Genomic DNA, 56,880 nt, shown 5'->3' with positions numbered 1-56,880 from the left:
GGGTACCGGCAAGGCTTCGTCGTCGGCATCCTGTCCGTGATCGGCTTCCTCGGGGGTGGCCTGATCGCGGTGTATCTGCTGCCCGTGATCTGGAACGAGGTCACCGACGACGCCAAACCCGGCACCTTCGCGGCCATCGCGGCGGTCGCCATCGTGATCGTCTGCGCGTCCGTCGGCCAGGCGCTCACCACCCACCTCGGCAACAAACTGCGCCGCCACATCACCTGGACACCGGCGCGGGCGCTGGACGCGACCGGCGGCGCGCTGGTCAACGTCATGGCGATGCTCCTGGTCGCCTGGCTGATCGGCTCCGCCCTCGCCGGGACGTCCCTGCCGACGCTCAGCAAGGAGGTCCGCAACTCCAAGGTGCTGCTGGGCGTCTCCCAGGTCATGCCCCCGCAGGCCAGCACCTGGTTCGCGGACTTCTCCTCGGCGCTCGCGCAGAACGGCTTCCCGCAGGTCTTCACGCCGTTCTCCAACGAGCCGATCACCTCGGTCCCGGCGCCCGACCCGCAGTTGGCCAACGGCGCGGTGGCGGCGGACGCCAAGCACAGCATCGTCAAGATCGTCGGCAGGGCGCCCAGCTGCGGCAAGGTCCTGGAGGGCAGCGGCTTCGTGTTCGCGCCGCACCGGGTGATGACCAACGCCCACGTCGTCGGCGGTGTCACCGACCCGAAGGTCCAGGTGGGCGGCGAGGGGCTGCCGCTGAACGCCAAGGTCGTGCTCTACGACTGGGAGCGTGACATCGCGGTCCTGGACGTCCCGCAGCTGCGCGCCCCGGAGCTGAAGTTCGCCACGAAGGACGCCGCGACCGGCAACAGCGCCATCGTCGCCGGCTTCCCGGAGAACGGCTCCTACGACGTCCGCCCGGCCCGGATCCGTGGCCGTATCCAGGCCAACGGCCCGGACATCTACCACCGCGGCACGATCGGCCGCGATGTCTACTCCCTCTACGCCACGGTCCGGCAGGGCAACTCCGGCGGCCCGCTGCTGACGACGAAGGGCGACGTCTACGGCGTGGTCTTCGCGAAGTCGCTGGACGACTCGCACACCGGCTATGCGCTGACGGCCGACGAGGTCCGCCAGGACATCGCCAAGGGTCGTACGGCGACCCAGCAGGTCGACACGGAGGGCTGCGCGATCTGAGGCCGGGGCCGGGGCCGCGAACCGATCCGGTGCGGACGGGGCGCGGTCCGGTCCGGGCGGTGCTCGCGCGGCGCGCGCCGACGTCGGTCAGCCGCGGGGATGGCGCAGCCGGGCGCTCATCCAGCGTGCTCTACGGCGCAGGATGCGCGGGATGCCCATCGGGTGCGCCGCGTCGCGGGACGGACCGGACCTGAGATCCGGGGTGCCCCTGTCCTGAGTGCCCACTGCAGCGGCACTGCTGCGGCGGTTGCGTGCCACGTCACGGTAGTCGTGCGTCCAGCCCATACCTTCGACTCTGCCCGTGGCCCATGGTCCGTAACCGCCTCGGAGGGGGCCAATTGGCCTATGCGCGAGGCAATTGGCTGTTCGTCAGACGAACGTTCGCAGTGCGCTGGCCGGGTGTTCGCTCAGCGGTTCCCCGCGTTCCGCCCGCCGGACCCGGTGGGCGTCGTCAGCGGTCCGGCTCCGGGTCCTTCAGCCAGTTGACCAGCTCCGTGGAGAAGGCCACCGGGTCCTCCTCGTGGGGCCAGTGCCCGAGGCCGTCGAAGAGCCGCCAGCGGTACGGGGCTTCCACGTACTCGCCGGAGCCGGCGGCGCTGCGGGTGCGCATCACGGGGTCCAGCGAGCCGTGCAGATGCAGGGTCGGTACCCGTACGGGCAGCTTCATCCGGCGGTTGAACTGGATGCCGTCGGGGCGGGCCATCGAGCGGACCATCCAGCGGTACGGCTCGATCGAGCAGTGCGCCGTCGAGGGGATGCTCATCGCCCGCTGGTAGACCTCGACCGTGTCGTCCTCCGGGAGCCGGGGGCCGGACCAGTCGCGGATCATCCGGCCGACCAGCGCCGCGTCGTCGGCCAGCAGCCGGCGCTCCGGCAGCCAGGGCTGCTGGAAGCTCCAGATGTGCGAGCTGCGCGCGCTCTGCCGGACGTCGGCGAGCATCGCGGCCCGCCAGCGCCGCGGGTGCGGCATCGACGCCACCGCGAGCCGGCGCACCAGCTTGGGCCGCATCACCGCGGCCGTCCAGGCCAGGTATCCGCCCAGGTCGTGGCCGACGAGCGCGGCGTCCGGCTCGCCGAGCGAGCGGATGACGCCGGTGATGTCGAGAGCGAGGTTCGCCGGGTCGTAGCCGCGCGGGGTGCGGTCGCTGCCGCCGACGCCGCGCAGGTCCATGGCGACCGCGCGGAAGCCCGCGTCGGCCAGCGCCGGGAGCTGGTGCCGCCAGGTCCACCAGAATTGCGGGAAGCCGTGCAGCAGCAGCACCAGCGGGCCGTCGCCCATCTCGGCGATGTGGAAGCGCGCGCCGTTGGCCGCGACGTCCCGGTGCGTCACCTCGCGCCCACCGGGGACGTCGAGCTGGACGACCGCGGCGGTGCTGTCAGGGGCTGTCATAGCTACGAGCGTGTCACAGACTCCAGGACCGGGTGGTCCGGGAGCTCTTCGCGCGGGTGCGGCCTGGCGTTCTGGAGGACGGCCGCGGTCTCCTTGGCGGAGGCGATCGACTTCTCCGGCTTCTTGATCTTCTTGAGCTTGGCCAGCGCGATGAGGATCAGCAGTGCGGCGATGACCAGGAAGGCGCCGCCCACGATCAGGAACGACCAGGCGAGCCCGAGCCCGAGGTTGTGGATGCCGTACGCCGCCGCGAAACTCAGTACCGGCAGTGCGAACAGCGCCAGTGCGCCCGCCACGACGAACGCGGCACTGCCGATGCCCGCCCGCTTGGCGTCCTGCCGCAGCTCGGCCTTGGCCAGTGCGATCTCGTCGTGCACCAGCGCGGACATCTCGGCGGTCGCCGTGGCCACCAGCTGCCCGAGGCTGCGGTCCGCCCCGTCGTCGGCTGCGCTCATCGCCGTCTCCCTCTTCTCTTCTCCTGGATGCAAAGCCTCTCAGATCATGCCGGACCATCGTCCCCGGCGCGGGCGCCGGAGGCCACTTCGGCCAGACGCCGGTGCTCCGCGGCCTTCGCCTCGAGGATCTCGGCCATCCGCAGGTGGTACTCCGGCTTGTCGAGTTCGTAGATGTCGGGGATGCCGTCCTGGTCCTCGTCGCGCTCCTCCTCGTCGCAGAGGCGGCGGTACTTGTTGTTGCGGATCTTGAGGAGGATGCCGGCGAAGAGGGCCGCGAGCAGCGAGCCGATCAGGACCGACGCCTTGATCTCGTCGGCAAGTACCAGGTCCTTGGCGAAGGCCAGCTCGCCGATGAGCAGGGAGACGGTGAAGCCGATGCCGGCCAGGGAGGCGACGGCGAAGACGTCCGGCCATCTGAGGTCGGGGTTGAGTTCGGCCCTGGTGAAGCGGGCGGTGAACCACGTGCCGCCGAATATCCCGAGCGACTTGCCCACTATCAGGCCGAGGACCACGCCCAGCGTCTCGGGCCGGGTGAAGACGTCGTGGACCGCGCCGCCGGAGACGGACACACCTGCGGAGAACAGCGCGAAGAGCGGTACGGCGAGGCCGGCCGACAGCGGGCGGACCAGGTGCTCGATGTGCTCACCGGGCGACCGGGTCTCGCCGTCGCGGCGGTGGCAGCGCAGCATCAGGCCCATGGCGACGCCGGCGATGGTGGCGTGCACCCCGCTGTTCTCCATCAGGGCCCAGATCACCACGGCGAGTGGGACGTAGACGTACCAGCCGCGGACGCCCCTGCGCAGCAGCAGGTAGAAGACCACCAGGCCGACGGCGGCGAAGCCGAGCGCCAGGAAATTGATCTTCGAGGTGAAGAAGATCGCGATGATCAGTATCGCGAAGAGGTCGTCGACGACGGCGAGGGTGAGCAGGAAGGCGCGCAGCGCGGACGGCAGGGACGTGCCGATGACCGCGAGGACGGCGAGCGCGAAGGCGATGTCGGTGGCGGTGGGGACCGCCCAGCCGTTGAGGGAGCCGCCGCCGAGCGCGTTGACGGTGAAGTAGACGGCGGCGGGCGTGGCCATTCCGCAGAGGGCGGCGACGACGGGGAGGGCGGCGGCCTTGCGGTCGCGCAGCTCGCCGGCGACCAGTTCGCGCTTGAGCTCGATGCCGGCGACGAAGAAGAAGACCGCGAGCAGGCCGTTGGCGGCCCAGTGCTGGAGCGAGAGGTCCAGGCCGAGCGAGGCCGGGCCGATGTGCAGGCCGCGGACGGCTTCGTAGCTGCCGCCGAGGGTGTTGGCCCAGATGAGCGCCGCCACGGCGGCGACCAGGAGCAGGACCCCGCCAACGGTCTCGGCGCGCAGCGCGTCGGCGATGTAGTTCCGCTCGGGCAGCGGCATCCGGCCGAGGAATATGGAGCGGCGGTTGCTGGGCGCAGTCACGCGGTTGACCTCCGGCAGCTGTGAACGGCAGTAGCAGTTGCCGACCAGACTTCCCGGCGCACCCAGAATTTCTTAGCGCGTCATTGACGCAACGCCTACTTTACCGGGCGGGTGCAGGGGGTTGAGGCGTGGGGTTAACTTTACGGGCATTTCGGACTTGCAGCCGCCGGGGGGCGGCGGCCCGGGAACGCCGGAGGGGGCACCGGCCGCGACGGCCCGTGCCCCCTCCGTGAGCGCTGCGGCTCCGTGTGCCGAGCAGCCCAGGCGGCTCAGTCCTCGGTTGCCGCGCTCGGCAGCTTCGCCTGGATCAGGTCCATGACGGAGGAGTCGGTGAGCGTGGTGACATCGCCCAGGTCGCGGTTCTCGGCGACATCGCGCAGCAGCCGCCGCATGATCTTGCCCGAGCGGGTCTTGGGCAGCTCCGCGACCGGCAGGATCCGCTTGGGCTTGGCGATCGGCCCGAGCTGCCGGGCGACATGCGCGCGCAGCTCGTCGACCAGGCCCTCGTCCTCCGCCGCGCCGCCGCGCAGGATGACGAAGGCGCAGATGGCCTGGGTGGTCTGCGGGTCGGTGGCGCCGACCACCGCGGCCTCGGCCACCTTCGGGTGCGCGACCAGTGCGGACTCCACCTCGGTGGTGGAGATGTTGTGGCCGGACACCAGCATCACGTCGTCCACCCGGCCGAGCAGCCAGATGTCGCCGTCCTCGTCCTTCTTCGCGCCGTCCCCGGCGAAGTACTTGCCGGCGAAGCGGGACCAGTACGTGTCCAGGTAGCGCTCGTCGTCGCCCCAGATGGTGCGCAGCATCGACGGCCACGGCTCGGTCAGCACGAGATAGCCGCCGGAGCCGTCCGGGACCTCGTTGGCGTCGTCGTCGACCACCGTCGCCGCGATACCGGGCAGCGGCACCTGGGCCGAACCGGGCTTGGTGTCCGTCACGCCCGGCAGCGGGCTGAGCATCATCGCGCCGGTCTCGGTCTGCCACCAGGTGTCCACGATCGGCGCCGCGTCCGCCCCGATGTGCTTGCGGTACCACATCCACGCCTCGGGGTTGATCGGCTCGCCCACCGACCCCAGGACGCGCAGCGAGGACAGGTCGAACTTCGCCGGGATGTCGTCGCCCCACTTCATGCAGGCGCGGATCGCGGTCGGCGCGGTGTACAGGATGGTCACGCCGTACTTCTGGACGATCTCCCACCAGCGGCCCTGGTGCGGGCTGTCCGGGGTGCCCTCGTAGAGCACCTCGGTCGCGCCGTTGGCCAGCGGTCCGTAGGTGATGTACGAGTGGCCGGTCACCCAGCCGACGTCGGCGGTGCACCAGTAGACGTCGGTCTCCGGCTTGAGGTCGAAGACCGCGTGGTGGGTGTACGCGACCTGGGTCAGGTAGCCGCCGGTGGTGTGCAGGATGCCCTTGGGCTTACCCGTCGTCCCGGAGGTGTAGAGGATGAACAGCGGGTGCTCGGCGTCGAACGCCTCGGGGGTGTGCCGGTCGCTCTGCCGGTCGACGAACTCGTGCCACCACACGTCCCGGCCGTCGGTCCAGCCGATGTCCTGCTGGCCCGTGCGGCGCACGACCAGGACGCTGCGGACGTCCTCCGTGCCGGGCCGGGTCAGCGCCTCGTCGACGGCCGGCTTGAGGGCGGACGGCTTGCCGCGGCGGTAGCCGCCGTCGGCGGTGATCACCACGCGGGCGTCGGCATCCTGGATGCGGGTGGCCAGCGCGTCCGCGGAGAAGCCGCCGAAGACGACGGAGTGCGGGGCGCCCAGCCGGGCGCAGGCCAGCATGGCGACGACCGCCTCCGGGATCATCGGCAGGTAGATGGCGACCCGGTCGCCGCTGCGCACTCCCAGGGCGGTCAGCGCGTTGGCGGCCTTGCACACCTCGCTCTGGAGCTCGGCGTAGGTGATCGTGCGGGTGTCGCCCGGCTCGCCCTCGAAGTGGATCGCGACCCGGTCGCCCAGACCGTTCTCCACGTGGCGGTCCACGCAGTTGTAGGCGACGTTGAGCTTGCCGTCGGCGAACCACTTCGCGAAGGGCGGGTTGGACCAGTCAAGGGTCTCGGTGGGCTCGGTCGCCCAGGTCAGCCGCTCGGCCTGCGTGGCCCAGAAGCCCAACCGGTCGGCCGCGGCCGCTTCGTACGCGGCGGCCGTGACGTTGGCGTGCGCGGCCAGCTCGGCGGGCGGCGCGAACCGCCGCTCCTCCTTGAGCATGTTGGAGATGGAAGGACGCTTGTCCATGTCGACGGCTCCCGAGGACGCAGTGGTGTAGACCAATAGGCCGATAGGCCAAATGCTCAATGATCAAGCGGAGGTTGGTCAACCCCCATCGATCCTGGCACTAACGACGCTTCGGGTACAGCGTCACTCGGCGGCGGCGTGTGACCCCGGCGAGAAGGGGTGCCCGGGGCTCGGCGCCGCCCCGGTCCGGTCCCCGGGGCGGCAGGCCGTCCTACGGGTCAGACCCGGGCCATCCGCACATCGGCGCCGACCGCGCGGAACCACCCGCTGGGCTCGTCGAGCACATACGCCTGGGCCTCGGCGACATGGAAATACATGCCGTGCAGCGTGAGCGAGCCCTCCGCCATCCGGTGGGCGACGGACGGATGCGCCCTGAGGTGGTCGAGCTGCTGGCGGACGTTGACCAACGCCAGCCGCTCCTGGTCGTCGGCCACCGGCCGTTCGGCGAGCGCGACTTCGCCCCTGCCCAGCCGCCCGATGCGCGCCATACGGGCCAGGCTCGGGCGGCCGTGCCGCAGCCAGCGGGCGAGCGGGGTCGCCGCGGCCGGCTCCGCCGGGGCGCCGAGCAGCGCCGCCATGGCGCCGCATCCCGAATGCCCGCAGACGGTGATCGAGCCGACCCGCAGCACCTCGACCGCGTACTCGATCGCCGCGCCCACCGAGTCGCAGGAGGCGTCCGAGCCGGGCGGCGGCACCAGATTGCCGATGTTGCGGACGGTGAACAGGTCGCCCGGACCGCTCGATGTGATCATGCTCGTCACCAACCGGGAGTCGGCGCAGGTCAGGAAGAGCTGGGTGGGCCGCTGCCCCTCCCGGGCCAGCCGGGCCAGCTCCTCGCGCACCAGCGGGGCGGTGTGCCGCTGGAACGCGCTGATACCGCCCAGCAGTTGGCTGCCGCTGCTCTCGTGGGGCGCCGTACGGTCCGGGGCGGGCCGGGTGCAGTGGTGATTGCGCCAGGGCGTCCACGGATGGCAGGCGTGCGCGCCGGCCGGTTCGGCGACCGGACGGCCCGAGCGGCCCCCGAGGCTCACCCGGCCGCCGCTCGCCCGATGGGCGGCCGACCAGGACTGGAGCGCCTCGTAGGCGGCGTGGTCCATGAACGAGCCGCACAGTTCGACGACGGCATGCGCGCCCGGCGGCACCAGGGCCAGCGCCCTCGTCAGCCGCGGCACCGCCAGGAACGTCAACTGCCCGCTGACGCGCACCCGGTGGCCGCCGGACTCCTCCGTCACCGCGACCCGGGTGTGGGTCAGCCGGCGCAGCGCCAGGAAGACCCCGACGGCGATGCCGGCCAGTACGCCCTGGAGCACACCGAGGAGCACCACCGCGCCCAACGTGGCCGCGTACACCGGGAATTCGCGGTGCCGCTGCACATGCCGGATGTGCGCGAAGCTCACCATCCGTACGCCGGCGACCATCACCAGCGCGGCGAGCGCGGCCAGCGGGATCAGCTCCAGCACCCCGGACAGCAGGCCCGCGCAGAGCAGCACCCAGACGCCGTGCAGCACGGTCGCCCGGCGGGTGGCCGCACCGGCCCGCACATTCGCCGAGCCGCGGATCGCTCCCCCGGAGACCGGCAGCCCGCCCGCGAGCCCGGAGACGATGTTGGCCACCCCCTGGGCGGCCAGCTCGCGGTTGAGCCGCGGCCGTCCCGCCGGGGCCCCGGGCCGTTCGGCGGCGAGCCGGTCCACGGCCACCGCGGACAGCAGCGACTCCATACTGGCGACGAGGGTGACGGTCAGGACCGCCGCGGCGACGCCCGCCACGGACGCGTCCGGCAGCACCGGCAGCTCGGGCAGCCGCCAGGACGGCAGCTGGACCCGCGGGACCGCAGCCCCCGCGCCGACCGCGGTCGCGGCCAGCACCGCGGCCAGCGGGGCGGGCAGCCGCCTCGCCCAGCGCCCGGCGCGGCCCGGCAGGCGCGGCCAGCCGGCGAGGACGGCGACCGTGACGGCGCCGACCGCCGCCGCGACGGCGTGCGGATGCGCCAACTGGCCGGGCAGCGCAGCGGCGTTGTCGACGGCCGAGCCGTCCGGACTGCCGCCGAGCACCACATGGAGCTGTCCGACGGCGATGGTGACGCCGATACCGGCGAGCATGCCGTGCACGATCGCCGGGCTGATCGCCAGGGCGGCGCGGGCCACCCGTACTGCCCCCAGGGCGAGTTGGGCGAGGCCGGCCAGGGCCGTGATCGCGCAGGTGGCGCGCCAGCCGTAGCGCTGGACGAGGTCGGCGGTGACCACCAGGAGGCCGGTGGCCGCGCCGGTCACCTGGAGCGGGGCGCCGCCGAGCAGGCCCGCGACGATCCCGCCGACCGCCGCGGCGACCAGGCCGGCCTGGAGCGGGGCGCCGGTGGCCAGGGCGATGCCCAGCGACAGCGGGACGGCGAGCAGGAAGACGACGGCGGAGGCGGAGAGGTCGCCGCGCCAGGCCGCGCGCCGGGCTCCTTTCGGGCGGGGGCCGGGCCCGGTGGGCGTACCGGGCCCGGGAGGGATCTCGGTCCGCTGCGGCGGCGGTGACTTCTGGATCTGCGACATTCCCGTCTCCTCCGGGGCGGCGCGCTCGCGCAGGGGCGCGAGCGTGGGGCGGCGGTGTACTGCGGCGGGACGCGAGCCGGCCGGCGGACGTCGCGGTGGGTGACGGTCCGGCGACTCTCAAGCATCGGTAAATGAATCGTAATGGAGCGTAAAGCCCCCGAGCCCCCATTTCGGGCATACGAGTCAGCCCTTCCGTCTATCGAGTGAATAAGGCGACGGCCGCCTTGCCGCTTTGCTCACTTGCTAGGGCATATAGGAATTTAGGCGTGGTTTTTCTGATAAATAACCCGAAAGGTGCGCCCTGCGCCAGGAATGAGGCGGCTGATGGCGGCCATATCGAAGACGACCGCACGCCTCGCGGTCGCGGTGGTGCCGGCGGCGATAGCCGGCTGCTCCGGGGCGGCCCAGGGAGGGCCGCCGCGGAGCACCAGAGCGGGCCGGGCGGAGCCGCCCGGAACCCCGGCCCGTACGGTCCGCCTCATAGGCGACGGGTCGACGCGCGCACCGGGGCGCAGCCGCACCAGCCGCGTCCCCAGCGCCTCAAGCCGGGCCGGAAACCACCGCAGTTCGTGGTCTTCTCCTGGGACGGGGCGGGGGAGGACGGGCAGAGGTTGTTCTCGCACTTCCGGGCCGTCGGCAAGCAGTACGGCGCGACGATGACGTACTTCCTCAGCGGCGTCTACTGGGGGCGTCGGCAGCGGGACGCCGGAGGAGTGGGGGAGCGAGATCGAACAGGCCGTGTCGTTCGTCCGGAACCGGAAGACCAACTCCGGCCTCCGGCACGCGCCGCCGCTCCCGTTCGACTATGCCAGGGAGCTGGTGGGGGGCCGCGCGCCCTGGTTGGAAGGGCAGCCCAACCTCATGCCCGCGGCCAAGGAGACGGGATTCCCGTACGACGCCGGCTCGGCGGGCGGCCTGCGGACCTGGCCGCGGCGGATCGACGGCATCGGGGACTTCCCGTTGCAGGAGATACCGTTTCCCGGCCGCGACTTCGAGACGCTCTCGATGGGCTACGACTTCCTCTCCGATCCCCGCGAGGCGCCCGGCCCGGAGCAGGCGGCCCGGTTCAGGCCGGTTGCGGGGTGGCCGTCCCCTCGAAGAGCACGAAGGCGGGGTCGACCTGGGCGGCCAGGTCGGCGCCGGTCCTGGCGTTGCCCCAGCTCTCCGCGTTCTTCAGGTGGAAGTGCACCATCTGGCGCGTGTAGCGCTCCCAGTCGCGGCCCTCGTAGGACGCGTCGGCGGCGTCGTGCAGCGCCTCCAGGGCGAGGCGGTTGGCCTCCTCCAGCAGCGCGAAGGGGGCCGGGCGGCCCTTCTCCACGGCGCGCACCCAGTCGGAGTGCCCGACGCTCACCAGCAGGTCGTCGCCCACCTCGGCACGCAGGAACGCCAGGTCGTCGGGGCCCTGGACCTTGTTGCCCACCACCTTCAGCGGGACGCCGAAGTCCTGGGCGTACTCCTTGTACTGGCGGTAGACGGCGACGCCCTTACGGGTCGGCTCGGCGACCAGGAACGTCATGTCGAAGCGGGTGAACATCCCGGAGGCGAAGGAGTCCGATCCGGCGGTCATGTCGACCACGACGTACTCCGCGCGGCCGTCCACGAGGTGGTTCAGGCACAGCTCGACCGCGCCGACCTTGGAGTGGTAGCAGGCGACGCCCAGGTCGGACTCGGTGAACGGGCCGGTGGCCAGCAGGCGCACGGCTCCGTCATCGAGGGCCACGGTGCGGGCGCAGGCGTCGTAGACGGGGTTGTCCTCGCAGATCCGCAGCAGCCGCGAGCCCTCGCCGGGCGGCGTCGTCTTGATCATCGTCTCGGTGGACGGGATCCGGGGGTTGGCACCGCGCAAGTAGTCCTTGATCAGCGGGAGATGGGCGCCCATCGCGGGCAGCGCGGCGGCCTCCGCCTCGTCCAGGCCGAGCGCGACGCCCAGGTGCTGATTGATGTCGGCGTCCACCGCGACGACGGGGACCCGGGCCGCGGCCAGCTGCCGGATGAACAGCGAGGACAGCGTGGTCTTGCCGCTGCCGCCCTTGCCTACGAAAGCGATCTTCATGTTCACCAAGCGTAGGTGCGAGATAGCTCTCCGCAAGAGGTTTACGTGAAGAAGACCACTCCTTCGAGGGGTCCGGCCTGGTGGTGCGTAGGGTCGTCCTCATGGCTGGAATCTCCGGGGGGACGCCCCCCGAACCCCCGAAGGCGAGCGCCGATCCGCTCGCGGCGCTGGCGACGCTCCCCGGCGTGACCGACGCCGTGGACTCCGTACGCAAGGCCGTCGACCGCGTCTACGGGCACCGGATCATGCGGCGCCGCAGCACCGAGATCACCGCCGAGGCGGCGCTGCGCGGAGCCCGCGCCTCCGCGGCGCTCTCGGGGGCCGACTGGGCGCTCGAAGAGGTCCGGCGGCGCACCGACTTCGGCGTGCCGGGCGAGCCGTGGACGGTGGGTGCGGCGCTGCGGCTGACCGCCGAGGCGGGCCAGTTGCTGAGCGTGTGGCGGCAGTCGCCGCTGCGGGTGCTGGCACGGCTCCATCTGGTCGCGGCCGGCGGCGGCGCGGCGGACGAGACCGTGGGCCGGCCACGGCTGGGCGCCGAGCCGGTGGACGAGCCGCTGGTCGAGCTGGCGCTGCCGGACGCCGAGGAGGTCGCCGGGCGGCTGGACGGGCTGGCGCGGCTGCTGCTGGCGGGCACCGAGGCGCCGGCCCTGGTGACCGCCGCGGTGGTGCACGGCGAACTGCTGGCGCTGCGGCCCTTCGGCTCGTGCAACGGGCTGGTCGCGCGGGCGGCGCAGCGCGTCGTGCTGGTCGGCAGCGGACTGGACCCGAAGGCGATCTGCTCGGCGGAGGTCGGCCACGCCGAACAGGGGAGCGCGGCCTACGCGGCGGCCCTCCAGGGATACGCCTCCGGCACACCGGAGGGCGTCGCGGAGTGGATCGCGCACTGCGGGCGCGCGGTCGAGCTGGGCGTACGGGAGAGCACCGCCGTCTGCGAGGCGCTGCAGCGCGGCGCGGCGTAAGGGCGGCTCACGCGGGTCAGGGCCCCTGACAAGGGTTGCGGCGGTACCAACCCTGAGGTACCGCCGCTGGCACGTCTGCCGAGTTACCAAGCGTGCACGGTATTTGCCCATCAGGTCGGAATCGTCGTCCGGTTACCTGGTGCGGCTGGCCCGTAATCGACGGGTCGGCGTCGCGTGGGTGCTCGACATTCATGCGTCGGTCCGTGGGCCTTGATGCGGTAAAGGTGTTCCTCTCGGATGTCCTTGGTCTCGCGGGCCGTTACGTCCTTTGTACTACTCATGCGGAGTAAGCGGAACCCCAGCCCCCAGATCTTTACGTTTGCCCGCAAATACGGGCATTACGGCAAGGCGTTTCTTTCCGGTATTGCGCCGGTTCGCGTACCAGACCAGGGTCGCGGTCGCGGCGGCCGCGCTCACCGCGGCGACGGCGGCGAGCACCGGCCGCGAGGGCATCGACAGCGACGGCAGCCGCTGCTTGAGCGGGACCGGCCGGCTGAAGGTGCGCACCGGCCAGCCGCGGGCGACCGCCTCGCGGCGCAGCGCCCGGTCCGGGTTGACCGCACAGGGGTGGCCGACGGTCTCCAGCATCGGCACGTCGGTCACCGAGTCGCTGTACGCGTAGCAGCGCCGCAGGTCGTATCCCTCGGAGGCGGCCAGCTCCCGGACGGCCTCCGCCTTCGTGGGGCCGTAGGCGTAGTACTCCACCTCTCCGGTGAAGCGGCCGTCCTCGCCGACGACCATCCTGGTGGCCACGACCCGGTCCGCGCCCAGGAGTTCACCGATCGGCTCGACGACCTCGGCGCCGGAGGTCGAGACGATCACGACGTCCCGCCCGGCCGCGTGGTGTTCCTCGATGAGCGAGGCCGCTTCGTCATAAATGATCGGGTCGATGAGATCGTGCAGTGTTTCGGCGACGATCTCCCGGACCTGTGCCACATCCCAACCGCGGCACAGTGAGGAGAGATATTCGCGCATCCGCTCCATCTGGTCGTGATCCGCGCCGCCCGCGAGGAACACGAACTGGGCGTACGCGGTGCGCAGTACGGCCCGCCGATTGATCAGGCCGCCTTGGTAGAACGACTTGCTGAAGGTCAGCGTGCTCGACTTTGCAATGACGGTCTTGTCCAAGTCGAAGAACGCGGCAGTACGGGGAGTCGAGTGAGGCACGGAGTGGTTTTCCACGGGGCGAGCATAGGCGCCCACCATTCGGCGTAAGGTGTGGCGCGTGGGTTTGCCTGAGAAGGCTCTCGGGTACACCATGGAAGTCACGGATCGTTCGCGACCGTGCTAACCCGGTCCGGCTCCTCCCCCCCCGAGTCGGCCGTGGGGACGACCCCCGCTCTCCCCCCCGGCGGGGGTCGTCGCATGTCCGGACGCATTTTGCGCCGTGAGCCCCCGAACCACCGCCTGTACGGGCACAGCCCCCCGGCACAGCTTGTCATGCATACGCCATCACCCACTGTAGTCGTCAGACTGCTCAGCGGAGGCTGCTCTCGCGCCCCAGAAGGCTCCGTCCGTCGCTGGAATAGGTGACGGGGATATTCACAACCGCGGAGTTGTCCACAGTTTTGGGTCAAGATCCACGGAGATTTCCCGATCGCTGCACCGTAAAAGCCCGCGGAGTTCGCGGAGGTGTGAGTTGTGTAGCGATAGGGGGACAGAACGTGTCCGGATCATCTACTTCCGACCAGCCGGTGCGAAGCGGTGAAGAGCGGGACGGGCCGCTGCTGATCACCGAGGACGAACAGCTCCTCGACGACCTCCTGCGGCTGTGCGCGGCGGCCGGTGCGCTGCCCGAAGTGGGGCCCGGCCTTCCGGTCGGTAAAGCGGGCGGGGAATGCGCGCCGCTGGTGATCGTCGGCGCGGACTGCGCCGCCCGGTTATCCGGCGTCGGGCGCCGCGCGGGCGTCATCCTCGTAGGCCGGGACGCGGACGACACCGCGCTGCTGCGCCAGGCCGTGGCCATCGGGGCGGAGCGGGTGCTGGCGCTCCCCGAGGGCGAGCGCTGGCTGGTGGACCGGATCGCCGACGCGGTCGAGGGGGTGGGGCCGCCCGCCCTGACGGTCGGCGTCATCGGAGGGCGCGGCGGCGCCGGGGCGAGCACGCTGGCCGGTGCGCTGGCGGTCACGGCCGCCCGTACGGGGGAGCGGACCCTGCTCGTGGACGGCGATCCGCTGGGCGGCGGGATCGACGTCCTGCTGGGTGGCGAGAAGGAGAAGGGGCTGCGGTGGCCCGCGTTCGCCGAATCGCGTGGCCGGGTGGCGGGCGGCGCGCTGGCCGAGTCGCTGCCGCGGATGCACTCCCTGCGGGTTCTCAGCTGGGACCGGGGCGCCGAGGTCGCCATCCCGCCCGCGGCGATGCGCGCGGTGCTGGCCGCCGCGCGGCGGCGGGGCGGGGCGGTGGTCGTGGACCTGCCGCGCCGGGTCGACGAGACGGCGGCGGAGGCGCTGGCCCAGGTGGACCTGGGGCTGCTGCTGGTTCCCGCGGAGCTGCGCGCGGTGGCTGCGGCGCGGCGGGTGGCCGACGGGGTGCGGATGGTGCTCCGCGATGTGCGGGTGGTGGCCTGCGGGGCTCCCGGGCTCCAGTACGGCGGCGGGTTGCCGGCGGCGGAGGTCGCGCGGCTGATGAGGCTGCCGCTGGCGGGTGAACTGCCTTGGGAGGACGGGGTGGTGGGGGACCTGGCGCGTGGTGTGGTGCCGGGGGCGGACGCGCGGGGGCCGCTGGCGCGGTTCTGCGCGGGGTTCTGGGGGCGGGTGCGGGGCGGCGGCGTCGGGGACACGGGGACGGCGGCCATGGGGGACGCGGGGCCCGGCGGAGAGCAGGGGGGTGTGCCGGTATGAGGCGGCGGGTGCGCGGTGCGGTGTGGTGGCGGCCGGCGGGTGCCGGTGGTGCCGCGGTCGGATGCCGGTTCGGGGGCTGGTGGCGGGACGGGCTCCGGTGCGGTGCGGGGTGGTGGTCCCGTAGGGGCCGGGGCGCCGGTGGTGCGTCGGGCGCCGGATGGCTCGGGGCCGCCGGCGGGGGCGGTGTCCTCGTATGAGCCAGGAACTGCTGGAGGTGGTGCGCAGGCGGCTCGCCGAGGCCGGGGCGGAGGCGACGCCGGCCCGGGTGGCGGTGGCGCTGCGCGAGGCGGGGCGGCTCCTCGGGGACGCCGAAGTGCTGGGCGTGGTGGGCGCGTTGCGGTCGGAGATGGTGGGCAGCGGGCCGCTGGAGCCGCTGCTGGCCGCGCCCGATGTGACGGATGTGCTGGTGACCGCGCCGGACGCGGTGTGGGTGGACCGGGGCGGCGGACTGGAGCGTACGGACGTCCGGTTCCGGGACGCGGCCGAGGTGCGCCGACTGGCCCAGCGGCTGGCGGCGGTCGCCGGGCGGCGGCTGGACGACGCCCGGCCGTGGGTGGATGCCCGGCTCCCGGACGGCACCCGGCTGCACGCCGTGCTGCCCCCGGTGGCGGTCGCCGGGACGTGCCTGTCCCTGCGGGTGCTGCGGCCCCGGGCCTTCGCCCTGCCGGAGTTGGTGGCGGCCGGGACGGTTCCTCCCGGCGGCGAGCGGCTGCTGGGGGCGCTGCTGGCGGCCCGGCTGTCGTTCCTGGTCAGCGGGGGTACGGGCTCCGGCAAGACCACCCTGCTCAGCACGCTGCTCGGGCTGGTCGGCCCGGCCGAGCGGATCGTGCTGGCCGAGGACTCGGCGGAGCTGCGGCCGGACCATCCCCATGTGGTGCGGCTGGAGACCCGGCCCGCCAATCAGGAGGGCGTCGGCCGGGTAACCCTGCGGGATCTCGTGCGGCAGGCGCTGCGGATGCGCCCGGACCGGCTGGTGGTCGGCGAGGTGCGCGGCCCCGAGGTGACCGATCTGCTGGCGGCGCTCAATACGGGACACGAGGGCGGGTGCGGGACGGTTCACGCCAACGCCGCGTGCGACGTCCCGGCCCGGCTGGAGGCGCTGGGGTCGACCGCCGGGCTGGACCGGGCGGCGCTGCACAGCCAGTTGGCGGCCGCGCTGTCGGTCGTGCTGCATCTCGTACGGGACCGGGCCGGGCGGCGGCGGATCGCCGAGGTGCATGTCCTGGAGCGGGACCGCGACGGCTTCGTGGTGACCGTACCGGCCGCGGTCTGGAGTCCGGACGGGTTCCAGGAGGCGCGCGGCTGGGGGCGGTTGACGCGGCTGTGCGAGAGGGGTGGCGAGCGGTGCTGAGGGCAGGGGTGGTGCCGGCGGTGGCCACCGTGCTGTGTGCCGGGGCCGCGGCCCGGGTGGCCGCCGGCTGCCGGCGGGACGCGGCGCTGCGGAGACGGGCGGCTGCGGTGCTCGGAGGTGGAGCGGTGATGTCCGACCCGGCGGCGGTGCGGTGGCCGGCCCGATGGCGCGCATGGTGGGCGGGGCGGGTGGTCGACGGGGCGGCGGGACGGAGGTGGCGGCTCGGTCGCCGGGTCGTGGTCGGGGCGGAGCTCTGGTGCCTGCCGGCGGGGATCGGGCTGGGGCTGCTGGGGCGGTCGGCGCTGCCGCTGGTGGCGTCGGTGGCGGGTGTGGTCGTCGTACGGCGGTGGCTGGCCGCGCGGGGGAGACGGCGGCGGGCCGACCGGCGGGCGGCGGCGGTGATCGCGCTGTGCACGGCGGTGGCGGGGGAGTTGAGGGCCGGGCGGCAGCCGGACCGGGCCCTGGTCGTGGCGGGGGCGGAGGAGCCGGAGCTGGGAGAGGCGGGGGCGGTGGTGCGGGCGGCGGCGCGGTACGGGGGTGACGTTCCCGCGGCGCTGCGTGCGGCGGCGCGGCTGCCGGGCGCCGAGGGGCTGACCGGTATGGCGGCGTGCTGGCAGGTGGCCGTGGAGGGCGGCGCCGGACTGGCCGGCGGACTGGAGCGGATCGCGGCCGGGCTGGGTGCGCGGCGGGACCAACGCGAGGAGTTGCGCGCCCAGTTGGCGGGGCCGCGGGCCACGGCGCTGATGCTCGCGCTGCTGCCGGCGGGCGGGCTCCTTATGGGCGGCGCCCTCGGCGCCGATCCGCTCGGGGTGCTGCTGCACACCCCGGCCGGCTGGGGGTGTCTGGTGACCGGCGGGCTTCTGGAGTGGGGCGGGGTGGCCTGGACGGCCCGGATCGTCGCGGATGCGGCGGAGGTGGAGGAGTGAGCGGGGTGGGTGCGGTGAGCCTGGAAGTTGTCCACAGGGTGGGGACGGTGGCGGCGGCCGCCATTGCCGTGACGGCCGTGGCGCGGTCGGTGCCGCTGGTGCGGGCGGCGCAGCGCGGGCGCGCCGTACGGCGGCGGGTGCCGGCCGTGCTGGACGCGGTGGGCGGCGGCCGGTACGGCAGGGCGGCCGGTGTCCGTGGGCGGTGGGCAGCCGTCCGCGGTCGGGGGAGAGGAAGGGCGGCGGCGCGGCAGGGAGGTCGGTGGGACGGTCGGCTGAGGGAGTGGGGCGGGCCCCTGGGGGCGGCCGGCCTCGTGGCCGTCCTCCTGGGCGGGGTGGCCGGTCTCGTGGCGGGACTCGTCGTCGGGTGGGGAGCGTATCGCTGGCTGGTCCGGCAGCGCGCCGCGGCGGCCGGCCGGACGGCGGCGGCCGTGGTCGGCGCCGAACTGGCCACGGCCGGCGATCTGCTGGCGGCCTGTCTGGCGGCCGGGGCCGGGCCGCGGGGGGCGGCCGAGGCGGTGGGCCGGTCGCTGGAGGGGACCGTGGCGGAGCGGCTGCGCCAGATCGCGGCGGAACTGCGCCTGGGCGGTGAACCGGCCGCCGTATGGCCCCGACTGGCCGCCCTCCCCGGAGCCGCGGGACTGGCGCGGTGCATGGCGCGCGCCGGGATATCCGGGGCCCCGGCCGTCGAGTCGGCGTCCCGTGTCGCGGCCGGGCTCCGCGCCGAGCGGGGCAGGGCGGCGACCGCACGGGCCCGGCGGGCGGGGGTGCTGGTCACCCTCCCGCTGTCGGGGTGCTTTCTGCCGGCGTTCCTGGTGCTCGGTGTGGCGCCGGTGCTGATCGGGCTGGCGGGCGGGCTGCTGGGGCGCGACTGAACGGCGCGGGAGTGTCAGGGGCCCGCGTCCGGCAAGGGGAAACGAGTTCAAGTTCAGGCTGTTTCAAGGAGGTTGAGATGTTTCGACGGTGGTGGGCGCGGGTGCGCGCGGCCGGGCGGGATCGCGGGATGAGCACCGCGGAGTACGCCGTGGGGACGCTCGCGGCGTGTGCGTTCGCGGCGGTGCTCTACAAGATCCTGACGAGCGGTCAGGTGATGTCGATGCTGCGGTCGGTGGTCCAGAGGGCGCTCGATGCGCCGTTCTGAGAGCCGGAGTTGTGGGCCGGCCCGCGGTCCCCGTGCGGGCCCGGGCCGAGCCGGCGGGCGGACGGTGCCGGATGCCGGGTTCGTGACGGCGGAGGCGGCCGTGGTACTGCCGGTGCTGGTGGCGGTCGCGGCGGCGCTGATCTGGGGACTGATGGCGGCCTGTGCCCGTATCGCCTGTGTGGACGCCGCCCGGGCCGGGGCGCGGGCGGCGGCGCGGTCGGAGCCGCCGGCGCGGGTCCTTGCGGCGGCGCGCGGCGCGGCTCCCAAGGGTGCGCGGATCGCGGTGGCGCGGGAGGGCGACCTGGTGCGCGTACGGGTCGAGGCCGGCCTGCCGGGAGTGGGCCGGATGACGGTGCGGGTCGGCGGGGAGGCGGTGGCCCTTGCGGAGGACACGGTGCGGTGACGAGGGGTCCGCGACGGTGTGGACGGTCTTCGCGGCGGCGGCGCTCTGCGCGGTCTTCGCGGCGCTGATGGCCGTCGGCCAGGCCGTCACGGCCCGGCACCGGGCGGGTGCCGCCGCGGATCTGGCGGCGCTGGCCGCCGCCGACCGGGCACCGTGGGGCCCGGAGGCGGCCTGTACGGCGGCCCGCCGGGTGGCGGCCGGGCAGCACACCCGCCTGGTGCGGTGCTCGATGGCCGCGCTGATCGCCGATGTCACGGCCGAGGCCGGCAGCCACCCGCTCACCTCACGGGTGCGGGCGCGGGCCGGCCCTGCCGGGGACGTGGCGGCGGCCGCGGGCGTCCGGGGCCCGCAGGCGGGATTCCGTACGCCGAGCGGCCGGGCCCGCCCCGTGCCGCGCGCACCCGCCGGACCGGCCTTACGCCTTCGGCGCGCCCCGCAGCAGTTCCCCCAGGAGCCGGACGGCGCCCCGTTTGTGGAGCGGGTCGTTGCCGTTGCCGCACTTGGGGGACTGGATGCAGGACGGGCAGCCGGCCTCGCATTCGCAGGCGGCGATGGCGCTGCGGGTGGCGGTGAGCCAGTCGGCGGCCGTGTGGAAGGCGCGCTCGGCGAAGCCGGCGCCGCCGGGGTGGCCGTCGTAGACGAAGACCGTCGGCAGCAGGGTGTCCGGGTGGAGGGGCACGGAGACGCCGCCGATGTCCCAGCGGTCGCAGGTGGCGAAGAGGGGCAGCATGCCGATGGAGGCGTGCTCGGCGGCGTGCAGGGCGCCGCCCAGCTGCTCGGGATTGACCCGGGCGGCGTCGAGCTGGTCCTCGGTGACCGTCCACCACACCGCGCGGGTGCGCAGCGTACGGGGCGGCAGGTCGAGCTTGGTCTCGCCGAGGACCTCCCCGGTGATCAGTTTGCGGCGCAGGAAGGAGACGACCTGATTGGTGACCTCGACGGAGCCGAAGCACAGCCGGGCGTCGCCCCAGGGGACCTCCGTGTCGGTCTCCAGGACGGAGATCGCGGTGGTGTCCCGGGCGGTCGTGGAATAGGGCGGGTCGGCCTGCTCGACGAGGGCGACGTCGTCCTCCAGGTCGAGGTGCCGGACGAGATAGCTGCGGCCCTGGTGGAGGTGGACCGCGCCGTCGTGGACGGTGGTGTGCGCGGCGGCGGCGTCGACGGTGCCCAGCAGCCGCCCGGTGCCGGCCTCGACGACCTGGACGGGCGAGCCGCCCTGGCCGCGGATGTCGGTGAGGTCGGCGGCCCGCTCGCGGCGCGTCCAGTGCCAGGCCGCGGTGCGCCGGCGCAGCAGGCTCGCCGCCTCCAGCTGCGGCAGCAGCCCGGCGGTCTCCGGTCCGAAGAGCGGGAAGTCGGCCTCGGTGAGCGGGAGTTCGGAGGCGGCGGCGCAGAGGTGCGGGGCGAGGACGTACGGGTTGTCGGGGTCCAGCACCGTCGATTCGACGGGCTGGTCGAAGAGCGCCTCGGGGTGGTGGACGAGATAGGTGTCGAGGGGGTCGTCGCGGGCCACCAGGACGGCCAGCGCGCCCTGCCCGGAGCGGCCCGCCCGGCCGGCCTGCTGCCACAGCGACGCCCGGGTGCCCGGATAGCCCGCGATGACCACGGCGTCCAGGCCGGAGACGTCCACGCCCAGTTCGAGCGCGGTGGTGGCGGCCAGGCCGAGGAGTTCGCCGCTGTGCAGGGCCCGTTCGAGGGCCCGGCGCTCCTCGGGCAGATAGCCGCCCCGGTAGGCGGCGACCCGCGCGGGCAGCGAGCGGTCCACCTCCGCGAGCCGCTCCTGCGCGATGAGGGCGATCAGCTCGGCGCCGCGCCGGGAGCGTACGAACGCGACGGTGCGCACGCCCTGGACGGTGAGGTCGGTGAGCAGATCGGCGGTCTCGGCGGTGGCGGTGCGGCGGACCGGTGCGCCCTGCTCGCCGTGCAGTTCGGTCAGTGGCGGCTCCCAGAGCGCGAAGACCAACTCGCCGCGCGGCGAGGTGTCCTGCGTGATTTCCGCCACGGGCAGACCGGTGAGCCGGGAGGCGGCCCGCGCCGGTTCCGCGGCGGTGGCGGAGGCCAGCAGGAAGACCGGCTCGGAGCCGTAGCGGGCGCAGATCCGGCGCAGCCGGCGGACGACCTGGGCGACGTGGGAGCCGAAGACGCCGCGGTAGGTGTGGCATTCGTCGATGACGACGTAGCGCAGCGCGCGCAGGAAGGAGGACCAGCGGGGGTGGGCCGGGAGGATGCCGCTGTGCAGCATGTCCGGGTTGGTCAGGACGTAGTTGGCGTACTGGCGGACCCACTCGCGTTCCTCGACCGGGGTGTCACCGTCGTAGACCGCGGGCCGGACGGCGGTGCCGAGCGGGGCGGCCAGCTCGCGTACGGCGCGCCGCTGGTCGGCCGCGAGGGCCTTGGTGGGCGCCAGGTACAGAGCCGTGGTCCCCCTGCCGCCCACCCGTCGCCCGCCACCACCCCGTGGAAGCGCTTCGCGCTGCTGTTTTTGACTCTGAGCCTCGGAGCCGTCCAGGAGCGTGGAGAGGACCGGCGCGAGGTATGCCAGGGACTTGCCGGAGGCGGTGCCGGTGGCGACCACGACGGATTCGCCGCGGAGTGCGTGTTCGGACGTCCGTGCCTGGTGGGCCCAGGGGCGATCGATTCCGGCCGAACGGATGGCGTCGATCACTTCCGGCCGGATCTGTGCCGGCCAGTCGGCATGGCTGCCGATGCGCGGGGGCAAGTGCTCCGTATGAGTGATGCGCGCAGCGCGGGTCGCGCCCCGGGCGAGACGGTCGAGAATCATGCCTGGGGAAGTGCGCGCGCCCGGATCCGGCGGGAGTCGATTGGAGGCCATTGGCACCGAGTGTGTCACCGGAGTGACGGACAATGCTCACAAGGCGTCGTGCACGCCTGCTGGTAAGTGATTGAATGCCATCGCGGCTGCCGATCCGCCCCTACCTTCGGTGGGGAGGCCCCAGGGGGGCGACCGCTCGATAGCAAGGTGCTGGAGGATCCGTGGACCTGTCCCTGTCGACCCGGACCGTTGGCGACCGTACGGTCGTCGAGGTCGGTGGCGAGATTGATGTATACACCGCGCCCAAGCTGCGGGAGCAGCTGGTCGAGCTTGTGAACGACGGAAGCTACCACCTCGTGGTGGACATGGAACGTGTCGACTTCCTCGACTCCACAGGGCTCGGCGTCCTGGTGGGTGGGCTGAAGCGGGTGCGTGCCCATGAGGGTTCGCTGCGCCTGGTCTGCAATCAGGAGCGCATTCTCAAGATCTTCCGTATCACCGGTCTGACCAAGGTGTTTCCGATTCACACCTCGGTCGACGAAGCCGTCGCAGCCACTGACTGACGGTTCGCCGGTCCCCCGCGCCCATGGCGCGGGGGTGGAAGGAGTGTGGGGGGTTCCGGGCGCACCAGTCCGGCCCCCTGCGTCGCACGCCCGCATCACTAGGGGGATGGCATGGCCACCGTCGAACTTCGCTTCAGCGCCCTTCCCGAGCACGTCCGGACCGCGCGTCTGGTCGCGGCTGCCGTGGCACGGCGGGCGGGGGTGGACGAGGCCGTGCTGGACGAGGTGCGGCTCGCCGTGGGCGAGGCGTGCAGCCGGGCCGTCGGGCTGCACGAAAGCCATGGCATCGAGGATCCCGTGCGGGTCGTGCTGATCGAGGACGAGAAGAAGTTCTCGATCGAGGTGGGCGACGGGGTGTCCGGACCCGGCGGGGCGGGCGGCGCGGAGGCCGAGGGCGCCGCGGAAGCCGACGCCGAGGGCGAGGACGAGATGGGCCTCGCGGTCATCAGCGGGCTGGTCGACGACGTCGAGGTGACCTCCGGCGAGGGCGGCGGGCTGATCCGTATGAGCTGGCCCGCGAACCCGGCTCCGGTCCTGCCGTAGGGCGGGCCGTGCGCAGCCCGGGGAGCGCCGGGCGGACGACGGTGGGGACCAGCCGGCCCTCCGCCGCGCGGCCGGTGCGGCACGCGTCGCCGCGTGGACGACTCCGGGAACCCGCTCGGGTCGGCCCTGATCGTGCTCGTGCCGGTTCCCGAGAGCGTGGCGCCGCTGATCCTGCACGCCCTCGGCCGGGCGCCTCAGCGCTTCCTGTCCCGTGAGCCGCGGTCGGCCGTCGGGGAGCCCCGGGTCGGCCGGGAGCGGTGCGATCCGGACGTGATCTGACGGCTCATCACCGTGTTGTGACGGGTGGCGCACGGGCCGCGTGCCGGCCGTACGGCGGCGTGCGACGGCTCGATTTCCTCCGGTTTCACGGCGGCCACAGTCAACTCTCCTGGCAGTGCAGTGTCGTTGAGCAGCGGCAATCGGTAGGAAAGTGAGATCATCGCTCAGGGGTCAGCGAATTCGCCGGTTTCCCCCGTGCGGGCGAATTCGGCGAACCGCCAGCCTTTTGATCTTCCCCGGAGCAGGCGAATTCCCTTTGAGGCGCCCTGTTTTGATCAACCGGGGCTCCCTACAATCCGTCCACATCTTGCTCAGGACGCCTGAGCGTGCTTCCGCGCGCCCATGTGCCATAACGTCAAGGAGGACGAATGGCGGGGCCTCACACCCCTCAGTTGCTGGACTTCCCCTCATCTCTGGCCGCACCGTCGCTCACGTCGGGCAATCGCGACATCGTCCTGGTGATCGCCGTCGTCGCCCTTGCCGCGCTGGCCGTCGCCGCGGTGCTGGTCCGCCAAGTGCTCGCGGCCGGCGAGGGAACCGACAGCATGAAGAAGATCGCGGCGGCCGTCCAGGAAGGCGCAAACGCCTACCTGGCCCGGCAGTTGCGGACCCTTGGCGTATTCGCCGTCGTGGTGTTCTTCCTGCTCATGTTGCTGCCTGCGGACAATTGGACGCAGCGCGCCGGACGCAGCGCCTTCTTCCTGATCGGTGCCGGATTCTCGGCGGCCACCGGCTATATCGGCATGTGGCTCGCGGTGCGCAGTAATGTGCGTGTGGCGGCTGCGGCCAGGGAGGCGACTCCGGACGACGGCGATTCCCGGGAAAAGGATCTTACGGCCGTCTCCCACAAGGCGATGAAGATCGCTTTCCGTACGGGCGGCGTCGTCGGCATGTTCACCGTGGGACTCGGCCTGCTCGGCGCGTCCTGCGTGGTGCTCGTGTACGCGGTGGACGCGCCCAAGGTGCTGGAGGGCTTCGGCCTCGGTGCCGCGCTGATCGCGATGTTCATGAGGGTCGGCGGCGGCATCTTCACCAAGGCGGCGGACGTCGGCGCCGACCTCGTCGGCAAGGTCGAGCAGGGCATCCCCGAGGACGACCCGCGCAACGCCGCCACCATCGCGGACAACGTCGGCGACAATGTCGGCGACTGCGCCGGTATGGCCGCCGACCTCTTCGAGTCGTACGCCGTGACCCTGGTCGCCGCGCTCATCCTGGGCACCGCGGCCTTCGGCGACGCCGGGCTCGCGTTCCCGCTGCTGGTGCCCGCCATCGGTGTGCTGACCGCGATGGTCGGGATCTTCGTCGTGGCGCCCCGGCGCCGGGACCGCAGCGGTATGACGGCCATCAACCGCGGCTTCTTCATCTCCGCGGGCATCTCGCTGGCCCTGGTGGCCGCCGCGGTGTTCACGTACCTGCCGTCCAGCTACAAGGACCTCGGCGGCGTCAGCGACCCGGAGATCCTGGGCCGCAGTGGCGATCCGCGGATGCTCGCGGTGGTCGCGGTCGCCATCGGGATCGTGCTGGCCGCGCTGATCCAGCAGCTGACCGGCTACTTCACCGAGACCAACCGGCGGCCCGTCCAGGACATCGGGAAGACCTCGCTGACCGGCCCGGCCACCGTCGTACTCTCCGGTATCTCGATCGGCCTGGAGTCGGCGGTCTACTCGGCGGTGCTGATCGGGCTGGCGGTCTACGGGGCGTTCCTGCTGGGCGGCGCCTCGATCACGCTGGCGCTGTTCGCGGTGGCGCTGGCCGGGACCGGTCTGCTGACGACCGTCGGCGTGATCGTCGCGATGGACACCTTCGGCCCGGTCTCCGACAACGCGCAGGGCATCGCCGAGATGTCCGGCGACGTCACCGGGGACGGCGCGCAGGTGCTGACCGACCTGGACGCGGTGGGCAACACCACCAAGGCCATCACCAAGGGGATCGCCATCGCGACGGCGGTGCTGGCGGCCTCCGCGCTGTTCGGCTCGTACCGGGACGCGATCGCCAACGCCGTACGGGACATCGGCCATGCGGCCGGCGGGATGGGGCTGAGCCTGGACATCTCGCAGCCCAACAACCTGGTGGGGCTGATCCTGGGGGCCTCGGTCGTCTTCCTGTTCTCCGGGCTGGCGATCAACGCGGTGTCGCGGTCCGCGGGGGCGGTGGTCTTCGAGGTGCGCCGGCAGTTCCGCGAGCACCCCGGGATCATGGACTACACCGAGAAGCCCGAGTACGGGCGGGTCGTCGACATCTGCACCAAGGACGCGTTGCGCGAACTGGCCACGCCAGGGCTGCTGGCGGTGCTGACGCCCATCGCGGTCGGCTTCTCGCTCGGCGTCGGGGCGCTCGGCTCGTTCCTGGCGGGCGCGATCGGCACCGGCACGCTGATGGCGGTGTTCCTCGCCAACTCCGGTGGCGCGTGGGACAACGCCAAGAAGCTGGTCGAGGACGGCCACCACGGCGGCAAGGGAAGCGAGGCGCATGCCGCGACGGTCATCGGGGACACCGTCGGCGACCCGTTCAAGGACACCGCGGGCCCCGCGATCAACCCGCTGCTGAAGGTCATGAACCTGGTCGCGCTGCTGATCGCGCCGGCCGTGGTGAAGTTCTCGTACGGTCACGACAAGAGCCTCGGCATCCGGGTCGCGGCCGCCGCGCTGGCCCTCACGGTCATCGTCGGCGCGGTCTACATCTCCAAGCGGCGCGGTATCGCCGTAGGTGATGAAGACAACAACCCGAAGGACTCCGGAGGCGTCGCGAAGTCAGCCGAAACGGCTGTGGCGTCCTGAGAGGAGCGGCCGGCGAAACGGCCTGACGACCGCTCAACGGGCGGGTGGACGGCGCTTTTTGTGCGCGCCGGACACCCGCCCGCGGTGCGCCCGGCCGGCCCCGCCGTCCTTGGTGCAAATGGCTGCAATGCGGGCCGGAGGAGATGCCCGTCCCCTCGACCAGGCCGTTTGGCCGTGTATGTTCCGGGGCCGAGAGCCATGGAAGGGACCAATCCGGTGAACAAGAAGCTTGTGGCTGCACTGTCCGGCGGTGCCGCACTCCTGCTCGCGCTGACCGGTTGCAGCAGCGACAACAGCAAGAAGCTCGACGACTGGGCGAAGTCGTTCTGCGACCCCGCGCAGGCTCCGTTCAAGCAGATCCAGGACGCCAACGCGGCCATGCAGACGGCCGACACCGGCAACACCGACTCCACGAAGGTCCAGCAGACCGACTCGAAGGCGTTCGGGCAGATCTCGCAGGCCTACGCCGCGTTGGCCGCGTCCCTCGACAAGGCGGGGGCGCCGCCGAGCGACGGCGGTGCCGACGCGCAGAAGAACGCGGTCAAGGAACTCAACTCCCTCTCCACGGGATACGCCGCCCTCAAGAAGCAGGTCGACGGCCTGGACACCTCGGACAAGCTGAAGTTCGCGGACGGGCTGCGCAACCTCTCCGACGGGATCAACAAGCTCAACGCGCAGAGCGAGCAGGCGTTCAAGAAGCTGGAGGCCGGCGACGTGGGCAAGGCGATGGCCAAGCAGAAGGGCTGCCAGAACCAGGGCGCGTCCGGTTCGCCGTCCGCCGCGCCGTCCAAGAGCGCGTAGTGCGGGATTCCTGAGCGGGTTCGAGCGGCGGCCCGGCGACGCGCCCGAGAGGGGCGTGGCGCCGGGCCGTCGCCGATTGTCGGTGGCAGCACCGACAATGGACGGGTGACGACGCACCTCCCCACCGCAGATGACCAGGACCCCGACAGCAGCGCCCGTACGAGCCGGCTGCGCGAGGCGCTGCTGGCCGCCGCCTTCACCGCCGACGGGCTGCTGGACCTGCTCGGCGCGCCCGCGTATGCCGCGCTGGCCCGTAGCGAGACCGTCCCCGCTCTGCGGGCGACCCGCGGCGACGGCCCGCTGGAGACCCTGGTGCGGCTGTTCCTGTTGCAGCGTCCGGTGCCCGAGGCGCGGGTCCGGGCGGCGCTGCCGGTGGCCGACTGCCTCGCCGACGGCTGGCTGGTGCGGGACGGCGACCGGCTGCGCGCCACGGTGGACGTGCGGCCGTACGGCGGTCCCGAGGGGCAGGACTGGTGGATCGTCTCCGACCTGGGCTGCGCGGTCGGCGGCGCCGGCGGCATCCGGGGCGCCGGGGAGGGCGACCGCGCCCAGCTGGTGCTCGGCGTCGGCGGTGCGTCCACGACCCTCGCCGGGATCACCGCGCGCCGCCCCGTCGCCAAGGCGCTCGACCTCGGTACGGGCTCCGGCATCCAGGCGCTGCACGCCGCCCAGCACGCCACGCGGGTCACCGCCACCGACCTCAACCCCCGGGCGCTGCGGATCGCCGCGCTGACACTGGCGCTCTCCGGGGCGCGGCCGGCCGACCTGCGGGAGGGGTCGCTCTTCGAGCCCGTCGGCGAGGAGACCTTCGACCTGATCGTGTCCAACCCGCCGTTCGTGATCTCCCCGGTCCGTCCCGAGGGGGCCCGGCTCACCTACCGGGACGGCGGTATGGGCGGCGACGACCTGTGCCGCACCCTCGTCCAGCAGGCCGCCGCGCATCTCAACGACGGCGGGTACTGCCAGCTGCTGGCCAACTGGGAGCACGTGGCGGGCGAGGAGTGGCAGGACCGCCTGCGCTCCTGGGTGCCCCGGGGATGCGACGCCTGGATCGTGCAGCGCGAGGTGCAGGACATCACCCAGTACGCCGAGCTGTGGCTGCGGGACGCCGGCGACCACCGCACCGGCGAGGACGCGTACGCCGCGCGGTACGACGCCTGGCTCGACGAATTCGAGGCGCGCAAGACCAAGGCCGTCGGCTTCGGCTGGATCACGCTGCGCAAGTCCGGTGCCCAGGACCCGTCCCTCACGGTCGAGGAATGGCCGCATCCGGTGGAACAGCCGCTGGGGGACGCGGTGCTGCGGCACTTCGACCGGCAGGACTATCTGCGGGCCACGGACGACGCCGCGCTGCTGGCCGGGCACTTCCGGCTGGCCGACGAGGTGGTGCAGGAGCAGGTCGGGCTGCCCGGCGCGGAGGACCCGGAGCATGTGGTGCTCCGTCAGAACCGCGGTATGCGGCGGGCGACGAAGGTGGACACGGTCGGCGCGGGCTTCGCCGGGGTGTGCGACGGCTCGCTGCCGGCCGGGCGGATCCTGGACGCCATCGCCCAGCTCGTCGGTGAGGACCCGGTGCTGCTGCGGGACCGTACGCCGAGCGCCATCCGGATGCTGATCGAGCAGGGGTTCCTGGAGCCGGTGAGCTGAGCCGGGCCGCGGGCCGCGCGCGGCGAACGGGGCGCCGTTCAGGGGGAGTTCGCGCGGGCTCCGCACGAGGTGCCCTACGAGGGCGTCGGGCTGCCCGTACGGATGCGGGTGTCCTGGCGACGGGGCCGACTGCGCGGGATGGTGGTGCGGCCGGGGCAACTGCGGTGCCCGGGGCGGTCGTTCGGATTCGGTCAAATCCGGCGAAGTGGGCCGATTGCGGAGCGGAACGGGAACCTCCGCCCGAGGTTCGCCGTATTCCTGAAGGAAGGTCACCAACAGGCTCATTGGCCCATCAGTGAGGAATCCGACATGAACCGTACGCTTCGCTACACCGGAGTCGCCCTGACCACCGTCGCGCTGCTCGCCGGAGGTTCGGCCGTCGCCATGGCCGCTCCGCAGGTCGTCCACACCTCGGCACCGGTCGTCGCCACGGCGCCCGCGGCGGCGACGCTGACGGCCAAGGCCAGCGCGACGACGGTCAAGGCGTGGGAGCAGTTCCGGATCAGCGGTGTCGCCAAGGGCGTCAAGGCGGGCACCAAGGTCACCGTCCAGCAGAAGCAGGGCAAGAAGTGGGTGTCGCTGCCGGCCCAGGCGCCGATCAACGCCAAGGGCGGCTACTCGATACGCGTGAAGCTCGGCATCAAGGGCGTCAACCAGCTGCGTATCGCGGCCGGCAGCGCCGTCTCGCCGGTGGTGAAGGTCACCGTTCGCTGACCGCGGCGGGCTCCGCGGTCAGCCGATGAGGTTGCGGGCGACCATCCACACCGCGGCGATGCCGAGGACCACGGCGTTGCCGCGGGCCGTCAACCGCAGCGGATGGCGCTGCCCACGGAGCCCGGCGGCCAGCCAGCGCACCAGGACGTACGCGACGGCCGGCACGCCCAGCGCGAGCAGCACGGCGTTGTCGTGGAAGGCCCCCGCGACGTCGCCGTGCATCAGGTCGTACGCCATCCGCGTGCCGCCGCAGAACGGGCACTGCAGCCCGGTCGCCCAGCGGAACGGGCAGGGGAGCAGCAGCTGCCCGGAGTGGTGCGGGTTGGTGTTCCAGAGGTAGCCGGCGCCCAGCGCACCGATGCCGAGCGCGATCGACGCCCGGCGGACGGTGCGCCGGCGGACGGAAGCGGCCGCGGGGTCGCCGGGTGCGTCCGGCGGGACGGGCCCGCCCGGCGGCGCCGCTCCCGCGGCCCCCCGCGGCTCGTGGTGGCTCACACGCTCATCGACCGGGCGTAGTTGACCTGGTTCATGACGAACATGACCTGCTCGCGCGACTGCACCGGGATCATCGTGGAGTGGTGGCGGCCTCCGCTGTTCACCGTGACCTGGACGAAGCCGGTCGTGGTGCGCTCCTTCATCAGGAGGAAGAGCAGGCCGAGAAGGCAGAAGAGGAAGAAGACGATGGCGAGGACGATCGCGTGCGCGGGGATCTTCTCCTCCGTGCGGGACATGTCGGTGGCCGTCCAGACGGCGCCCCGCAGCGGCATCGGGCCGGCCGGCGTCATGATCGTGTCGCCGCTGACCGCGATGTCGCCGAGCGAGATCGCCATGCCGCCGGCCGGGGGCGGCTGCTGGGCCGTGAATCCGGCGGCGGGCGGCGGCGGGAAGCCGGGCGCGGGCGGCGGCGGAGCGGCCTGCGGGTAGCCGTAACCGGGCTCTCCGGGGCGGCCGCCCTGCGGGTAGCCGTAACCGGCGTCGGCGGGCCGGCCGGGCTCCGGCGCGGCGTGCGGGTTCTGTCCGGGCGGGCCGGGCGGCTGCTCCGGTGGCGGTCCGGGGTACTGGTTCGCCATGGGTGATCTTCCCCCCGAGGATGCGTGATGACGGCAGTACACGGCTCACGCCGTGAGCCGTGCCACGTCCATCCTGCCAGTCCGCTCACCTGACGTACCAAGGTGATGACCGCATCCGCCGTCACCTTGTGACAGTCGCGGCCCGCCGCGGGCGCCACCGGCGGGCGCGGCGCCGCCCGCCGGGCGGTTACTCTGCGAGATCACCGGCGGTACCGGTGCGGTGGCGCGCCGGGGACCGCCGGGAGGTGCGCGGTGCGGTGCCGCGGGCCCGCCATGATCCATCCGAGCCCGCGCAGGGCGGCCGGAGAGCGGCTGGGACGGTCGGGGCGGCGCGAAGGCATGTAGTCGGGTTACCGTTCGAGTGGCGTTGCGGGGTTTTTCCGTTTGACACGGGGGCGGGAGGTACCGTCACACTCCGCAGCGTCAAGCGTCACCGCAGTGCGCCCCGGGCGTCCGGCCCGGGAGCCTTCCCAGCGTCGACCGGAGAGAAGAGCGAAGTTGTCCCCGACCAGCGAGACCGCAAAGGGTGGCGGGCGCCGGCTCGTCATCGTCGAGTCGCCTGCCAAGGCGAAGACGATCAAGGGCTACCTCGGCCCTGGCTACGTGGTCGAGGCCAGCGTCGGGCACATCCGCGACCTCCCCAACGGCGCGGCCGAGGTCCCGGCGAAGTACAAGGGCGAGTCCTGGGCCCGCCTCGGCGTGAACGTCGACGCCGACTTCCAGCCGATCTACGTGGTCAACAGCGACAAGAAGGACCAGGTCAAGAAGCTCAAGGAGCTGCTGGCCGAGTCCGACGAACTCTTCCTCGCCACCGATGAGGACCGCGAGGGCGAGGCCATCGCGTGGCACCTCCAGGAGATCCTCAAGCCGAAGGTCCCGGTCCACCGGATGGTCTTCCACGAGATCACCAAGGACGCGATCCGCGAGGCCGTCGCCAACCCCCGCGATCTGAACAAGAAGCTGGTCGACGCCCAGGAGACCCGCCGGATCCTCGACCGCCTCTACGGCTACGAGGTCTCGCCGGTCCTGTGGAAGAAGGTCATGCCCCGGCTGTCCGCCGGCCGGGTGCAATCCGTGGCGACCCGGCTCGTCGTCGAGCGGGAGCGCGAGCGGATCGCGTTCCGCTCCGCCGAGTACTGGGACCTGACCGGCACCTTCGGCACCGGCCGGGCCGGTGACGCCAGCGACCCCTCGACCCTGACCGCGCGGCTGACCACCGTCGACGGCCGCAGGATCGCCCAGGGCCGCGACTTCGGTCCCAACGGGCAGCTCAAGAACGACGTGCTCCACCTGGACGAGGCGAACGCCCGCGCGCTCGCCGCCGCCCTGGAGAACACCGACTTCGCGGTCCGCTCGGTCGAGTCCAAGCCGTACCGCCGTTCGCCGTACGCGCCGTTCCGGACGACCACCCTCCAGCAGGAGGCCAGCCGCAAGCTCGGCTTCGGCGCCAAGGCCACCATGCAGGTCGCGCAGAAGCTGTACGAGAACGGCTTCATCACCTATATGCGTACGGACTCCACCACGCTCTCGGACACCGCGGTCGCCGCGGCCCGGGCGCAGGTGACGCAGCTGTACGGTGCCGGGTACCTGCCGGACAAGCCGCGGACGTACGCCGGCAAGGTCAAGAACGCGCAGGAGGCGCACGAGGCGATCCGCCCCTCCGGCGACCGCTTCCGCACGCCCGCGGAGACGGGGCTGACCGGCGACCAGTTCCGGCTCTACGAGCTGATCTGGAAGCGGACCGTCGCCTCCCAGATGAAGGACGCGACCGGAAACTCCGTCACCGTCAAGATCGGCGGCCGGGCCGCCGACGGGCGGGACGCCGAGTTCAGCGCGTCCGGCAAGACCATCACCTTCCACGGCTTCCTCAAGGCGTACGTGGAGGGCGCCGACGACCCGAACGCGGAGCTGGACGACCGCGAGCGGCGGCTGCCGCAGGTCGCCGAGGGCGATGCGCTCGCCGCGCGGGAGATCACCGCTGACGGCCACGCCACCAAGCCGCCCGCCCGCTACACCGAGGCCACGCTGGTCAAGGAGCTGGAAGAGCGCGAGATCGGCCGCCCGTCGACGTACGCGTCGATCATCGGCACGATCCTGGACCGCGGCTACGTCTTCAAGAAGGGGACGGCGCTGGTGCCGTCGTTCCTCTCCTTCGCGGTGGTCAACCTCCTCGAGAAGCACTTCGGCCGGCTGGTCGACTACGACTTCACCGCCAAGATGGAGGACGACCTCGACCGGATCGCGCGCGGCGAGGCGCAGGCCGTGCCGTGGCTGCGGCGCTTCTACTTCGGCGAGGGCGCGGGCGCCGGCGAGGGCGGCGCGGCGGACGCCGGGAACGGCGACGGCGACCACCTCGGCGGCCTCAAGGAGCTGGTCACGGACCTGGGCGCGATCGACGCCCGGGAGATCTCCTCCTTCCCGGTCGGTGAGGGCATCACGCTGCGGGTCGGCCGCTACGGCCCCTACGTGGAGCGCGGCGAGAAGGACGAGGAGGGCCACCAGCGGGCCGACGTCCCCGACGACCTGGCGCCCGACGAGCTGACGGTCGAGTACGCCGAGGAGCTGCTGGCCAAGCCGAGCGGCGACTTCGAGCTGGGCATGGACCCGGTCTCCGGCCACCAGATCGTGGCGAAGGACGGCCGCTACGGCCCGTACGTCACCGAGGTGCTGCCCGAGGGCACCCCGAAGACCGGCAAGAACGCGGTCAAGCCGCGCACCGCCTCGCTCTTCAAGTCGATGTCCCTGGACACCGTGACCCTGGAGGACGCGCTCAAGCTGATGTCGCTGCCGCGCGTCGTCGGCGCGGACGCCGAGGGCGTGGAGATCACGGCGCAGAACGGCCGCTACGGCCCGTACCTGAAGAAGGGCACCGACTCGCGCTCCCTGGAGAGCGAGGAGCAGCTGTTCGCGATCACCCTCGACGAGGCGCTGGCGATCTACGCCCAGCCCAAGCAGCGGGGGCGCGCCGCCGCCAAGCCGCCGCTCAAGGAGCTGGGCACGGACCCGGTGAGCGGCAAGCCGGTGGTGGTCAAGGACGGCCGGTTCGGCGCGTACGTCACGGACGGCGAGACCAACGCGACGCTGCGCCGGGACGACGACGTCGAGACGATCACCGCCGAGCGCGGCTACGAGCTGCTGGCGGAGAAGCGTGCCAAGGGGCCGGCGAAGAAGACCGCCAAGAAGGCGGTCAAGAAGGCGCCGGCGAAGAAGACGGCCGCGAAGAAGACGGCGGCGAAGAAGACGGCCGCCAAGAAGACCGCGGCGAAGAAGACGACCACCGCGAAGAAGGCCACGGCCAAGAAGACGGCCGCGCCGGCCGAGGACTGAGTCGCCCCGGGCCGCCGGAGCCGGCGTGGACCGGCGCGGTACAAGGGCGGGCAAGGCGGACGAGTTCGCCTGGCCCGCCCCTTCGCATCCGACAGTGCCCGCCCATTTGTTCGGGCGGGCGCCCGGTAGTGTGCCCTGTCCCGATAGGCTGGCGGGATGACGCGTGCCGAGCAGCCAACGGTCGTGCCCCCCGCCTCAGACGCGCTCGCAGCGGACTCCCGCGAGCGTGCGGTGCGAGCCCTGCTCCGCTTCCCTCCTTTGAAGCGGCTGTGGAGCGCCCAGTTCGTCGGGGGTATCGGCGATGCCCTGTCCTTGCTTGTCCTGGTACTGCTCGCCCTTCAGGCGGCGCTGTACGTACCGCTGGGCGGCCACGCCGTGTTCGGCGGCGGCTATAGCGGCGCCGCCTTCGCGGTCACCGCGGTCTTCGGGGTCCGGCTGCTGGCGACACTGCTCTTCGGGGCCGTCCTCCTGGGGCCGCTGTCCGCGCTCATCAGGCCCGACGGGCCGCTGGACCGCCGCTGGACGATGATCGGCGCGGACGCGCTGCGGCTCGCGCTGCTGGTCATCGCCCCCCTCTGGATCGACTGGACGCCGGCCGACGCGCTGGCCTGGCTGCTGGTGACGGTCTTCGTCTCCGGCGTCGCCGAGCGCTTCTGGACCGTCGCAAGGGAGAGCGCGGCGCCCGCGCTGCTGCCCGCTCCGCCCCCGGAGGGCGCCACCGTCCGGCCGCTGCCCGACAACATGGACGCGCTGCGCCGGCTGTCGCTGCGCACCAGTTTCGTGTCGCTGCCGATCGCCGCCGCCGCGCTGGTGGTCGTCACGCTGATCGGGAAGCTGCTGGGCACCGGCGTCGAGTGGTTCCACCTCCACCAGGCCGCGCTGGGCTCGTACGTCGCGGCCGGGCTGTTCGCCGCCTCCGTGTCGATCCTGTACTTCATCGAGCTGCCCGGCGGCCAGACTCCCCGGCCGCGCTCCCCGCTGGAGGGCCTGCGCCGCCCGAAGTCCGCCGGCAAGCCGGGCGCGGGGCCCGACAAGGGCCGTACGGGCGCGATCCCGCTGCTGGTGACGGCCTGCGCGGCGGTGGCCGGCGCGATCGCCGCGGCCGTCGCGCTCTCCGTACTGCACGCCTTCGACCTGGCCACCGGCCCCGCCACCTACGCGCTGCTGGTGCTCGCGCTGACCGGCGGCACGGTCATCGGCATCCGCGCCGCCCGCAAGGTGCTGCCCGCGCTCTCCCGGCGCCGGCTGCTGGCCCTGGCGGTCGCCGGCACCGGCCTGGCGCTGCTGGCCATGGGGCTGGTCCCGGACCCGACGACGGTGCTGCTGCTCGCGCTGCTGGCCGGTGTCTGCGCCGGTATCGCCGCCAACACGGGCCATGTGCTGCTGGACCAGGAGTCCGAGGCGTTCCGCAGCGCCCGTACGACCGAGCATCTGCACGCCGTCGTCCGGCTCGCGGTCGCGCTGGCCGCCATCGCCGCGCCCCTGCTGGCCGGTGTCATCGGCCCGCACCACGTCGGCAGCGGCGCCTTCGTCTTCGCGCACGGCGGCGCCGCGTACACCCTGATGCTGGCCGGCGCGCTGCTGCTGCCGGTCGCCGCCTGGGTGCTGGGCAAGACCGACGACCGGCAGGGCGTACCGCTGCGGCGCGATCTGCGCGAGGCGCTGCGCGGCGGCGACCCGGCCCAGGCGCCCGCCGCCACCGGTTTCTTCATCGCCCTGGAGGGCGGTGACGGCGCCGGGAAGTCGACCCAGGTCGAGGCGCTGGCGGAGTGGATCCGCAGCAAGGGCCACGAGGTCGTGGTGACCCGCGAGCCGGGCGCCACCGCCATCGGCAAGCGGCTGCGGGCGATCATCCTGGACGTGTCCACGTCCGGGCTGTCGGACCGGGCCGAGGCGCTGATGTTCGCCGCCGACCGCGCCGAGCACGTCGACAGCGTCATCCGGCCCGCCCTGGAACGCGGCGCGATCGTCGTCACCGACCGCTACATCGACTCCTCGGTGGCCTACCAGGGCGCCGGCCGCAACCTCGCACCCACGGAGATCGCCCGGATCAACCGCTGGGCGACGGACGGCCTCATCCCGCATCTGACCGTGCTGCTGGACGTCTCGCCGGAGACCGCGCGCGAGCGCTTCACCGAGGCGCCGGACCGGATGGAGTCCGAGCCCGCCGAGTTCCACGAGCGGGTGCGCGCCGGATTCCTGGCGCTGGCCGCCGCCGACCCGGCCCGCTACCTGGTCGTCGACGCCGGCCAGGAGCCGGAGGCCGTCACCACCGCCGTACGCCACCGCCTCGACCAGGTCCTGCCGCTGTCCGAGGCGGAGCTCAAGGCACAGGCCGAGGCCCGCAAGGCAGCCGAGGAGGAGGCTCGCCGCAAGGCCGAGGAGGAGGCCGCGCGCAAGGCGGAGGAGGCGCGCCTGGAGCGTGAGCGCCAGGAGCAGCTGGCCAAGCTGCGTGCGGAGGAAGAGGAGCGCAAGCGCCGCGAGGCCGATGAGGCCAAGGCCCGGGAGGCCGCCCGCCAGGCCGAGGAGGCGCGGCAGCGCGCCGAGGAGGCCCGGGCGGCGGCGGAGGCGGAGCGGCAGCGCCGCGAGGCGGAGGAGAAGGCCCGCCAGGCCGAACAGGAGCGGCTGCGCAAGCAGCACGAGGAGGAGGCGCGGCTGCGCCGGGAGGCCGAGGAGCGCCGCCTGGAGAAGCAGCGCAAGGCCGAGGAGGCGCTGCTGCGCGCCGAGCAGGCCCGGGTCGAGGCGGCCCGGGCGGCTGCGGCCGCGGAGGCGAAGGCGGCTGCCGCGGCGGCCGAATCGGCCGAGGCGCGGACCACGGAGACGGACGTCACGCAGCTGCGGAAGCGGGTGGCCAAGGAGAACGAAACCCGGACCGCTTCCGGGAACGGGGCTTCCGGTTCCGGTACGGGCACCGCCGCGGACGGCGAGCGGACCGCGGCGCTGCCGCGGCCCGAGGCGCGGGAGGCGGACGAGACGGCGGTGCTGCCGCCGGTCCGGGACGCCGGCCGGGGAGGCGGTGCGGACTCCGAGGAGACGACCGTGCTGCCGCCCGTACGCGACGACGACCCGGCGGACCGGGTGCCGCCGTGGATGTTCCAGGAGGACGGCAGGGACGCGCACGGCGAACCGGCCGAGGGCGGCCCGGAGCGGACCCGCGAACTCCCGCAGGTCGACCCGGCCACCGGCCGGCCCGCGGAGCACGGGCAGCACGGCCGCCCGCGCCCGGAGTGGGCGGAGGAGACCCCGCTGGACGACCTGCCGACGCTGGCCGACGAACTCCTCGGCACGCGCCCGGACGACGACGCGGAAGGCGGCGCGGGCGGCAAGGGCCGCCGGGGCCGCGGCCGGCGCGGCTGACCGGAGCGCTCCGACCGAACGGCCGTGGCCGCAGCAATTCCCGCTGCGGCCACGGCCGTTCGGCGTGCGGGGCGGTGCGTGAGCCGGGGGCCGGCCGCGGCCGGGATCCGGTTGTCAGTGGGGTGGACCACAATGGGATACGCGCGGAGGAGGCGTCGGGCGGATGCGCCCGGACCCGCGACCGCGCCGGCACGGCACGCAGAACGGACAGGACGGCGGCAGCGATGGCGGTATGGGACGACGTGGTCGGCCAGGAGCGGGTGACGGCGCAGCTCGCCGCGGCCGCGCGCGACGCGGACGCCGTCGTGGCCGCCGAGAGCGCGGCGCGGGCGGGCGGCGAGCAGCCGCCGGCCGAGCGCACCGGCACCTCGCAGATGACCCACGCCTGGCTGTTCACGGGCCCGCCCGGCGCCGGCCGGGACACCGCCGCGCGCGCCTTCGCGGCGGCCCTCCAGTGCGTCAGCCCGGACAGCGCCGGATTCGGCTCCTCCGGTCCCGCCCCCGGCTGCGGCTTCTGCGACGGCTGCCACACCACCCTGGTCGGCACCCACGCCGACGTCGAGATCGTCCGTACGGACCTGCTGTCCATCGGCGTCAAGGAGACCCGAGACCTGGTCCGCAGGGCCTCGCTCTCGCCGGCCGGCGGGCGCTGGCAGGTGATCGTCCTGGAGGACGCCGACCGCCTCACCGAAGGCGCCGGCAACGTCCTCCTCAAGGCCGTGGAGGAGCCCGCTCCCCGTACGGTCTGGCTCCTGTGCGCGCCCTCCATCGAGGACGTGCTCCCCACGATCCGCTCCCGCTGCCGCCACCTCACCCTCCGTACGCCCCCGGTCAGCGCGGTCGCCGACGTCCTCGTACGGCGCGACGGCATCGACCCGGAGGCCGCCGACCGGGCCGCCCGCGCCACCCAGGGGCACATCGACCGGGCCCGCCGGCTCGCCACCGACGAGCGCGCCCGGGCCCGCCGGGCGGCCGTCCTGAAGCTCCCGCTCCGGGTCGACGACATCGGCGGCTGCCTCAAGGCCGCCCAGGAGCTGATCGACGCGGCGTCGGAGGACGCCAAGCAGGTCGCGGAGGAGGTCGACGCCAAGGAGACCGAGGAGCTGCGCGCCGCCCTCGGCGCCGCCGCGGGCACCGGCGGACGGCTGCCCCGCGGCACCGCCGGCGCCATGAAGGAGCTCCAGGACAAGCAGAAGCGCCGCTCCACCCGTACGCAGCGCGACAGCCTCGACCTGGCCCTGGTCGACCTCACCGGCTTCTACCGCGACGTCCTCGCCCTCCAGGTGGGCGCCTCGGTCCCGCTCGCCAACGACGAGGTGCGCGACAGCATCCAGCGCATCGCCACCTCCTCCACACCGGAGCGCACCCTGCGCCGCATAGAGGCGGTCATCGCCTGCCGGGAGGCCCTGGACCGCAACGTCGCCCCCCTGCTCGCGGTCGAGGCGATGACGGCCGCGCTGCGCGCAGGCTGAATCACGCCCCACCGTCCTCAGGAGTACGTACTCACCGTCCCCGCCCCGATACGCTCCGTAAAGCACTCGCGATTGAAGGACGCCCGCCCCAGGACCACCGGCCACACACCCCAGGGACCTCCCATGCAGCCCAGCCGCCTGCTCCGCACCCCCGCCGCCGCAGCCGCCGCTGCCGCCGCGGCCCTCGCCCTGCTGATCTCCGGCTGCTCGTCCGGGAGTTCGTCGCCCGGTGGCGCGCCGTCCCCGGGGCGTACGAACGACGCCGGCATCGAGCGCCAGGCGTCCGGCGGCTCGCCCCTCGCGCCGCTGCCCCTCGCGGTCCCGGCCGACCTCCGCCCGTACTACGACCAGAAGCTGAGCTGGCACGACTGCGGGGTGGCGGGCTTCCAGTGCGCGACGATGAAGGCCCCCCTGGACTACGCCAAACCCAGCGCGGCCACCGACCTGCGGCTCGCCGTGGCCCGCAGGCAGGCCACCGGCCCCGGGACGCGGCTCGGTTCCCTGATGGTCAACCCCGGCGGCCCCGGCGGCTCCGCGATCGACTACCTCCAGCAGTACGCGCCCCAGCCGGCCGCCATCCGCGCGCGCTACGACATGGTGGCGATGGACCCGCGCGGCGTGGCCCGCAGCGAGCCGATCGAATGCCTCAGCAACCAGCAGATGGACCGCTTCACCCAGACCGACACGACCCCCGGCACCCCCGCCGAGGTCAACCAGCTGGTCACCGCCTACCGCAACTTCGCCAAGGGCTGCGAGGCCCACTCCGGCAAGCTGCTGCCGCACGTCTCCACCATCGAGGCGGCCCGCGACATGGACATCCTGCGCGCCGTCCTGGGCGACCGGAAGCTGACGTACGTCGGCGCCTCCTACGGCACCTTCCTCGGCGCGACCTACGCGGGCCTCTTCCCGTCCCACTCCGGCCGCCTGGTCCTCGACGGCGCCATGGACCCGTCGCTGAACTCGCGCGCCATCAACCTCGACCAGACCGCCGGCTTCAACACCGCCTTCCTGGCCTTCGCCGCCGACTGCGTCAAGAAGAAGGACTGCCCCCTCGGCGACAAGAACCCCGAGGACGCCGGCAAGCAGCTCTCCGCCCTCTTCAAGAAGCTGGACGCCCAGCCGGAGGACACCGGCCAGGACCGCAAGCTCACCGAGTCCCTCGCCACGACCGGCGTCATCGCCGCCATGTACGACCAGGGCGCCTGGCCCGAACTCCGCGAGTACCTCGCCCAGGCCCAGGCCGGCAACGGCCGCGGGCTGCTCGCCCTCTCGGACAGCTACTACGAGCGCCACTCCGACGGCCACTACGCCAACCAGATGTACGCCAACCCCGCCGTCAACTGCCTCGACCTCGCCCCCGCCTTCACCGGCCCCGACCAGGTCCGCGCCGCCCTGCCCGCCTTCCGCAAGGCATCCCCGGTCTTCGGCGACAACTTCGCCTGGTCCGCCCTGAACTGCACGTACTGGCCGGTCAAGCCCACCGGCACCCCCCACCGCATCGCGGCCAAGGGCGCCGACCCCATCGTCGTCGTCGGCACCACCCGCGACCCGGCCACCCCGTACACCTGGGCCAAGGGCCTCGCCGCGCAGCTCTCCAGCGCCACCCTCCTCACGTACGTGGGCGACGGCCACACCGCCTACGGCCGCGGCAGCGACTGCATCGACACCGCCATCAACACCTACCTCCTCGAAGGCACCCCACCCGCCAAGAACAAGCGCTGCACGTGACCCACCCCACACCCCCCTGACCAGCCCCCGAACCGATTACAAAGCACCCCCCGCTCCTGTGTAGACTGGGCCGCGCACCACGCCGCCTTAGCTCAGTTGGCCAGAGCAACGCACTCGTAATGCGTAGGTCTCGGGTTCGAATCCCGAAGGCGGCTCTTGTGAAAGCCCAGGTCAGGAAGTTCTGACCTGGGTTTTTTCTTGTTTGGGGCCGGGGTGCGGTTGCTTGGGCGGCGGGACCGGGGGCGGCCGGGAGTAAGTCGACGGCGGTGTGGCTGGGTTGGGGCGGGTCCGGGGCCGGGCGATCGCCGGTGTGGGCATGGATTCGGGGCGGTTGGGCTTGATCGCCGCGGGACCTCAGGACCGCCCGCAAAGCCATCCGATGCCCTGGCTCGCGTTGATCAGCGCGGTGAGGAGCCAGGTGAGGGCGTCGAGGGTGAGGGTGTAGGCGCTGGCGGTGAGTGGGACCACCGGGGGGGCGACCGTCGGCCCGTAGAGAGCGCCGCGCAGGACGACGTTGCTGAAGCGGGGCCGGGCGCCGGGCCAGGCGTCGGGGCGGGCGCGAGGGCATTCGCGCGAATGGCCGGATGGGGCCCCGGAGGCCGGGGTGGGCTCCGGCCTGCGGAAAGGCGGGGTGGTGGGGTGCCGGGGGCCGTGGGGAGGGGAGGCGTTCGCGTGGCGGGGCTGCGGGGGCGGGGGCAGAGTCGGGAGGCAGGGCGTATCCGCGTTCGTGGAGGGCGGAGGGAGCCCTAGGGGGCGTACCTGACGCAGATGGGCACGTCTGCGGCCGAGCGACCTGGAGGCCCCCGCATGCTGGGGAGAACGATGCGGATCGCGGCCGGTGGAATCGCGTTTCTGGTGATGGCGACCATGGCGTCGGCCGCGCTGGCGACCGGCCCCGAAGGGCATGCGGATCTGGCCACCAGAGGCGGGACGGTCGTGGGTATCAGGGCCGGGCATCAGGCGCCCTTTGTGATCGCGCACCGTGGCGCTTCCCGTTACGCGCCGGAGAACACCCTTGCCGCCGTCGACGCGGCGCACCGCCGCGGGCTCGTATGGGTCGAGAACGACGTGCAGCGGACCAAGGACGGGCGGCTGGTGGTGATACACGACACCACGCTCAATCGGACCACCGATGCCGCGAAGGTGTTTCCGGGGCGGGCGCCGTGGCGGGTGCGGGATTTCACCGCGGCCGAGATCGCGCGGCTGGATGCCGGGAGCTGGTTCGGAAAGCAGTTCGCGGGGGAGCGGGTGCCGACGCTCGCCGACTATCTGCGGAGGCTGGACCGCAATGGGCAGGGTCTGCTGCTGGAACTCAAGGCGCCCGAGGAATACCCCGGAGTCGAGGCGCAGGCGCTGCGTGAACTGCGCGCACTGGGGTGGCTGGACCGTGCGCATATCCGCCACCGGCTGGTGGTGCAGAGTTTCTGCGTACGGTGCGTGAAAAGGGTGCACCGGCTGATGCCGAAGGTGCGTACGGGGATTCTGGGGGCACCGTCGGTGAGGAAACTGCGGCGCTACGCGCGTTTCGCCGATCAGATCAATCCCCGTATGGCCGAGGTCAGTTCGAAGTGGGCCAGGGCCGTGCACCGGCTGCGCGGGCCGCATGGGCGGCGGCTGGAGATCTATGCGTGGGACGTGGGGGCGAAGGAGAGCGCGCAGTCGGTGCAGGGGCGGGGTGTGGAAGGGGTTATCGACTAGGGCGGTGGGTGTTGGCCCAGAGCGGTCCGGCCCGGTCCGGACCGCTCTGGCGCAGTTCGGTTCGGTTCGGCCGGCTTCGGTTCGGCCGGCTTCGTTCCGGATCAGACGTGGTTGGGTCCGGTTCTGTTCTGTGTTGTTCCGTGCTTTCGCTTCGCTTCGCTCGGTACGCGTTGGGTAAAGCGGCGATCCGTGGTTGCCCCGGCGGGCAGAATCGCGGCCATGGAGAGTGCTCGGGCTGACGAGAGTGCGCGGGCGGATGGCAGCCGGTATTCGGTCGCCTGGCCGGGGTGGGCCGCCGCCGTATGGGGATTTGTTTTCGCCGTACCGAGCTTTTACTGGGCACTGGGCGGGGCGGCAGGGGCGGAGTCCACGGTTTCGCCGTCGCTGGTCCGCCTCGCGGAGGAGCGGAACGCCGGTTTTGTCGCCGTGTTGTGGCTGACCGGCGTGCTCAAAGTCGTCGGCGGGCTCGTGGGATTGGCATTGGTGCGCCGCCGCGCATGGGGGCGCGGGATGAGCTGCATACTCCAGTTGCTGGCATGGGGCGCGGGGGTGCTCCTGGTCTGGCACGGGGCGCTGTTCGTCGGGCAGGGGCTGCTCGTGGAGGCGCGCGCCGTCGAACTCGCGCCGGAACTGCGGGGGGTGAGCCGCTGGTACACGTATCTGTGGGGGCCGTGGTTCGTGGCCGGTGGAATCGCCTTTCTGCTTGCCGCCTGGGTCCATTCGGGGCGATTGGCCGAGCATCGGAGTGCCCGGATCGCCGGAGTGGTGGGCGGCTGCGGGGCGTTGCTGCTGTCCGTCATCGCGCTGGTTGCGGGACTCGGCTGAATTTTTCCGGTACGCGTGCGGTGCCTGCGCGCGTATGGTCCATATTTTGCGGCGTTTTTTCCGTGTTGAGTGGAGGGGCCGCGGAGGGCGGGGCCATGGTGGGCGGGCATGGCAGGGCGGGATTTACGGGATTCCGGTGGCGGGGCTAAGGTGCCTGGGGTGTTTGACGCCGCCACACTCCTCGTAAGGAAAACAAGGCGCGGGATTCGGCTTTCGGGTTCCCTTTCGGGGAAATGTTCGGGTCCGCGTCCGGCTCGTCCTCTGGGTGCGTACGAGGAGGGCCCTTGACGAACGATGTTCCGGCGCCCGGCGAGCGGCGGGTGCCGCTCCCGACGCCACGGCAGATGCCGGATGACGCGCCGGACGCGGGTGGCACGGCGGAAGGTACGGGCGCTTCGACGGCCACGCTCTCCTCCGCGGCAACCACGGAAGAGGAGATGGCGGACGCCAATTCGCCGGCGGAGGAGGGAATTCGAGCTGACGGGTCGGCGGGCGTCGATCGGCCGTACGGTGTCCTGACGGGCGAAGAACGTCAGGGGCATGCTGAAACGGTCCGCGGGCGTAAGGCCCGGGACGGTACGGCCGACGGTCGTAGCGCCCAGGGCGGTACGGTCAACGGGCGTAAGGGGAAAGCCTGTACGGGTATGCGTACGGGGCGGGGGGTGGCCGGTGCTGTCGGGGGCACATCCCGCGACGCGTTCTTCGACAACGCGAAATACCTGGCCATCGTGCTGGTGGCAATGGGGCACGCGTGGGAACCGCTGCGCTTCGGCAGCCGGACGGCGGCGGCGCTCTATCTCGCCGTCTATGCGTTCCACATGCCGGCGTTCATTATCATCTCCGGTTATTTCTCGCGCAGTTTCGATTTGCGCCGTGACCGATTGCAGCGGCTGATCACCGGCGTCGCGGTCCCGTACCTCATCTTCGAAGTCGCCTACACCTTCTTCAAACGCTGGGCAGGCGGCGCTCCGAACTACCCGATCAGCCTCCTGGACCCCTGGTATCTGACCTGGTTCCTGGTGGCGCTGTTCATCTGGCGGCTGACCGCACCGCTGTGGAAGATCGTGCGCGCGCCGCTGCCGCTGGCGCTGACCATCGCCATGATGGCGTCCGTCACGCCGGAGATCGGCGACGATCTGAATCTCCAACGGGTGCTGCAGTTCCTGCCGTTCTTCGTGCTGGGGCTGAACCTGCGGCCGGAGCACTTCGCGCTCGTACGCCGCCGGTGGGTGCGGATCGTGGCCGTCCCGGTCCTCGGCGCCGCGCTGCTCGTCGCGTACTGGGCCGCGCCCCGGATGAACGCCGCGTGGTTCTACCACCGCGACAGCGCGCAGGAACTGGGCGCCCCGTGGTGGTGCGGTGTGGTGATGACCCTGGCGATGTTCGGCTGCTCGCTGGTGCTGGTGGCCTGTTTCTTCGCCTGGGTGCCGGGCCGCACCATGTGGTGTACGGCGCTGGGCGCGGGCACCCTTTACGGCTACCTCCTGCACGGCTTCCTCGCGAAGGGGTCGCGCTTCTGGGGCTGGTACCACCACGCATGGCTGCACACCCCCTGGGGCGTGGTGCTGCTGACCCTGATCGCCGGGACCGTGATCACCCTGCTGTGTACGCCGCCGGTGCAGCGGATCTTCCGGTTCGCGGTGGAGCCGACGATGGCGTGGGCGTTCAGGAAGGAGCCGGTGGAGGCGGCGAGCGGGCGGGGGTGAGGCGGTGCGCGAGGCGACGGCCGGGGCACGACTGCCAGGACGTCGGCCAGGACACGTCGGCCCGGGCAACCAGGGCACGTCGGCCGGAGTGCGTCGGCAAGGGGGCGGCCGGGAAGGGAGGCGGCCGGGAGGGGGTGGGCGCTGGACGATGGGGCTCGTCGCGGGTCGGGCGCTGGTCCCAGGACCGGGTTGCCGTAGGCCGTGAGCCCGCGTCCGCCCGGTGGTGGGCCCGGCGGCCCCAGGTCGTCAGCCGAAGAGCCGATCGCCCTCCGGACACGGCGTCTCCTAAGCTCCCTCCAGGCTCCGGCAGGAGCACGCCATGACGAGGGGGAGCACCATGACCGCATCCCAGTGGGGCGGCGAGCAGCTCGATCTGGACGCGTATCTGATGCGTATCGGCTACGAGGGCGACCGCCGGCCGACCCTGGAGACGCTGCGGAAGCTGCATGCCGGGCACAGTGCGTCGATCGGCTTCGAGAACATCGAGATCGTGCTGGGCCGCCCGATCCCGCTCGACCTGGAAGCCCTGCAGGCGAAGATGGTCCGGCAGCGGCGCGGCGGCTACTGCTACGAGCAGAACCTCCTGTACGCCGCCGCCCTGGAGCGCCTGGGCTTCCGTGTCACCGGGCTCGGCGCGCGTGTCCGGATGGGCGAGCGCATGGTGCGCCCGGTCACGCACGCGCTGTTGAAGGTCGAGCTGGACGGTACGGACTGGATCACCGACGTCGGCTTCGGCGGTGAGGCGCTGCTCGCACCGATCCCGTTGCAGGACGGTGTCGAGGTGCAGCAGGGCGACTGGACCTTCGGCCTGGTGTACGAGAAGGAGGCCGAGTCGTGGGTGCTGCGCTCGCGGCACGACGACGGCTGGTTCGACCTGTACGCCTTCGGGGCGGAGCGCCGCTTCCCGGTCGACTACAGCGTCTTCAACCACTACATATCGACCCATCCGCGGTCGCCGTTCACCGGCAAGATCGTGGTGCTGCTGCCGCTGGCCGATGTGCGCCGCACGCTCGTCGGGCGGGAGTTCGTGCGGACCCGGCCGGACTGGTCGCGCGAGGTACGGGAGGTCGCGCCGGAGGAGATCCCGGGGCTCCTGGACTCGGAGTTCGGGATCACGCTGTCGCCGGCGGACGCCGAGGCGTTGGTGGCGACGTGTGGGACGGAGGGGGAGGGGGAGTGAGCGGATGTACGGGGGCCGGGGCGTGACGGGGAGCGAGCGGGCGTAGGGAGTCGGTGGCGTACGGGGGGAGTGGGGCGCTGCGCTGCGCGGTGCGGCGGGCGTCGGGGAGCGGGGAGTTGGCGGGGGAGGCGCGAGGTAGGGGCGGGGCCTTCGTCACTGCCGGACGACGGCGATGCCCTCGATTTCGACCAGGGCCGCTTCGTCCCACAGGCGGGTGGCGCCGATGACGGCCATGGCCGGGAAGTCGCTGCCCACCAGGCGTTTCCACACCCGCCCGATGTCCCGGGCGTGCCGGCGGTAGTCGGCGATGTCGACGGCGAAGACGGTGAGCTTGGCCAGGTCGGACGGCCTGGCGCCGGAGGCGGCCGCCACCTCCAGGAGGTTGGTCAGCGCCCGCTCGAACTGCTCGACGATGCCGTCCCCGACGATCCGGCCCGAACCGTCGAGGGCGGTCTGCCCGGCGAGGAAGACCAGGGTGCCGGGGGCGGTGGCGCGGACGGCGTGGCTGAATCCGGTCGGCGGTGCGAGGTGGGGCGGATTGATGCGCTCCAGATCGCGGCCGCCGGCGGTATCGGTGACGGGAGTGCCGATGGGCGGGAGGGCGTCACCGGCCGGGGTGGATCCGGCGGATGGGGCGGCATTGCCTGCCGGGGCGGTGCGGCTGCCCGGGGCGGTGCCGCTCTGCGCGTCGCTCCCGCCGGGCTGACCCTGTTGCCCGTGTTGCCCGGGTCCTGCCTGTGCCCGCTGCCCGTGTGGACCGTGTGGGCCGCGCTGACCGTACTGGTCGTCCGCGCTCGGCTTCTCCGTCTCACCGTCGTCAACGCTCATCCCTGCCGACTCCCCTCCGCCGCCAACTCGTATCGCGCCCCCAGGGATTGAAGCGCGTCCTGCTCCTCCTGGGGAAGGAGTTCATCGGAGATGACGAGATCGAATTCGGCCGGCGGCGCCAGCTCGTAGAGCGCCTGTCGGCCGAACCCGGAGTGGTCCACGAGCAGCACCCTGCGCCGCGCTCCTGGCTGGCGCGGCGCTCCTGGACCAGGTCCTCGATGGTCACCCGACCCTCGGCCGGCACCCGGTCGGTGATCCGCTTGCGGCGGTTCTCGGGGCTCGGCTTCGTGACCGGCGCCTCAGTCGCGACCGGGGCGTCGGCTGCCCCTTCGGTGTCGGTCAACGCTGGTCCCTTCGCGGATCGGATGTCCGTCGTCGGTCTGCTGCCGGCCCCCTACCCGGCGAGTTTAGGACGTGGCCGGGCTGCGCGGCCGTGGTTATCGGCTCGGCGCCGTCCAGCGTGCCCTGGGCGCCGTAGGGGCGGCAGCGGAGAAACGCGGCTTCGTGGTGGAACGGCGCCGCCCGGTGTTCCTGGACCGCTGCCTTGTGCTGAGGCTGCGCGGAGCCGTATGCGTAGCGGCTCATCGCGGAGACGCTCTGCCATAGGGAGAACGTGCCGACGAAGCGCGGCGGCCTGGCCAGGGCGGTGGACGCGAGCAGGGCGGGATCGGCCGCGGCCCGGCCGGCGGCGGCGGAATTGGCGCGCAGGAACGGGACCGCCCGGCGCAGCCGCAGCTTCCCCAGGGTGAGGACGGCGACCGGACCGTCCTCGTCCGCCGACGCGGCATCAGGGTCCGTCTCGACCGGCATCGGACTCCAGGCGCCCGAGACCCGCACCGGCAGCAGGCGCACCTGCCAGCCGCCGGACAGCAGGCGGGGCAGCGGGTCTTCGGCGAGGAAGCGGTCCAGGGCGGCGTCGTCCTCCCATGAGGCGATCAGCGCGGCCCGGCCGGGGCGCAGCTTGGGCGGGCCGGAGGCGATGGCGCCGGTGAGGGTGGTCTCGGCGTAGCGCAGGCCGGGGGTCGCTCCGGGGCGGGGGCACTGGCCGAGGACGGCCCGCACGGAGCGGACACCGACGTCGGCGAGATGTACGGAAACGATCACGGCTCTGCCTCCCTGCCCGATCCCACGGAAGTTACGAAGTTACCTATGCGTATACCGCTTGGTACACGGCCAAGTATCCTTCATCGCGAGGACAGTTGCGAGCGGAATCCCCCGGCCGAAACGCGCCAGCTCCCACCACCCGCACCGACACCGCACGAGGACGTCGCATGAGCGAGATCGACCGGAACCGCGCCGCCCGGGCCGAGGCCAGGACACGCATCGAGGACGTGGCCGCCCGGCTGTTCGCCGAGCGCGGCTTCGCGGGCACCACCATCGGGGAGATCGCGGCCGAGGCCGGTCTGAGCAAGCCGATGCTCTACCGCCACTTCGACTCCAAGCAGGAGCTCCATCTCGCCCTGCTGGAGCGGCACCGAGACGAGCTGGCCGCCGCCCCCGTCCATGAACTTCTGTACGGTGAGGGTGACTTGGGCCGCCGTATGGAGGCGATGTACGACGCCTGGTTCGGGTATGTGCAGGCCCACCCGTACACCTGGCGGATGATGTTCCGCGACACCACGGGCGACGCGGAGGTGCAGGCCTTCCACCGCGAACTCCAGCGCAGGCAGCGCGCAACGGACATGGCCCTGCTGCGCGAGTTCGTCCCCGGCATCCCGGAGGCCGAGCTGGAACCCCTCGCCGAGGCCATCCGCAGTTCGCTCTATGGGCTCGCCCTGTGGTGGCTGGATCGCCCGGAACAACCACGCGAGGTCCTGGTCGCGACCATGACCCGCATCACGCGTGGCTTGATATCAACGGTTGAGGGGGTGGGGGAGGGGCGTTCGGATGGCTGAGGGGCGTTCGGGCGGCGGAAGGGCCGCACGGCAGAGGCTTCTCGTACTGCTGCGGCTGCTCGTACCGCTGAAGCCGCTCGTACCGCAGAGGCCGCTCACACCGCCCCGGCCCTCACCCCGCCCCCGAGCCACCGCCTCCTAAGCCACCGCCTCCGGGTACAGCGCCGCCCGCAGATGCTCCGTCCAGTGGGCCGTCGTTTCCTTCGCCAGGCGGGTTTCGGGTGCGTACAGCTCGAAGCCGTGCCAGGCACCGGGGACATTGTGGACGGTGACCGGCACTCCGGCATCCATCAGGCGCCGGGCGTACGCCAGGCCCGCGTCGCGCAGCGAGTCGAGGTCGCAGACCTGGACATAGGCGGGCGGCAGCCCCGAGAGGTCGGAGGCGCGGGCCGGGGAGGCGTAGGCATCCGGCGTCGTCCCCTCCGGCGGGTAACCCTCCGGGAGGTAGTGGCGCCAGACCGCGCGGACCGAACGCCGGCTGTTCACCAGGGGGTTCGGGGTGGCGTCGGAGGTGTCCACCGGGATGGGCTCATCGGCGACGCGGTCGTCCAGGTCGGGGACGCACATCGACTGGTAGGCGATGGCCGGGCCGCCGCGGTCGCGTGCCATCAGGGCGACTGCCGCGCTCAGCCCGCCGCCCGCCGACCTGCCGGTGACGGCGATCCGTTCGGGGTCGATGCCCAGTTCGGCCGCCTGCGCCGCCGTCCATTCCAGGGCGAGATAACAGTCCTCCACACCGGCCGGATAGCGGTGCTCGGGCGCGAGGCGGTATTCGACGGCGATCGTGACGGCGGGCAGGTTGCGGCAGAGTTCGAGCGCGGTGCGGTCCTGGCCGGGCAGCGAACGGCCGATGGCATAGCCGCCACCGTGGAAGTGCAGTACGGCAGGCAACGGCGCCGCGGAGGAGGCGTCACCGGTGTCACCGTTGTCACCGTCGTCCTCCGGCCAGTAGACCTCGACCGTCAGCGCGCTGCCGTCCGGCCGCGGGACGTCATAGCGCTTGCTGCGTACGCCCGAGCGGTCGGCCGCCCGCATCGACAGCAGCGCGTGGAACCTCTCGCGGGTGGCCGCGATGTCCTGGTACGCATCGGAATACGGTGGCAACGCCTTGAGGAACGGCACGAGTTCGGGGTGGACCTGTATACCGGGCGGTACGGCCATGACGGGCGCTCTCCTCTGGTCACGACGGGCGTACGCAGCGCGCGTGCGCACACGCCTCACTCTGCACCGTGGCACCGACAGCCGCTGCAGTAACGGCGAAAGAGGTGCGTCGGGGCCGGTGGGTGGTCCGGTACATGGCGCGGCAGACGGCCTGGCAGATCGTCCGGGAACGGCACGTCTGCTTCAGCCGGCAGCGCGGCCATACGTCGATGCCAACCGGCGCCCCCGCGCGCCCGTAGCGGGACTGCCCGAACGCGGGATTGCCCGAACGCGGGACTGCCCGCTCACGGCACTCCCCATCTCACGGCACACTCGCCATCTCACGGCACGCCCCGCTCACTTCGCGTCCGCGTAGCACTCCACCACCGCCGTGGTGAACGGGAACCGCACCGGTGTCGGCCCGAAGGCGATCCGACCCGCCGAGTCCGCCGCCGTCGCGATCGCCTCGGACACCGTCCCGGCCTCCTCCACCGGGCAGTGCACGATCACCTCGTCGTGCTGGAAGAAGACCAGTTCGGCGCGGAGTCCGGGCCGTGCCAGGGACTGGCGCAGCGCGGCCAGCATCAGCAGTGCCCAGTCGGCGGCGCTGCCCTGCACCACGAAGTTGCGGGTGAAACGGCCGCGGGCGCGGGCCGCGGAACTGCTGCCGTATCCCGTGGGTGCCTCGTCCTCCTGGGGCAGGCCCGCTTCGTCGGGGGTGGCCATGGATGCGGGCGGGCAGGTGCGGCCCAGCCACGTGCGCACCAGGCGGCCCTCCTCACCGGCGCGGGCGGCGTCGTCGACATACGCCACCGCGGCCGGGTAGCGGCGGCGGAGATCGGCCATGTGCTTGAGGGCGTCGCCCGAGGTCTGGCCGTAAATGGCGCCCAGCAAGGCGAGTTTGGCCTGGTCGCGGTCGCCGCCGAAGGCGCGCGCCGCCAGATCCGCATACAGGTCCCTGCCGCTGCCGGCCACCTCCATCAGGCCCTGGTCGCGGGAGACAGCGGCCAGCACCCGCGGCTCCATCTGGTCGGCGTCGGCGACCACCAGGCGCCAGCCGGGGTCGGCGCGCACGGCCTGCCGGATCACCTTGGGGATCTGGAGGGCGCCGCCGCCGTTGGTGGTCCAGCGGCCGGAGACCGTGCCGCCGGGCAGGTACTCGGGGCGGAAGCGGCCGTCGTGCACCCACTGCTGGAGCCAGGACCAGCCATGGGCGGTGTGCAGGCGGTAGAGGGACTTGTACGCGAGCAGCGGTGCCACCGCGGGGTGGTCGATCTGCTGGAGTTCCCCTTTGCGCGTCGAGGTCAGGGCGATGCCGGCACGGGCGAAGGCCCTGATGATGTCGTTGGGCAGATCGGGGCGGACCCGTACGCCCTCCCCGAAGGCCCGCGACACCTCGTCGGCCAGCTCCGCCATACGGCGCGGTTCCAGCCCGCCCGGATAGCGCTCGCCCAGCAGCCCGTCCAGCACCTCCCGGTGCACGTCCGCCCGCCAGGGCACTCCGGTCCGCGCCATCTCCGCGGCGACCAGCATGCCCGCCGACTCGGCCGCCAGCAGCAGCCGCATCCGCTCCGGATGCTCGGTCTCGGCCGTACGCGTCACCTGGCCGGCATAGACCTCCAGCAGTGCGGTGAACTCGTCCGTGCCCGGTGGCAGCGGCACCGGTCCCGGCTCGAACAGGGACGGCTGGGTCTCGGCGGCGCGGGCGGGAGCGTCCCGCGGGACGGGCAGGCCGTGCAGCCGCGCCCAGGCGGCGGCCAGCGAACGCGGCTGGCCCGACTGGCCCTCCTCGTGGCCGATCAGCAGCGCCTCCGCCGCCTCGACGTCGTAGCAGCGCTCGACCCGCACCCCGCAGGCCAGCAGACGCCGGTAGATCTCGGCCGTGGACCGCCACACCCAGCGCTCGACCTCGGGGCGGGACCGCACCGCCTCGGTGAGCGAGGGCTCGCTCACCACGGGACCGGCGGGCCGCCCGTCCTGAGTGAGCGGACAGAGACGAACACCCCCGTCGTCCGTCTCTGACACCGCCCATCTCATGCCGCCGAGTCTTGCACCAGGGTCTGACAATGCCGCCGAGCCCGGCCTCGGCGAGGCACCGGGAGCAAGGCGGCGTCGCCGACGGTGCCGTTCCCGGCAGTGCCGGCACATCCATGGCGGCTGCCCCGGGGGCTGTCCGGGGCAGGTCCCCTGGCGGCGCCCTTCGCAACGCCCGCATCGCCCAGGTCCTGACCAGGGTGCGCGCGGCCAGGGCCCGCCGCACGGCAGCGGTGTCCGGCGTCATCTGCCGTGTCGTCACGGTGAGTTCGGCGGCGGAGGCGACCTGCGCCTGGACGCCGGCCAGCCGCGCCACCACGTCCTCGGCCGGGGCGTCGGCGCCCGGCGTCAGGCTCTGCTGCCGCAACCGCCAGGCCGGCACCTGCGCGTGGGATACCTTCATGACGCCATTGCACACGACGCCACTGACAATCAACCGTGTGTCACGGTTGACGTGCGACGATGGCGCGGACGGCGGGCATCGGAAGCGGTAGAGCGCGTGTCGTAGGGGCGCCACTGCTGTCCCATACGACACTTTCATCCACTATCACCCGATTGGTCCCGCTACTTTTGCCCGGTTTGTTGCGTTGAACTGCTTGTCGCTCCAGGCGGCGCGTACAGAATCCTGAATTCTGCTCAGTGAATGAGGTTCATCGTGAAGATTGTCTCCAAGGCCGTCGCCCTGTCCGCCGCCGCGGGCATCGCCGTCGTCGGTGGGGCCGGTGTGGCGAGCGCCGGCGGCCACCACCGTCACCACCACCACCACAAGGGCGCCCTCGCCGTAGGCAAGGCCGTGGGCTCGCCCGGCGTGCTCTCCGGCAACCTCATCCAGGTGCCGATCGACATGCCGATCAACGTCTGCGGCAACTCCGTCACTCCCTTCATCGGGGTGCTCAACCCGGCGTTCGGCAACCTCTGCATCAACGAGTAGTCCCCGCCGAGCGGTTGAGGCTCGCCCCCTCCGGGGCGAGCCTTCCGCATGCCGCGCCCCGGGCCCGTCGGCGTTCCCGTCACGGCGTTCGGCGCGGGCCGGTGAAGGCCATGCCGCGCCGGCGCCCCGGTGCGGTGATATCTGTCTATGGTTGCGTGGCAACCGGGTGAATCGGCGAAACCGCGCCCTTGAAGGGGAGTTGATCCAGTGCGCTCTGGATACGGGCACTCCGCTGCGAGAAGGGTGAGATGTGACCAAGAAGGTTCTGGCCGCGACGGCTGCGACCGCATCCCCGGTCGGTATCTCGGCGACGGTCGCCCCGCAGGCGATGGCGATCGGTGGCCACCACGGCACTTCCACGGTGAACGGGAACCGCGCCAAGAGCGCATTCGGCTACTCCACGACGCACGGCAGGACGAGCCCGCAGCCGGAGCTGATCCAGGGCTCGCCGAACAAGCCGGGCATCGGTTTCCCCGCCGAGGCCGACGTCGGCTCCTCGGCCGGGAGCGTTCCGGTCACGGTTCAGGGCCTGGTCCAGGACGTGGCTCGGGACGTGGATGTCCCGGCCTCGCCGCGGAACCGGCAGTGTGCCGAGCACCCCGCCCGGGCCAAGGGCGGCGAGGCGCTGTCGCCGACCATCGACGACATTCCGATCCGCTCGGACAGCGGCGTGCGCAACCGCTGAGCCGGCCATCGGCCGCAGGCCGGGATCTCCGTGGCCCGCTCTCCCCGCGGCCCCGGGCCCGCGGTATCGCGTGACGAACCATAGGGTCGGAATTCTTCACCCCTATCGGCGAGAATTAATATTCGGCAGCCGCCCCGCCTGTTCGAATTGCGGTGTTTTTTCCGCATCGTATGTGCGGGATGTTTCCTGAAATGGTCTTGCGACGTTCGGGCGATTCCTCCGAAAACTTCTCCGCAAGAGTTTCGTCGACGAGGGGAAATCGTTACCAATATCGACAGCGGAGTTACGGGCGAGCAGATCCGCGCCCGTGCGACACGACGGTCGTGTGCGCTACGGACCCGCTGCAGGAAGGGCGCAAAGTGAAGTACGCAAAGGTCGCCGCAGTCACCGCCGGTACGCTCCTCGCAGTGGGCGCCGCTACGCCGGCGTTCGCCGACGCGGGCGCCAAGGGTGCCGCCAAGGGGTCCCCCGGGGTGCTCTCGGGCAACGTCGTCCAGATGCCGATCCACATCCCGATCAACATCTGCGGCAACTCGGCCAACTTCATCGGGTTCCTCAACCCGGCATTCGGCAACAAGTGCATCAACCGCTGACTCGAAGAAATTCGAGCCGTGTTGATGTGACCGGCCCCGGCTCGCCCGCGCTGCGTGTCGGGGCCGGTGGCATTCTGCCCGTACGGGGTGTGTCGGAACGGCCGGCAGCTTTCGAGTGGCGCCGCCAAGAAGGCGGAAATCCATAGTTTCTCCGTGGGGCGGCACTCGTTAGTCAGGGGGAAAAGCGGTGTTCCGAGCAGCGAAGTGATTGCTCACGCGGCGCTGATGTCGCGATCTCCACAAGCACCGCCCCAGAAGGGACAGTTGAAAGTGAAGTACGCGAAGTCTGCCGCGGTTGTGGCTGGTTCTGTCATGGCGCTGGGCGCGGCCGTCCCCGCTTTCGCTGCCAATCCCGGCTCGCCGCGCATGAGCCACAACGGCGCAGGGGCCGAAGCGCTGCACAACAAGCACCTTGAAGGCCGCCAGATCACGCCGCTGGTCGACACTGTCAAGAAGACGGCGGAAACCGTCAAGTACGGACCGAAGAGGATTCTCGGTGGTGCCACGGGGGCCACCAAGAACAGGAAGGTTTCGCTGCTCGGCGGTCTGCCGGTCAAGTAACGCATCCGGCGACGCGGAAATTCACTTTCCTGTGTGTTCGCCCGGTGAAATCGGCGCGGCTGTGAGACGCCTCAGCCGCCGGACCGTCAACGTGTACGCCGACCGGAACCGGACGGTCGGCACCACGGTCCGGATGGTGGATCGCAGCCGCGTTGCCCCTGCATCGGCCTGCCCGCCAAGGCGGACTTCGGCTCGCTGTTCGGCTCTGTCCCGGTCTCGGTGCGGGGCGTCAATGCGCTGTCCGCGCCGTGGAACCGGCAGTGCACCGAGCCCTCCACCCGGGCCAAGGGTGACGAGGCGCTGTCGCACGTCATCGACGACCCTTCGATCCGCTCGGGTCACGGCAAGCGCAGGAGCTGGACGCAAGTAATTCCCGGGCCGCCCAGATTTCCTTCGTCTGGGCGGCCCGGTTTTCTATTTCGGTTGCACGGGTGCGCGGAATTGTTATTCGCTCGTGACCGCGGGGCGGCGCGTCGAATCGTTGAGGATGGTGTGTGGTGGGGTGCATGCAAAATCCCCCGTGGGGTGGATGAGGGCGGCGGGGTATTTGGCATGGTGGCCGGAGGCGAGAAATGGGGACGGGGATTCGTTGTCGTTGTTCGGGTTTCTCGGTCCCCGGTGTATGTCGTGGTTCTGGAGCGGCGTCGGGGTCCCGTTTCGGGAGTTCCTTCTTCTGAAGGGTTTGCGCGATGAAGAAGATGATGGCGCCGCGGAAATTGCGGTGACGTTCGGGCGGGGGGTGCGGCTGCTCCGCGCGCCGTGGTGATCGGTGATCAGGACGACCCCGCACACCGTCAACACACTGTCAATGGCAACGGCTCCCAGCACGGTCCAGGGCGTCGACGTGCTGTCCTCGCCGCGGGACCGGCAGTGCGCCGGGAACCCGACGCAGGCCGAGGGCGACGAGGAAGCTGTCGCGCATCAGGGACAGCATCCCGATCTTCTCGGGCGGCGGCGTGGGCGACCGCCGACGGGTTTCGGCCCTGGCCGAGGCGCCGAGTGCGTTCTCGGGGGCCGGCTCCATCTGTGCGGGGAGCTGGCCCCCGGTGGTGCCGGCCGCCGCGGGGGTGCGTTCGAAGCGAGCGGCGGGTTTTTTCTGGCAAAATTGGAGAAAGGTTATAAAGGCTATTAAAGGTAATTAATCGAGGGGGAGTGGGCATGCTCATCGCGCTATCGCAGACGGACTGCGTGCTGGGAGATGTGCCGGAGAACCTCCGGATCGCACGGGAGCAGATCGAGCAGGCGGCGGCCCAGGGGGCCGATCTCGTGGTGTTCCCCGAACTCAGCCTGCACGGCTACCACTTGGGGGCGCTCAAGCGGGACAAGTCCATCGAGGCGGGCGATCCGCGGCTGCTGGAGCTGAGCACTCTGGGGCCGGACGTGCTGGTCGGCTTCCACGAGCACACCAGCCTGCGCGCGTACAACACTTCCGCGCACTACGCGGACGGGGCGCTGGTGCATGCGCATCGCAAGCTCTATCTCCCCAACTACCTGGCCTGGGAAGAGCGCAAGCACGTCAGCCCGGGGCAGTCGCTGCGCGCGTACGAGCTGACGAAGTCGAAGACCGGCGGGCGGGGCGCGACGCTGGTGTGCAACGACGCCTGGCAGCCCGTACTGCCGTGGCTGGCGGTGCAGGACGGGGCCGAGGTGCTGTTCGTGCCGACCAACAGTGCGGCGAGCCTGGATCCGGAGGCGATGGACACCGGGCTGTACTGGGACACGCTGCTGGCCTATACGGCGAAGATGCTGCAGTGCTGGGTGGTGTTCGTCAACCGGGTCGGCAACGAGCACGGGGCGACGTTCTGGGGCGGCTCGCGGGTGGTGGACCCGCGGGGCGCGGTGGTGGCGCAGGCGCCCAAGTGGGAGCCCGCGCTGGTCACCGTGGACATCGATCTCGCCGAGGCGCGCCGGCAGCGCCGGGCGGTGCCGCTGGTCGCGGAGGCCCGGCTGGGGCTGATCGACCGCGAGGTGCGGCGGTTGATCGAGGAGGGCGGCGACAGCTGAGTGCGGTGGCCGCCGGCCGGGTCAGTGGCCGGGGGCCTGTTCCGGGCGGGGGGCCTGCTCCACGTGGGGCGCCTGGTCCGGGCGGGGGGCGTCGGCCGGGCGCTCGTCCTTGAGGGCCTTGGCCTCCGACTTGAGGATGCGCATCGAGCGGCCGAGGCCGCGCGCCATGTCGGGGAGCTTCTTGGAACCGAAGAGCAGCACGAGCACGGCGACGACCAGGATCAGGTGCCAGGGCTCCAGGGCGTTGCGGAACATGGACGCTCTCGCTTTCGTCGGGGGTGCCTGCGGAGTCTGTCCAGTATTACCCGAACGGCCCGGCTGCCGACCCCCAGGGGGCGTTCCGGGGGACGGCGGCCGGGCGGCGGTCTACCAGCTGGACTTGCGTACGCCCGGGAGATGGCCCTGGTGGGCCTGTTCGCGCAGCCGGACGCGGGAGAGGCCGAAGGCGCGGAAGTAGCCGCGCGGGCGGCCGTCGACGCCGTCGCGGTTGCGGACGCGGGTGGCGCTGGCGTCCCGGGGCTGGCGGGAGAGCTCGCGCTGCGCGGCGGTGCGCTCCTCCTCAGGGGTGTGCGGGCTGCGGATGACGGCCTTGAGGACGGCCCGGCGGGCCGCGTAGCGGGCGACGGTCGCGCGGCGCTGCTCGTTCTTGGCGATCTTGCTCTTCTTGGCCATCAGACCTTCTCCCCCCGGGCGCGGATACGGGCGACGGCCGCTTCGATGCCGATCGCGTCGATGGTTTTGACGGCCTTGGTGCTGAGCGTCAGGCGGATGTGCCGGCCCTCGCTCTCCAGCCAGTAGCGCTTGCGCTGGATGTTGGGGTCGAAGCGGCGCGGGGTGCGGCGGTGCGAGTGGGAGACGGTCTTGCCGAAGCCCGGCTT

The 56,880-nt window shown here is 72.3% G+C and carries 49 protein-coding genes, 1 tRNA gene and 3 pseudogenes (2 of these 53 only partly in view); 33 read left to right on the top strand and 20 right to left on the bottom strand.

The window, feature by feature from the left end; genetic code table 11:
- Positions 1-1,146, top strand: the 3' portion of a protein-coding gene (locus tag GR130_RS37545; RefSeq protein WP_159508902.1) for a MarP family serine protease. The gene continues 54 nt to the left of window position 1, outside the view; the window shows 1,146 of its 1,200 coding nt (coding positions 55-1,200); its start codon lies beyond the left edge, outside the window; the stop codon is at positions 1,144-1,146.
- Between the two features lie 87 nt (positions 1,147-1,233).
- Here the strand turns inward: GR130_RS37545 and GR130_RS41185 are convergent, their stop codons facing one another.
- The 6 genes from GR130_RS41185 to GR130_RS37520 all read right to left on the bottom strand — a co-directional run bounded on the left by GR130_RS41185 (position 1,234) and on the right by GR130_RS37520 (position 9,204).
- Positions 1,234-1,431, bottom strand: coding sequence for a hypothetical protein (locus tag GR130_RS41185; protein ID WP_236573842.1), 198 nt, complete (start codon positions 1,429-1,431; stop codon positions 1,234-1,236).
- Positions 1,432-1,597: 166 nt separating this feature from the next.
- Complete coding sequence (locus GR130_RS37540) at positions 1,598-2,536, bottom strand: alpha/beta fold hydrolase (RefSeq protein WP_159508900.1); 939 nt, start codon at positions 2,534-2,536, stop codon at positions 1,598-1,600.
- A 2-nt stretch (positions 2,537-2,538) separates the two neighbouring features.
- On the bottom strand, positions 2,539-2,991 hold the full coding sequence (locus GR130_RS37535) for a phage holin family protein (protein ID WP_159508899.1): 453 nt from the start codon (positions 2,989-2,991) through the stop codon (positions 2,539-2,541).
- A 44-nt stretch (positions 2,992-3,035) separates the two neighbouring features.
- Positions 3,036-4,388 carry a Na+/H+ antiporter NhaA gene (nhaA, locus tag GR130_RS37530; RefSeq protein WP_236574075.1) on the bottom strand — a complete coding sequence of 451 codons (1,353 nt, stop codon included), beginning with the start codon at positions 4,386-4,388 and terminating at the stop codon, positions 3,036-3,038.
- A gap of 311 nt (positions 4,389-4,699) precedes the next feature.
- Entirely contained in the window at positions 4,700-6,667 is a 1,968-nt protein-coding gene (acs, locus tag GR130_RS37525; RefSeq protein WP_159508896.1) for an acetate--CoA ligase, read from the bottom strand.
- Between the two features lie 218 nt (positions 6,668-6,885).
- Positions 6,886-9,204 carry a bifunctional SulP family inorganic anion transporter/carbonic anhydrase gene (locus GR130_RS37520; protein WP_159508894.1) on the bottom strand — a complete coding sequence of 773 codons (2,319 nt, stop codon included), beginning with the start codon at positions 9,202-9,204 and terminating at the stop codon, positions 6,886-6,888.
- A gap of 324 nt (positions 9,205-9,528) precedes the next feature.
- Here GR130_RS37520 and GR130_RS41180 point away from each other — a divergent pair.
- Positions 9,529-10,233, top strand: a pseudogene (locus GR130_RS41180) (hypothetical protein); the annotation flags it as partial.
- 37 nt (positions 10,234-10,270) lie between these two features.
- On the opposite strand, the gene GR130_RS37515 reads toward GR130_RS41180, so the two are convergent.
- Positions 10,271-11,257, bottom strand: a complete 987-nt coding sequence (locus tag GR130_RS37515) for an ATP-binding protein (RefSeq protein WP_159508892.1) — start codon at positions 11,255-11,257, stop codon at positions 10,271-10,273.
- Positions 11,258-11,358: 101 nt separating this feature from the next.
- Here GR130_RS37515 and GR130_RS37510 point away from each other — a divergent pair, with 101 nt between their 5' ends.
- Entirely contained in the window at positions 11,359-12,216 is an 858-nt protein-coding gene (locus GR130_RS37510; RefSeq protein WP_159508890.1) for an oxidoreductase, read from the top strand.
- 273 nt (positions 12,217-12,489) lie between these two features.
- On the opposite strand, the gene GR130_RS37505 is transcribed toward GR130_RS37510, so the two are convergent.
- Positions 12,490-13,422, bottom strand: coding sequence for an HAD family hydrolase (locus tag GR130_RS37505; protein ID WP_159510484.1), 933 nt, complete (start codon positions 13,420-13,422; stop codon positions 12,490-12,492).
- 458 nt (positions 13,423-13,880) lie between these two features.
- On the opposite strand from GR130_RS37505, the gene ssd reads away from it, so the two are divergent.
- The 7 genes and pseudogenes from ssd to GR130_RS37470 all read left to right on the top strand — a co-directional run.
- The gene (gene ssd / locus GR130_RS37500) at positions 13,881-15,056 is read left to right on the top strand and encodes a septum site-determining protein Ssd (RefSeq protein ID WP_159508888.1); all 1,176 of its coding nucleotides are present in this window, start codon (positions 13,881-13,883) and stop codon (positions 15,054-15,056) included.
- Positions 15,057-15,249: 193 nt separating this feature from the next.
- Positions 15,250-16,407, top strand: coding sequence for a TadA family conjugal transfer-associated ATPase (locus GR130_RS37495; RefSeq protein ID WP_159508886.1), 1,158 nt, complete (start codon positions 15,250-15,252; stop codon positions 16,405-16,407).
- The gene (locus GR130_RS37490) at positions 16,404-17,333 is read left to right on the top strand and encodes a type II secretion system F family protein (RefSeq protein ID WP_159510482.1); all 930 of its coding nucleotides are present in this window, start codon (positions 16,404-16,406) and stop codon (positions 17,331-17,333) included. Before GR130_RS37495 ends, GR130_RS37490 begins: the two co-directional genes overlap by 4 nt.
- Positions 17,334-17,347: 14 nt before the next feature.
- The gene (locus GR130_RS40130; protein ID WP_236573840.1) at positions 17,348-18,205 is read left to right on the top strand and encodes a type II secretion system F family protein; all 858 of its coding nucleotides are present in this window, start codon (positions 17,348-17,350) and stop codon (positions 18,203-18,205) included.
- A gap of 77 nt (positions 18,206-18,282) precedes the next feature.
- The gene (locus tag GR130_RS37480; protein WP_159508885.1) at positions 18,283-18,471 is read left to right on the top strand and encodes a DUF4244 domain-containing protein; all 189 of its coding nucleotides are present in this window, start codon (positions 18,283-18,285) and stop codon (positions 18,469-18,471) included.
- Entirely contained in the window at positions 18,458-18,874 is a 417-nt protein-coding gene (locus GR130_RS37475; RefSeq protein ID WP_159508883.1) for a TadE family type IV pilus minor pilin, read from the top strand. The genes GR130_RS37480 and GR130_RS37475 overlap by 14 nt, the downstream gene beginning before the upstream one ends.
- A pseudogene (locus GR130_RS37470) lies at positions 18,852-19,172 on the top strand (Rv3654c family TadE-like protein); the annotation flags it as partial. The gene GR130_RS37475 and the pseudogene GR130_RS37470, both read left to right, overlap by 23 nt.
- A 117-nt stretch (positions 19,173-19,289) precedes the next feature.
- Here GR130_RS37470 and GR130_RS37465 read toward each other — a convergent pair.
- Positions 19,290-21,704 carry a DEAD/DEAH box helicase gene (locus tag GR130_RS37465; RefSeq protein ID WP_201305111.1) on the bottom strand — a complete coding sequence of 805 codons (2,415 nt, stop codon included), beginning with the start codon at positions 21,702-21,704 and terminating at the stop codon, positions 19,290-19,292.
- Between the two features lie 161 nt (positions 21,705-21,865).
- On the opposite strand from GR130_RS37465, the gene bldG reads away from it, so the two are divergent.
- From bldG to GR130_RS37430, 7 genes are all read left to right on the top strand, one after another.
- Complete coding sequence (bldG, locus tag GR130_RS37460) at positions 21,866-22,207, top strand: anti-sigma factor antagonist BldG (RefSeq protein WP_004571875.1); 342 nt, start codon at positions 21,866-21,868, stop codon at positions 22,205-22,207.
- 111 nt (positions 22,208-22,318) lie between these two features.
- Positions 22,319-22,750: an ATP-binding protein gene (locus tag GR130_RS37455; RefSeq protein WP_159508881.1), complete on the top strand. Its 432-nt coding sequence runs from the start codon at positions 22,319-22,321 to the stop codon at positions 22,748-22,750.
- Between the two features lie 93 nt (positions 22,751-22,843).
- Positions 22,844-23,029: a hypothetical protein gene (locus tag GR130_RS37450; RefSeq protein ID WP_159508879.1), complete on the top strand. Its 186-nt coding sequence runs from the start codon at positions 22,844-22,846 to the stop codon at positions 23,027-23,029.
- Positions 23,030-23,397: 368 nt separating this feature from the next.
- Positions 23,398-25,806, top strand: coding sequence for a sodium-translocating pyrophosphatase (locus GR130_RS37445; RefSeq protein WP_159508877.1), 2,409 nt, complete (start codon positions 23,398-23,400; stop codon positions 25,804-25,806).
- A gap of 216 nt (positions 25,807-26,022) precedes the next feature.
- Positions 26,023-26,607 carry a small secreted protein gene (locus tag GR130_RS37440; protein WP_159508876.1) on the top strand — a complete coding sequence of 195 codons (585 nt, stop codon included), beginning with the start codon at positions 26,023-26,025 and terminating at the stop codon, positions 26,605-26,607.
- A gap of 105 nt (positions 26,608-26,712) precedes the next feature.
- A complete protein-coding gene (locus tag GR130_RS37435; RefSeq protein WP_159508874.1) occupies positions 26,713-28,254 on the top strand; it encodes a DUF7059 domain-containing protein in 1,542 nt (513 codons plus the stop codon).
- Positions 28,255-28,563: 309 nt separating this feature from the next.
- Positions 28,564-28,968 carry a hypothetical protein gene (locus GR130_RS37430; RefSeq protein ID WP_159508872.1) on the top strand — a complete coding sequence of 135 codons (405 nt, stop codon included), beginning with the start codon at positions 28,564-28,566 and terminating at the stop codon, positions 28,966-28,968.
- A gap of 18 nt (positions 28,969-28,986) precedes the next feature.
- On the opposite strand, the gene GR130_RS37425 is transcribed toward GR130_RS37430, so the two are convergent.
- Together GR130_RS37425 and GR130_RS37420 are read right to left on the bottom strand one after the other, a co-directional pair.
- Positions 28,987-29,463 (bottom strand): DUF2752 domain-containing protein, encoded by a 477-nt coding sequence (locus GR130_RS37425; protein WP_159508870.1) that lies wholly within the window; start codon positions 29,461-29,463, stop codon positions 28,987-28,989.
- Positions 29,460-30,038 (bottom strand): hypothetical protein, encoded by a 579-nt coding sequence (locus GR130_RS37420; RefSeq protein ID WP_159508868.1) that lies wholly within the window; start codon positions 30,036-30,038, stop codon positions 29,460-29,462. The genes GR130_RS37425 and GR130_RS37420 overlap by 4 nt, the downstream gene beginning before the upstream one ends.
- A 498-nt stretch (positions 30,039-30,536) precedes the next feature.
- Here GR130_RS37420 and topA point away from each other — a divergent pair, with 498 nt between their 5' ends.
- The 9 genes from topA to GR130_RS37370 all read left to right on the top strand — a co-directional run bounded on the left by topA (position 30,537) and on the right by GR130_RS37370 (position 45,331).
- On the top strand, positions 30,537-33,365 hold the full coding sequence (gene topA, locus GR130_RS37410; RefSeq protein ID WP_159508864.1) for a type I DNA topoisomerase: 2,829 nt from the start codon (positions 30,537-30,539) through the stop codon (positions 33,363-33,365).
- A 156-nt stretch (positions 33,366-33,521) separates the two neighbouring features.
- A complete protein-coding gene (gene tmk / locus GR130_RS37405) occupies positions 33,522-36,722 on the top strand; it encodes a dTMP kinase (protein ID WP_159508862.1) in 3,201 nt (1,066 codons plus the stop codon).
- Positions 36,723-36,946: 224 nt separating this feature from the next.
- Positions 36,947-38,194: a DNA polymerase III subunit delta' gene (locus GR130_RS37400; RefSeq protein WP_159508860.1), complete on the top strand. Its 1,248-nt coding sequence runs from the start codon at positions 36,947-36,949 to the stop codon at positions 38,192-38,194.
- Between the two features lie 123 nt (positions 38,195-38,317).
- On the top strand, positions 38,318-39,922 hold the full coding sequence (locus GR130_RS37395; RefSeq protein ID WP_159508858.1) for an alpha/beta hydrolase: 1,605 nt from the start codon (positions 38,318-38,320) through the stop codon (positions 39,920-39,922).
- A gap of 81 nt (positions 39,923-40,003) precedes the next feature.
- Positions 40,004-40,077, top strand: a tRNA-Thr gene (locus GR130_RS37390).
- A gap of 667 nt (positions 40,078-40,744) precedes the next feature.
- Positions 40,745-41,620 (top strand): glycerophosphodiester phosphodiesterase, encoded by an 876-nt coding sequence (locus GR130_RS37385; RefSeq protein ID WP_236573839.1) that lies wholly within the window; start codon positions 40,745-40,747, stop codon positions 41,618-41,620.
- Positions 41,621-41,839: 219 nt separating this feature from the next.
- Complete coding sequence (locus GR130_RS37380; protein WP_159508854.1) at positions 41,840-42,445, top strand: DUF3995 domain-containing protein; 606 nt, start codon at positions 41,840-41,842, stop codon at positions 42,443-42,445.
- A 644-nt stretch (positions 42,446-43,089) separates the two neighbouring features.
- Complete coding sequence (locus GR130_RS37375) at positions 43,090-44,151, top strand: acyltransferase family protein (RefSeq protein WP_159508852.1); 1,062 nt, start codon at positions 43,090-43,092, stop codon at positions 44,149-44,151.
- A gap of 337 nt (positions 44,152-44,488) precedes the next feature.
- A complete protein-coding gene (locus GR130_RS37370) occupies positions 44,489-45,331 on the top strand; it encodes an arylamine N-acetyltransferase family protein (protein ID WP_159508850.1) in 843 nt (280 codons plus the stop codon).
- 153 nt (positions 45,332-45,484) lie between these two features.
- Here GR130_RS37370 and GR130_RS37365 read toward each other — a convergent pair whose 3' ends face one another.
- The 3 genes from GR130_RS37365 to GR130_RS37355 form a co-directional block, all read right to left on the bottom strand.
- Positions 45,485-45,922: a RidA family protein gene (locus tag GR130_RS37365; RefSeq protein ID WP_236574074.1), complete on the bottom strand. Its 438-nt coding sequence runs from the start codon at positions 45,920-45,922 to the stop codon at positions 45,485-45,487.
- Between the two features lie 233 nt (positions 45,923-46,155).
- A complete protein-coding gene (locus GR130_RS37360; RefSeq protein ID WP_201305110.1) occupies positions 46,156-46,329 on the bottom strand; it encodes a hypothetical protein in 174 nt (57 codons plus the stop codon).
- Positions 46,330-46,498: 169 nt separating this feature from the next.
- Positions 46,499-47,263 (bottom strand): spheroidene monooxygenase, encoded by a 765-nt coding sequence (locus GR130_RS37355; RefSeq protein ID WP_236573837.1) that lies wholly within the window; start codon positions 47,261-47,263, stop codon positions 46,499-46,501.
- 167 nt (positions 47,264-47,430) lie between these two features.
- On the opposite strand from GR130_RS37355, the gene GR130_RS37350 reads away from it, so the two are divergent.
- Entirely contained in the window at positions 47,431-48,054 is a 624-nt protein-coding gene (locus GR130_RS37350; protein WP_159508848.1) for a TetR/AcrR family transcriptional regulator, read from the top strand.
- 138 nt (positions 48,055-48,192) lie between these two features.
- Here the strand turns inward: GR130_RS37350 and GR130_RS37345 are convergent, their stop codons facing one another.
- Positions 48,193-49,215, bottom strand: coding sequence for an alpha/beta hydrolase (locus GR130_RS37345; RefSeq protein WP_159508846.1), 1,023 nt, complete (start codon positions 49,213-49,215; stop codon positions 48,193-48,195).
- Positions 49,216-49,551: 336 nt separating this feature from the next.
- Positions 49,552-51,231, bottom strand: a complete 1,680-nt coding sequence (locus GR130_RS37340) for a bifunctional 3'-5' exonuclease/DNA polymerase (protein WP_159508844.1) — start codon at positions 51,229-51,231, stop codon at positions 49,552-49,554.
- Positions 51,232-51,883: 652 nt separating this feature from the next.
- On the opposite strand from GR130_RS37340, the gene GR130_RS37335 reads away from it, so the two are divergent.
- The 5 genes and pseudogenes from GR130_RS37335 to GR130_RS41480 all read left to right on the top strand — a co-directional run.
- Positions 51,884-52,159 carry a chaplin gene (locus GR130_RS37335; protein WP_159508842.1) on the top strand — a complete coding sequence of 92 codons (276 nt, stop codon included), beginning with the start codon at positions 51,884-51,886 and terminating at the stop codon, positions 52,157-52,159.
- A 250-nt stretch (positions 52,160-52,409) separates the two neighbouring features.
- On the top strand, positions 52,410-52,844 hold the full coding sequence (locus GR130_RS37330; RefSeq protein WP_159508840.1) for a rodlin: 435 nt from the start codon (positions 52,410-52,412) through the stop codon (positions 52,842-52,844).
- 359 nt (positions 52,845-53,203) lie between these two features.
- On the top strand, positions 53,204-53,437 hold the full coding sequence (locus tag GR130_RS40125) for a chaplin (RefSeq protein ID WP_201305108.1): 234 nt from the start codon (positions 53,204-53,206) through the stop codon (positions 53,435-53,437).
- A gap of 270 nt (positions 53,438-53,707) precedes the next feature.
- On the top strand, positions 53,708-53,998 hold the full coding sequence (locus GR130_RS37320) for a hypothetical protein (protein WP_159508838.1): 291 nt from the start codon (positions 53,708-53,710) through the stop codon (positions 53,996-53,998).
- Positions 53,999-54,154: 156 nt separating this feature from the next.
- A pseudogene (locus GR130_RS41480) lies at positions 54,155-54,343 on the top strand (rodlin); the annotation flags it as partial.
- Between the two features lie 460 nt (positions 54,344-54,803).
- Here the strand turns inward: GR130_RS41480 and GR130_RS37315 are convergent.
- Positions 54,804-55,022, bottom strand: coding sequence for a hypothetical protein (locus tag GR130_RS37315; RefSeq protein WP_159508836.1), 219 nt, complete (start codon positions 55,020-55,022; stop codon positions 54,804-54,806).
- A gap of 134 nt (positions 55,023-55,156) precedes the next feature.
- On the opposite strand from GR130_RS37315, the gene GR130_RS37310 reads away from it, so the two are divergent.
- Complete coding sequence (locus GR130_RS37310; RefSeq protein ID WP_159508834.1) at positions 55,157-56,002, top strand: nitrilase-related carbon-nitrogen hydrolase; 846 nt, start codon at positions 55,157-55,159, stop codon at positions 56,000-56,002.
- 21 nt (positions 56,003-56,023) lie between these two features.
- On the opposite strand, the gene tatA is transcribed toward GR130_RS37310, so the two are convergent.
- The 3 genes from tatA to rpmB form a co-directional block, all read right to left on the bottom strand.
- The gene (gene tatA / locus GR130_RS37305; RefSeq protein ID WP_159508832.1) at positions 56,024-56,257 is read right to left on the bottom strand and encodes a Sec-independent protein translocase subunit TatA; all 234 of its coding nucleotides are present in this window, start codon (positions 56,255-56,257) and stop codon (positions 56,024-56,026) included.
- A gap of 111 nt (positions 56,258-56,368) precedes the next feature.
- Positions 56,369-56,674 carry a 30S ribosomal protein S14 gene (gene rpsN / locus GR130_RS37300; RefSeq protein WP_159508830.1) on the bottom strand — a complete coding sequence of 102 codons (306 nt, stop codon included), beginning with the start codon at positions 56,672-56,674 and terminating at the stop codon, positions 56,369-56,371.
- Positions 56,674-56,880 carry the 3' portion of a 50S ribosomal protein L28 gene (gene rpmB, locus GR130_RS37295; RefSeq protein ID WP_159508828.1) on the bottom strand. Its footprint extends 30 nt past the window's final position, so only the last 207 of its 237 coding nucleotides appear in the window; the start codon falls outside the window, past its right edge; the stop codon is at positions 56,674-56,676. The genes rpsN and rpmB overlap by 1 nt, the downstream gene beginning before the upstream one ends.

The organism is Streptomyces sp. GS7, from assembly GCF_009834125.1.
GTDB lineage: Bacteria > Actinomycetota > Actinomycetes > Streptomycetales > Streptomycetaceae > Streptomyces.
The sequence above is the reverse complement of the archived record's forward strand: the minus strand, read 5'-3'. Positions and strand labels throughout refer to the sequence as shown.

Bases quoted from the DNA above. Each gene is read 5' to 3' on its own strand.
- GR130_RS37520 (WP_159508894.1), bottom strand. From the start codon at position 9,204: ATGTCGCAGATCCAGAAGTCACCGCCGCCGCAGCGGACCGAGATCCCT.
- GR130_RS37510 (WP_159508890.1), top strand. From the start codon at position 11,359: ATGGCTGGAATCTCCGGGGGGACGCCCCCCGAACCCCCGAAGGCGAGC.
- GR130_RS37535 (WP_159508899.1), bottom strand. From the start codon at position 2,991: ATGAGCGCAGCCGACGACGGGGCGGACCGCAGCCTCGGGCAGCTGGTG.
- GR130_RS37515 (WP_159508892.1), bottom strand. From the start codon at position 11,257: ATGAAGATCGCTTTCGTAGGCAAGGGCGGCAGCGGCAAGACCACGCTG.
- GR130_RS37310 (WP_159508834.1), top strand. From the start codon at position 55,157: ATGCTCATCGCGCTATCGCAGACGGACTGCGTGCTGGGAGATGTGCCG.
- GR130_RS37465 (WP_201305111.1), bottom strand. From the start codon at position 21,704: ATGGCCTCCAATCGACTCCCGCCGGATCCGGGCGCGCGCACTTCCCCA.
- GR130_RS37350 (WP_159508848.1), top strand. From the start codon at position 47,431: ATGAGCGAGATCGACCGGAACCGCGCCGCCCGGGCCGAGGCCAGGACA.
- GR130_RS37370 (WP_159508850.1), top strand. From the start codon at position 44,489: ATGACCGCATCCCAGTGGGGCGGCGAGCAGCTCGATCTGGACGCGTAT.
- GR130_RS37345 (WP_159508846.1), bottom strand. From the start codon at position 49,215: ATGGCCGTACCGCCCGGTATACAGGTCCACCCCGAACTCGTGCCGTTC.
- tatA (WP_159508832.1), bottom strand. From the start codon at position 56,257: ATGTTCCGCAACGCCCTGGAGCCCTGGCACCTGATCCTGGTCGTCGCC.
- GR130_RS37480 (WP_159508885.1), top strand. From the start codon at position 18,283: ATGTTTCGACGGTGGTGGGCGCGGGTGCGCGCGGCCGGGCGGGATCGC.
- acs (WP_159508896.1), bottom strand. From the start codon at position 6,667: ATGGACAAGCGTCCTTCCATCTCCAACATGCTCAAGGAGGAGCGGCGG.
- GR130_RS37540 (WP_159508900.1), bottom strand. From the start codon at position 2,536: ATGACAGCCCCTGACAGCACCGCCGCGGTCGTCCAGCTCGACGTCCCC.
- GR130_RS37505 (WP_159510484.1), bottom strand. From the start codon at position 13,422: ATGGTGGGCGCCTATGCTCGCCCCGTGGAAAACCACTCCGTGCCTCAC.
- GR130_RS37375 (WP_159508852.1), top strand. From the start codon at position 43,090: ATGCGTACGGGGCGGGGGGTGGCCGGTGCTGTCGGGGGCACATCCCGC.
- GR130_RS37340 (WP_159508844.1), bottom strand. From the start codon at position 51,231: ATGAGATGGGCGGTGTCAGAGACGGACGACGGGGGTGTTCGTCTCTGT.
- GR130_RS37395 (WP_159508858.1), top strand. From the start codon at position 38,318: ATGCAGCCCAGCCGCCTGCTCCGCACCCCCGCCGCCGCAGCCGCCGCT.
- GR130_RS37400 (WP_159508860.1), top strand. From the start codon at position 36,947: ATGGCGGTATGGGACGACGTGGTCGGCCAGGAGCGGGTGACGGCGCAG.
- GR130_RS37430 (WP_159508872.1), top strand. From the start codon at position 28,564: ATGAACCGTACGCTTCGCTACACCGGAGTCGCCCTGACCACCGTCGCG.
- GR130_RS37380 (WP_159508854.1), top strand. From the start codon at position 41,840: ATGGAGAGTGCTCGGGCTGACGAGAGTGCGCGGGCGGATGGCAGCCGG.
- GR130_RS37315 (WP_159508836.1), bottom strand. From the start codon at position 55,022: ATGGAGCCGGCCCCCGAGAACGCACTCGGCGCCTCGGCCAGGGCCGAA.
- GR130_RS37445 (WP_159508877.1), top strand. From the start codon at position 23,398: ATGGCGGGGCCTCACACCCCTCAGTTGCTGGACTTCCCCTCATCTCTG.
- rpsN (WP_159508830.1), bottom strand. From the start codon at position 56,674: ATGGCCAAGAAGAGCAAGATCGCCAAGAACGAGCAGCGCCGCGCGACC.
- GR130_RS41185 (WP_236573842.1), bottom strand. From the start codon at position 1,431: ATGGGCTGGACGCACGACTACCGTGACGTGGCACGCAACCGCCGCAGC.
- nhaA (WP_236574075.1), bottom strand. From the start codon at position 4,388: ATGCCGCTGCCCGAGCGGAACTACATCGCCGACGCGCTGCGCGCCGAG.
- tmk (WP_159508862.1), top strand. From the start codon at position 33,522: ATGACGCGTGCCGAGCAGCCAACGGTCGTGCCCCCCGCCTCAGACGCG.
- GR130_RS37385 (WP_236573839.1), top strand. From the start codon at position 40,745: ATGCGGATCGCGGCCGGTGGAATCGCGTTTCTGGTGATGGCGACCATG.
- GR130_RS37475 (WP_159508883.1), top strand. From the start codon at position 18,458: ATGCGCCGTTCTGAGAGCCGGAGTTGTGGGCCGGCCCGCGGTCCCCGT.
- GR130_RS37420 (WP_159508868.1), bottom strand. From the start codon at position 30,038: ATGGCGAACCAGTACCCCGGACCGCCACCGGAGCAGCCGCCCGGCCCG.
- GR130_RS37455 (WP_159508881.1), top strand. From the start codon at position 22,319: ATGGCCACCGTCGAACTTCGCTTCAGCGCCCTTCCCGAGCACGTCCGG.
- GR130_RS37495 (WP_159508886.1), top strand. From the start codon at position 15,250: ATGAGCCAGGAACTGCTGGAGGTGGTGCGCAGGCGGCTCGCCGAGGCC.